Annotated in this window: 53 protein-coding genes, 1 pseudogene and 1 riboswitch (1 of these 55 running past the window's edge); of the genes and pseudogenes, 27 read left to right on the plus strand and 27 right to left on the minus strand. The window is 49.9% G+C overall.

Annotation, left to right across the window (positions count from 1 at the left end):
• Window positions 1-145: 145 nt before the first annotated feature.
• The 9 genes and pseudogenes from BGL48_RS02920 to BGL48_RS02965 all read right to left on the minus strand — a co-directional run.
• Window positions 146-832: pseudogene (locus BGL48_RS02920) on the minus strand (Cof-type HAD-IIB family hydrolase); the annotation flags it as partial.
• A 67-nt stretch (window positions 833-899) separates the two neighbouring features.
• Window positions 900-1373, minus strand: a complete 474-nt coding sequence (locus BGL48_RS02925) for an NYN domain-containing protein (RefSeq protein WP_046073274.1) — start codon at window positions 1371-1373, stop codon at window positions 900-902.
• A 166-nt stretch (window positions 1374-1539) separates the two neighbouring features.
• On the minus strand, window positions 1540-2823 hold the full coding sequence (ltrA, locus tag BGL48_RS02930) for a group II intron reverse transcriptase/maturase (RefSeq protein ID WP_069361335.1): 1284 nt from the start codon (window positions 2821-2823) through the stop codon (window positions 1540-1542).
• Window positions 2824-3605: 782 nt separating this feature from the next.
• Window positions 3606-5348: a formate--tetrahydrofolate ligase gene (locus BGL48_RS02935; RefSeq protein WP_069361256.1), complete on the minus strand. Its 1743-nt coding sequence runs from the start codon at window positions 5346-5348 to the stop codon at window positions 3606-3608.
• Between the two features lie 155 nt (window positions 5349-5503).
• Window positions 5504-7168 carry a methyl-accepting chemotaxis protein gene (locus BGL48_RS02940; RefSeq protein ID WP_218089794.1) on the minus strand — a complete coding sequence of 555 codons (1665 nt, stop codon included), beginning with the start codon at window positions 7166-7168 and terminating at the stop codon, window positions 5504-5506.
• A gap of 217 nt (window positions 7169-7385) precedes the next feature.
• Complete coding sequence (locus BGL48_RS16660; RefSeq protein ID WP_425589741.1) at window positions 7386-7763, minus strand: hypothetical protein; 378 nt, start codon at window positions 7761-7763, stop codon at window positions 7386-7388.
• Window positions 7732-8601 carry a viperin family antiviral radical SAM protein gene (locus BGL48_RS02950; RefSeq protein WP_069361259.1) on the minus strand — a complete coding sequence of 290 codons (870 nt, stop codon included), beginning with the start codon at window positions 8599-8601 and terminating at the stop codon, window positions 7732-7734. The genes BGL48_RS16660 and BGL48_RS02950 overlap by 32 nt, the downstream gene beginning before the upstream one ends.
• Window positions 8602-8664: 63 nt before the next feature.
• Window positions 8665-9366: a hypothetical protein gene (locus BGL48_RS02955; protein ID WP_069361260.1), complete on the minus strand. Its 702-nt coding sequence runs from the start codon at window positions 9364-9366 to the stop codon at window positions 8665-8667.
• A 340-nt stretch (window positions 9367-9706) separates the two neighbouring features.
• The gene (locus tag BGL48_RS02965; RefSeq protein WP_069361262.1) at window positions 9707-10198 is read right to left on the minus strand and encodes a hypothetical protein; all 492 of its coding nucleotides are present in this window, start codon (window positions 10196-10198) and stop codon (window positions 9707-9709) included.
• 398 nt (window positions 10199-10596) lie between these two features.
• Here BGL48_RS02965 and BGL48_RS02970 point away from each other — a divergent pair, with 398 nt between their 5' ends.
• A complete protein-coding gene (locus BGL48_RS02970; RefSeq protein ID WP_176719631.1) occupies window positions 10597-11937 on the plus strand; it encodes an ABC1 kinase family protein in 1341 nt (446 codons plus the stop codon).
• A gap of 26 nt (window positions 11938-11963) precedes the next feature.
• Here the strand turns inward: BGL48_RS02970 and BGL48_RS02975 are convergent, their stop codons facing one another.
• A complete protein-coding gene (locus tag BGL48_RS02975; RefSeq protein ID WP_069361263.1) occupies window positions 11964-12905 on the minus strand; it encodes a Gfo/Idh/MocA family protein in 942 nt (313 codons plus the stop codon).
• A gap of 100 nt (window positions 12906-13005) precedes the next feature.
• On the opposite strand from BGL48_RS02975, the gene BGL48_RS02980 reads away from it, so the two are divergent.
• The gene (locus BGL48_RS02980; RefSeq protein WP_069361264.1) at window positions 13006-13338 is read left to right on the plus strand and encodes a DUF3392 domain-containing protein; all 333 of its coding nucleotides are present in this window, start codon (window positions 13006-13008) and stop codon (window positions 13336-13338) included.
• A gap of 151 nt (window positions 13339-13489) precedes the next feature.
• Window positions 13490-14767 (plus strand): DASH family cryptochrome, encoded by a 1278-nt coding sequence (locus BGL48_RS02985; protein ID WP_069361265.1) that lies wholly within the window; start codon window positions 13490-13492, stop codon window positions 14765-14767.
• 18 nt (window positions 14768-14785) lie between these two features.
• Here the strand turns inward: BGL48_RS02985 and BGL48_RS02990 are convergent, their stop codons facing one another.
• The 3 genes from BGL48_RS02990 to BGL48_RS03000 all read right to left on the minus strand — a co-directional run bounded on the left by BGL48_RS02990 (window position 14786) and on the right by BGL48_RS03000 (window position 18169).
• Entirely contained in the window at window positions 14786-15427 is a 642-nt protein-coding gene (locus BGL48_RS02990) for an esterase/lipase family protein (protein WP_069361266.1), read from the minus strand.
• 183 nt (window positions 15428-15610) lie between these two features.
• On the minus strand, window positions 15611-16981 hold the full coding sequence (locus BGL48_RS02995; protein ID WP_227486463.1) for a YjiH family protein: 1371 nt from the start codon (window positions 16979-16981) through the stop codon (window positions 15611-15613).
• A 345-nt stretch (window positions 16982-17326) separates the two neighbouring features.
• Complete coding sequence (locus BGL48_RS03000) at window positions 17327-18169, minus strand: hypothetical protein (RefSeq protein WP_083238397.1); 843 nt, start codon at window positions 18167-18169, stop codon at window positions 17327-17329.
• A gap of 202 nt (window positions 18170-18371) precedes the next feature.
• On the opposite strand from BGL48_RS03000, the gene BGL48_RS03005 reads away from it, so the two are divergent.
• The gene (locus BGL48_RS03005) at window positions 18372-18707 is read left to right on the plus strand and encodes a DUF440 family protein (protein ID WP_069361267.1); all 336 of its coding nucleotides are present in this window, start codon (window positions 18372-18374) and stop codon (window positions 18705-18707) included.
• 163 nt (window positions 18708-18870) lie between these two features.
• Here BGL48_RS03005 and emrD read toward each other — a convergent pair whose 3' ends face one another.
• The 5 genes from emrD to BGL48_RS03030 form a co-directional block, all read right to left on the minus strand.
• A complete protein-coding gene (gene emrD / locus BGL48_RS03010) occupies window positions 18871-20079 on the minus strand; it encodes a multidrug efflux MFS transporter EmrD (RefSeq protein WP_069361268.1) in 1209 nt (402 codons plus the stop codon).
• Between the two features lie 191 nt (window positions 20080-20270).
• Window positions 20271-20732 (minus strand): methyltransferase family protein, encoded by a 462-nt coding sequence (locus tag BGL48_RS03015; protein ID WP_069361269.1) that lies wholly within the window; start codon window positions 20730-20732, stop codon window positions 20271-20273.
• 106 nt (window positions 20733-20838) lie between these two features.
• The gene (locus BGL48_RS03020) at window positions 20839-21444 is read right to left on the minus strand and encodes a GTP cyclohydrolase II (RefSeq protein WP_069361270.1); all 606 of its coding nucleotides are present in this window, start codon (window positions 21442-21444) and stop codon (window positions 20839-20841) included.
• Between the two features lie 157 nt (window positions 21445-21601).
• The gene (locus BGL48_RS03025; protein WP_069361271.1) at window positions 21602-22159 is read right to left on the minus strand and encodes a sugar O-acetyltransferase; all 558 of its coding nucleotides are present in this window, start codon (window positions 22157-22159) and stop codon (window positions 21602-21604) included.
• Window positions 22160-22164: 5 nt separating this feature from the next.
• Window positions 22165-23439 carry a patatin-like phospholipase family protein gene (locus tag BGL48_RS03030; protein WP_069361272.1) on the minus strand — a complete coding sequence of 425 codons (1275 nt, stop codon included), beginning with the start codon at window positions 23437-23439 and terminating at the stop codon, window positions 22165-22167.
• 751 nt (window positions 23440-24190) lie between these two features.
• Here BGL48_RS03030 and BGL48_RS03035 point away from each other — a divergent pair.
• The 5 genes from BGL48_RS03035 to BGL48_RS03050 all read left to right on the plus strand — a co-directional run bounded on the left by BGL48_RS03035 (window position 24191) and on the right by BGL48_RS03050 (window position 29467).
• Entirely contained in the window at window positions 24191-25678 is a 1488-nt protein-coding gene (locus BGL48_RS03035) for a sodium-dependent transporter (RefSeq protein WP_069361273.1), read from the plus strand.
• Window positions 25675-25776: a MetS family NSS transporter small subunit gene (locus BGL48_RS16095; RefSeq protein ID WP_100297978.1), complete on the plus strand. Its 102-nt coding sequence runs from the start codon at window positions 25675-25677 to the stop codon at window positions 25774-25776. Before BGL48_RS03035 ends, BGL48_RS16095 begins: the two co-directional genes overlap by 4 nt.
• A gap of 268 nt (window positions 25777-26044) precedes the next feature.
• Window positions 26045-26764, plus strand: a complete 720-nt coding sequence (locus BGL48_RS03040) for a response regulator (protein WP_069361274.1) — start codon at window positions 26045-26047, stop codon at window positions 26762-26764.
• Window positions 26754-28202: an ATP-binding protein gene (locus BGL48_RS03045; RefSeq protein ID WP_069361275.1), complete on the plus strand. Its 1449-nt coding sequence runs from the start codon at window positions 26754-26756 to the stop codon at window positions 28200-28202. The genes BGL48_RS03040 and BGL48_RS03045 overlap by 11 nt, the downstream gene beginning before the upstream one ends.
• Window positions 28199-29467: an ABC transporter substrate-binding protein gene (locus BGL48_RS03050; protein WP_255377303.1), complete on the plus strand. Its 1269-nt coding sequence runs from the start codon at window positions 28199-28201 to the stop codon at window positions 29465-29467. The genes BGL48_RS03045 and BGL48_RS03050 overlap by 4 nt, the downstream gene beginning before the upstream one ends.
• 82 nt (window positions 29468-29549) lie before the next feature.
• Here the strand turns inward: BGL48_RS03050 and BGL48_RS03055 are convergent, their stop codons facing one another.
• Together BGL48_RS03055 and BGL48_RS03060 are read right to left on the minus strand one after the other, a co-directional pair.
• Window positions 29550-30314 (minus strand): DeoR/GlpR family DNA-binding transcription regulator, encoded by a 765-nt coding sequence (locus BGL48_RS03055; RefSeq protein WP_069361276.1) that lies wholly within the window; start codon window positions 30312-30314, stop codon window positions 29550-29552.
• Between the two features lie 61 nt (window positions 30315-30375).
• Entirely contained in the window at window positions 30376-31110 is a 735-nt protein-coding gene (locus BGL48_RS03060) for a glycerophosphodiester phosphodiesterase family protein (RefSeq protein ID WP_069361277.1), read from the minus strand.
• A gap of 279 nt (window positions 31111-31389) precedes the next feature.
• Here BGL48_RS03060 and ugpB point away from each other — a divergent pair, with 279 nt between their 5' ends.
• The 7 genes from ugpB (at window position 31390) to panP (ending at window position 39033) form a co-directional block, all read left to right on the plus strand.
• Window positions 31390-32694: a sn-glycerol-3-phosphate ABC transporter substrate-binding protein UgpB gene (gene ugpB / locus BGL48_RS03065; RefSeq protein ID WP_069361278.1), complete on the plus strand. Its 1305-nt coding sequence runs from the start codon at window positions 31390-31392 to the stop codon at window positions 32692-32694.
• 78 nt (window positions 32695-32772) lie between these two features.
• On the plus strand, window positions 32773-33654 hold the full coding sequence (ugpA, locus tag BGL48_RS03070; RefSeq protein ID WP_069361279.1) for a sn-glycerol-3-phosphate ABC transporter permease UgpA: 882 nt from the start codon (window positions 32773-32775) through the stop codon (window positions 33652-33654).
• The gene (gene ugpE, locus BGL48_RS03075) at window positions 33654-34502 is read left to right on the plus strand and encodes a sn-glycerol-3-phosphate ABC transporter permease UgpE (RefSeq protein ID WP_069361280.1); all 849 of its coding nucleotides are present in this window, start codon (window positions 33654-33656) and stop codon (window positions 34500-34502) included. Before ugpA ends, ugpE begins: the two co-directional genes overlap by 1 nt.
• A complete protein-coding gene (gene ugpC, locus BGL48_RS03080) occupies window positions 34503-35606 on the plus strand; it encodes a sn-glycerol-3-phosphate ABC transporter ATP-binding protein UgpC (RefSeq protein WP_069361281.1) in 1104 nt (367 codons plus the stop codon). It abuts the gene before it with no gap.
• Between the two features lie 21 nt (window positions 35607-35627).
• On the plus strand, window positions 35628-36452 hold the full coding sequence (locus BGL48_RS03085; RefSeq protein ID WP_083238400.1) for an HAD family hydrolase: 825 nt from the start codon (window positions 35628-35630) through the stop codon (window positions 36450-36452).
• Window positions 36453-36642: 190 nt separating this feature from the next.
• Window positions 36643-37164, plus strand: coding sequence for a hypothetical protein (locus BGL48_RS03090; protein ID WP_069361282.1), 522 nt, complete (start codon window positions 36643-36645; stop codon window positions 37162-37164).
• A gap of 222 nt (window positions 37165-37386) precedes the next feature.
• Complete coding sequence (gene panP / locus BGL48_RS03095; protein WP_069361283.1) at window positions 37387-39033, plus strand: pyridoxal-dependent aspartate 1-decarboxylase PanP; 1647 nt, start codon at window positions 37387-37389, stop codon at window positions 39031-39033.
• 91 nt (window positions 39034-39124) lie between these two features.
• Here panP and BGL48_RS03100 read toward each other — a convergent pair whose 3' ends face one another.
• The 5 genes from BGL48_RS03100 to BGL48_RS03120 form a co-directional block, all read right to left on the minus strand.
• The gene (locus BGL48_RS03100) at window positions 39125-39568 is read right to left on the minus strand and encodes a hypothetical protein (protein WP_069361284.1); all 444 of its coding nucleotides are present in this window, start codon (window positions 39566-39568) and stop codon (window positions 39125-39127) included.
• 141 nt (window positions 39569-39709) lie between these two features.
• Complete coding sequence (locus tag BGL48_RS03105; RefSeq protein WP_069361285.1) at window positions 39710-40180, minus strand: DUF2947 domain-containing protein; 471 nt, start codon at window positions 40178-40180, stop codon at window positions 39710-39712.
• 137 nt (window positions 40181-40317) lie between these two features.
• Complete coding sequence (gene hutZ, locus BGL48_RS03110) at window positions 40318-40887, minus strand: heme utilization protein HutZ (protein WP_069361286.1); 570 nt, start codon at window positions 40885-40887, stop codon at window positions 40318-40320.
• 2 nt (window positions 40888-40889) lie between these two features.
• Window positions 40890-41426, minus strand: coding sequence for a heme utilization cystosolic carrier protein HutX (gene hutX, locus BGL48_RS03115; RefSeq protein ID WP_069361287.1), 537 nt, complete (start codon window positions 41424-41426; stop codon window positions 40890-40892).
• Between the two features lie 80 nt (window positions 41427-41506).
• Window positions 41507-43561 carry a TonB-dependent hemoglobin/transferrin/lactoferrin family receptor gene (locus BGL48_RS03120; protein WP_083238403.1) on the minus strand — a complete coding sequence of 685 codons (2055 nt, stop codon included), beginning with the start codon at window positions 43559-43561 and terminating at the stop codon, window positions 41507-41509.
• 200 nt (window positions 43562-43761) lie between these two features.
• On the opposite strand from BGL48_RS03120, the gene BGL48_RS03125 reads away from it, so the two are divergent.
• The 10 genes from BGL48_RS03125 to BGL48_RS03170 all read left to right on the plus strand — a co-directional run bounded on the left by BGL48_RS03125 (window position 43762) and on the right by BGL48_RS03170 (window position 55280).
• Window positions 43762-44604, plus strand: a complete 843-nt coding sequence (locus BGL48_RS03125; RefSeq protein WP_069361288.1) for a heme/hemin ABC transporter substrate-binding protein — start codon at window positions 43762-43764, stop codon at window positions 44602-44604.
• Entirely contained in the window at window positions 44604-45638 is a 1035-nt protein-coding gene (locus BGL48_RS03130; protein WP_069361289.1) for a FecCD family ABC transporter permease, read from the plus strand. Before BGL48_RS03125 ends, BGL48_RS03130 begins: the two co-directional genes overlap by 1 nt.
• The gene (locus BGL48_RS03135; protein ID WP_083238405.1) at window positions 45638-46414 is read left to right on the plus strand and encodes a heme ABC transporter ATP-binding protein; all 777 of its coding nucleotides are present in this window, start codon (window positions 45638-45640) and stop codon (window positions 46412-46414) included. Before BGL48_RS03130 ends, BGL48_RS03135 begins: the two co-directional genes overlap by 1 nt.
• Before the next feature lie 293 nt (window positions 46415-46707).
• Window positions 46708-47712 carry a substrate-binding domain-containing protein gene (locus BGL48_RS03140; RefSeq protein WP_069361290.1) on the plus strand — a complete coding sequence of 335 codons (1005 nt, stop codon included), beginning with the start codon at window positions 46708-46710 and terminating at the stop codon, window positions 47710-47712.
• A 178-nt stretch (window positions 47713-47890) separates the two neighbouring features.
• Window positions 47891-47992, plus strand: a riboswitch (cyclic di-GMP riboswitch).
• Between the two features lie 146 nt (window positions 47993-48138).
• A complete protein-coding gene (locus BGL48_RS03145; RefSeq protein WP_069361291.1) occupies window positions 48139-48732 on the plus strand; it encodes a TfoX/Sxy family DNA transformation protein in 594 nt (197 codons plus the stop codon).
• Between the two features lie 279 nt (window positions 48733-49011).
• Window positions 49012-51147, plus strand: a complete 2136-nt coding sequence (lpdA, locus tag BGL48_RS03150; RefSeq protein ID WP_069361292.1) for a dihydrolipoyl dehydrogenase — start codon at window positions 49012-49014, stop codon at window positions 51145-51147.
• Window positions 51148-51165: 18 nt separating this feature from the next.
• The gene (locus BGL48_RS03155) at window positions 51166-52314 is read left to right on the plus strand and encodes an ABC transporter substrate-binding protein (RefSeq protein WP_069361293.1); all 1149 of its coding nucleotides are present in this window, start codon (window positions 51166-51168) and stop codon (window positions 52312-52314) included.
• Window positions 52315-52326: 12 nt separating this feature from the next.
• Window positions 52327-54036 (plus strand): ABC transporter permease, encoded by a 1710-nt coding sequence (locus tag BGL48_RS03160; protein WP_069361294.1) that lies wholly within the window; start codon window positions 52327-52329, stop codon window positions 54034-54036.
• Window positions 53996-54667, plus strand: coding sequence for an ATP-binding cassette domain-containing protein (locus tag BGL48_RS03165; RefSeq protein WP_069361295.1), 672 nt, complete (start codon window positions 53996-53998; stop codon window positions 54665-54667). The genes BGL48_RS03160 and BGL48_RS03165 overlap by 41 nt, the downstream gene beginning before the upstream one ends.
• Window positions 54660-55280, plus strand: a complete 621-nt coding sequence (locus BGL48_RS03170) for a CDP-alcohol phosphatidyltransferase family protein (RefSeq protein WP_069361296.1) — start codon at window positions 54660-54662, stop codon at window positions 55278-55280. Before BGL48_RS03165 ends, BGL48_RS03170 begins: the two co-directional genes overlap by 8 nt.
• Before the next feature lie 25 nt (window positions 55281-55305).
• On the opposite strand, the gene punR is transcribed toward BGL48_RS03170, so the two are convergent.
• The gene (punR, locus tag BGL48_RS03175) at window positions 55306-56205 is read right to left on the minus strand and encodes a DNA-binding transcriptional activator PunR (protein ID WP_069361297.1); all 900 of its coding nucleotides are present in this window, start codon (window positions 56203-56205) and stop codon (window positions 55306-55308) included.
• Window positions 56206-56311: 106 nt separating this feature from the next.
• On the opposite strand from punR, the gene punC reads away from it, so the two are divergent.
• Entirely contained in the window at window positions 56312-57517 is a 1206-nt protein-coding gene (punC, locus tag BGL48_RS03180) for a purine nucleoside transporter PunC (RefSeq protein WP_069361298.1), read from the plus strand.
• 60 nt (window positions 57518-57577) lie between these two features.
• On the opposite strand, the gene BGL48_RS03185 is transcribed toward punC, so the two are convergent.
• On the minus strand, window positions 57578-57671 hold the 3' end of the coding sequence (locus tag BGL48_RS03185; protein ID WP_069361299.1) for an acyl-CoA dehydrogenase family protein. The gene runs 1568 nt beyond the window's last position; 94 of the gene's 1662 nt are visible here — the last part of the coding sequence; its start codon lies off the right edge, out of view; the stop codon is at window positions 57578-57580.

Here is a 57671-nt window from a genome sequence, read left to right on the forward strand (position 1 = left end):
CAAAGGTTGAGTTGAATTAATTAGCAAGAGAAGAGTTTCAAAGCCGGGATTCAACGCAAGCGAATGATGTGCGCGATGGACCAAGAGTACCTCGCGACCGTGCTAGGAAGCCTTTCGTGACGCGGATGTTCATGCGTTTTCCGTGCGCGTATTCCAACATCGCGTGATCGTTTTCAGCATCGCCCATGCAAATCACCTCGTTAGGTTGAATACCTAAATGCGCCGCAATGGCGGCCACCCCCGCCCCTTTGTGGCTTGCAGGGTTTAAAAACTCGAGGAAGAAAGGCGCACTTTGCACGACCGTAAATTCCTCGCGTAGCGTGGATGGTAACGCACTGATCACTTCGTTTAACTTGCTTGGCTCTGCCACCATCAACACTTTGATAATCGGATGATCATCACTTAGGGTCTCGAAATCCATCACGGTAATATCCAGGCCGTTGATCTTGCCCTCAATCTCGGTATACGGATTCTGTGCGGGTGTAATCAAACCGTGCTCAGTACTAAAGGCATGCACAGAGGCTCCCAGTGCCTCGGCGTGCCGAGCCAATGTTTTAGCGGCTTTTCCGTCGAGCCCTTTTTGCAAGATCACCTTATCGGTCCCCACGTTTTTCACCATCGAGCCATTGTAATAAAGCACAAAGTCTTTATCTGAATAGATACCCAACTCATCCAGCTTAGGCTGCATGCCCTCAAGCGGCCGACCGGACGCCAATACCACAGTCACGCCTTTTTCACGCGCGCGGGCAATGGCTTGCTTATTCTCAGCAGAGATTGCTTTCTCGCTGTTCAACAAGGTGCCGTCCATATCCAAGGCGATTAATTTGTACATCGTTTACTCACTTCAACATCAAAATAAAATCAGAAACTTTCCCAGAACCGCAAACTAAACGCCGTGCCTACAACAACATATCGTCTTCAATCGCAATAAAGCGATCGACACTGTTCACCAAGGAATTAGCCGTTAGGGAAGGCACACCAAGCACGATCGCTTCAGTGTGATAGCGCGCGCGGATTTTGTTCATCAGCAAGTCAAAATCTCCGTCGCCAGATAACAGCACCACGGTATCGACCTCGGGAGCGGTTTCCATCACATCAATAGCAATCCCCACATCCCAATCGCCTTTGGTACTGCCATCGGCGCGTTGAATATAAGGTTTGAGCTTGACGGTAAAGCCAATGTGGCGCAGGGCATCTTGAAATTTGATTTGCTGATCGTCATCGCGGCGAATGGCGTAGGCATACGCAGTTACCACCTCCCCCATGTCATTGAGGGTTTGCCACAACTGACGATAGTTAAACTGACGCCCGTAGGCTTGGCGTGTGGTGTAGTAGATATTTTGAACGTCGACAAAAACCGCGATTTTTTTCAAGTCAGGCTCACAGTCGGTGGGAGAATTGAAGCCAGAGAGGATACCACATCACGCGACCTTGAAGACAATCACAAGCGTGGCCGCGTCTAGCAAAAACATCGAGTAGGGTGAGGCGTTGCCGCCTCATCCCTCTCACAGAACCGTACATACGGACCTCGTATACGGCTCATGCACACTTCCATTCAGCATAAATGCTAAACACATACCCTGTCCTCACGTGTTCAAGATTAACTAACCCCTGCTCATCGAACCATTGGTTGGGCATTGCATAGCTTGCTAGCGGGCTCGCTGCATTTCTCCAGCTGGTCATGCTTATCCATTTACATGGCGGTTTATAACCTCGCTGTCTCAGTCTGCGATGTAGCCTTGACGGCTTCTTCCACAGTCTAAGTTGTATGCTGCGTAGCCTACGCCTCAGCCATGCGGCTAGTTTCTTGAACTCCCTGTTGGCATTGGCGATCCTGAAGTATTGACTAAATCCTCGTATCACTGGGTTTAGCATCTTGATGATGGCCGGCAGCGGTTTTCCACTGTTCCGTTTCGTCATCCGCTTCAGCTTTGCTTTGAACCCTGCTAGTTTCTTCGGTTGGATTCGGGTATGTGTTCGCCCGATCTCTACCCCTAGGAACTTCACACCCTCATCGCTATGCGCGATGTGGGACTTTTGTTGATTCACGCTTAGCTTCAGCGTTTTCTCCAGTATCTTTGTCGCTTGTACAAGGGCATTTTCTGCCCCTGCTCGGCTTCGACAGAAAATCAGAATATCGTCCGCATAGCGTACTATTCGGTGCCCCCGCTCTCGCATTGCTTGATCGAAGGCATCCAAATAGATATTAGCGATCAGTGGACTGATCACCCCACCTTGCGGGCTGCCTATTTCTGTCGACTGCCAGTTGCCGTCGACCATTACCCCACTTTTCAGGAACTGCCTGAGCAGCGCTAGCACGCTGCTATCCGTGACCCGTCTGCGTATGCTTTTGATGATAAGCTCATGGTCGAGTTTATCGAAGCATTTCGACAGGTCCATATCCACGACATGGTCTAGCCCATAGCGGCGAATGAACATCGTGGCTTTGTTGATAGCGTCGTGACATCCTCGATGCGGTCTGTACCCAAAACTTGATGGGTGGAACTGTGCCTCGAAGATGGGCGTGAGTAGGTCGTTCAGGGTTTGTTGGACAACTCTATCCCGAACTGTCGGGATGCCAAGTAACCTAACACCACCGTCGTCTTTGGGGATCTCTACCCGCTTGACCGGTTGTGGCTTGTATTGCTTGGTTTGGAGCTCAAGGAGCAGTTGGTCGAGTTGATTACTCAGATCCGAGGCGAAGTCACTCAGGCTCTGCCTATCTGTTCCGGCCGCGCCTTTTGCTTTCCACACCTTTTTAAATCCGTTGTACAGTCGTTGCTTGTCTAGCAGGTGACCATACAGGCTGTAATAAACTCTCACTCTGTCCTCTTGGGTTGTGTGCTGTGTGGGGGCAAGATGCGCTTTGTCGATATGGGTTTGTTTCACTTGGTCGTTTAGCCTTCTAGCTCAAGGGCAATTTACTAAACAGTGTCCGAGTTACTCCCGTGTACGGTTTCTCGTTCCAGAGCCTTATTCCTAAGGTGACCGGTTCGGAATACCTCGATAGCTAATCGATTTGGGTACTATCAAAAAAAAACATCTGCTCATCACAGTCTTTAAAGTGTACTTCCTCCCTTCGCAACACCGATTCGCTTTTGGCTGAACGGTGCTCCATCAGACACTGTGCCGATGGTCAGCTCGGTTTTCTCCTCCACACCATTACTGGCTTTCTTAGGCCGAGCCTTACTCACTACTACGGATTCATCTGCCACCTCACACCAACGTTCACCTTGAGTTGCCTCTTGATGAACGCTTCCAGTGTTTCTCTGGATGGGGTGCCAGGCTTCCCCAGTTACTGCACTGGCTCCCTGTCAGAGACGCCACCCTCAAGCACTTGATAGGTCTGACTGAGTATTGGGCTTCACGCTATTTTGCACGCTTACCCACCTATCAAGCCGAAACAGGTTCACTTGCGTTGTGTGCCTCTAACTTCCTATCGCTTCCTTCAGACCCTGCCGTTGGCCAGCAACGCCCTTGCGAGTCGGATTATCTTCCCCTCAGTCGGGGCGATTCAGGTTTCTTTCAACCTGACGGGTTTGCCAGCTTCGCTGGGCAAACAAAAAAGCCGCTGACAACAGCGGCTCTCACGAGGGTTAGTATCATTAACTCAACCCAACAATATTGCCCTCATCATCGAGGTCAAGGTTCATAAACGCTGGTTTTTCCGGTAGGCCGGGCATAGTCATCACGTTGCCGCATAAGGCATAGGCAAATCCGGCACCCGCGCATAATTTCAACTCGCGGATCGGTACATCAAAGCCTTTGGGAGCGCCTTTTATCGCACCATCGGTTGAAATTGATAGCGGCGTTTTCGCCAAACAGACCGCCAAACCCTCATACCCTTGCGCTTTCAATTGTTGCTGTTTCGCGGTTTCACTTAACGTCACGCTTCCCGCGCCATAACCGACTTCCGCAACCACCATCAGTTTTTCTTCCAAACTTTGATGGGCACGATACAAGGGCGAGAATGATGCATCGGTTTCACATTGCGCGACCACTTGTTCCGCCAGTTCACGCGTGCCCTCGCCACCTTGGGCAAAGCCTTCACTGATCGCTACTCTTACCTTATTGGGCAATGCTTCAATCATCGCCTTGAGTGTCGCAAGCTCCACATTACTGTCTTGTGGAAAGCGATTAATCGCCACCACCGCCGGCACACCATATTGAGTCACGTTATTGATATGCCATTTGAGGTTTTCAAACCCTGCTACTAATGCCTGATTATCATCCGCAAAGAGCGCGTCGGGTATAGGCTGACCGGGCTGTAAGTTGTAGTGACCCGAGTTGGCTTTTAAGCCACGCAATGTCGCCACAATCACCGCACAATCTGGCGCTTTATCCGATGCTTGCGCTTTGATGTTGCAGGCTTTTTCAAACCCCATGTCCGAGCCAAAGCCGCCTTCCGTGACGGTATAGTCCCCCAGCTTAAGGGCAATGTTATCGGCGATAATCGACGAATTGCCATGGGCAATATTGGCAAATGGACCGGCGTGAATCAGTGTCGGTACGCCTTCTAGGGTTTGCATCAAGGTGGGTTCAATCGCTTCTTTCATACTCACCGCCATCGCGCCAGCTACTTGTAAATCCTCGGTGGTGATCGGCTCACCAGTATGGCTATAAGCCAACACTATGCGGCCGATGCGCTGACGCAGATCGCGAAGACCGCTCGCCAACGCCAAAATCGCCATTAGTTCGGAGGCGGCCGAGATATCAAACCCGCCTTCACGCTCGTAGCCGTTGATGGTTTTGCCAGGCTCGTTTTTACCCACAGTTACCATACGCAAGGCGCGATCGTTGTGACCCATCACCCGCTTCCATACAACGCGACTTGGGTCGATTTTTAACGCTTTTAAGCCACTACGCGCCTCAAAATCGTCATAGCCTAGGCATTGCTCGTGATAGATTCGCGCATCAATAGCCGCAGCAGCCAAGTTGTGCGCCGCGGTCACCGCATGAATATCTCCCGTCAGGTGGAGGTTGAGCTCCTCCATCGGAGCCACTTGCGAATAACCACCGCCAGCTGCGCCACCTTTCACACCAAATACGGGCCCCATCGAAGGCTGACGAATACACGCCGTTACAGAATGATTCAGCTTGGCCAAGCCTTGCGCCAGACCAATGGTGGTGACGGTTTTGCCTTCACCCAAGGGCGTGGGAGTAATGGCGGTGACCAGTACTAACTTTCCGGTTGGGTTGGGCGCAAGACGCTTTAAGCAATCGAGAGAGATTTTGGCTTTATGGCTACCTTGCGTTTTAAACTCTGAGTCAAGGAGGCCAACTTGCTTGGCTATGGTGGAAATGGGGGCGAGTGTGGTGTTACGACAGATCTCGACATCAGGCAGCATGAAACCCTCTCAATAGCGCACAATATGTTCTAGGCAAACGTTTGCGTCAGCATAATACCGCTAAAATTGCTATTGTAAAGCGAAAGGACGCTTGCGGTAAGCGTCCTTTATGACTTTTTATCCCATGTGCCGAGAATAGTGATCATGCTATTGGCTTAGGCGACTTTAAATTGCCCGACCAAGGTATCGAGATCTTGACCCAGTGAGCTCAGCTCTTCCGCCGCGTGTGACGATGCCTCACTCGAGTTCAATAAGCTAGCGACAATGTCACGAATCGATACCAGATTACGATGAATATCTTCCGTGACCGTGGTTTGCTCTGACGCCGCACTGGCAATTTGCGAGGTCATATCGTTCACTTGCGAAAACGCCGCACTCACCGAGGTGATTCGCTCGCCAATTTGCGCTGAAATCGTTGCCATGCTTTGGCACTCTTGATCGCTGTCGGCAATGGTTTTCACGGCACTATCCACATGCACATGCAGGCCATCGAGCATGTCACGGATCTCATGAGTGCTGGTTTGGGTGCGACTGGCCAAGGTGCGCACTTCATCAGCCACTACCGCAAAGCCTCTCCCCTGCTCACCCGCACGGGCCGCTTCAATCGCCGCATTCAGCGCCAGTAGATTGGTTTGCTCGGCAATCTCACCAATCACAGACAGCACCGAGGTGATCTTGTCCGACTGGGCTTTAAGCTGGTCCACCTGCCCGCTCGACTCACCCATTTTCGCTACCAACCGCTCAACCGACGAGATAGATTCATGCACTTGGGTTTGTGCATTCTGGGCGTCTTGGGTGGCAGACGTAGCGGCATCAGCAACCTGAGTAGTGTTCTGTGCCACTTCCTGCGCAGCAGAGCTCATTTCTGTTACCGCGGTGACCACTTGCTCGGTCTCGTTATCATGGGTTTGTAGTTTTTGCGCTACCGCAGATGTTTGCTGAGCCATATCACTGGCGGTGCTGTTTACTTGTGCCGTCACTTGCGCCACACGCTGAATAGTCTGCTGCAGTTTCTCTACAAAACGATTAAACGCATGGCCAAGTTGAGCGATCTCATCATGGCCATGCACGTGCAAGCGCTGAGTGAGATCACCCTCGCCACTGGCGATATCATTAAGCTTATCGAGCATGTTTTTCACCGGCTCACCAATACGCTGCGCAAACCAGCTCACTAGCAACACTGTGATAATCACCGTGCCCAACCCAAGCAAGGTTAAACGCCAGATCTGAGCATCCAATGCTTGCTCTGCTTCACTGCGATAAGCGGCTACCTCTCGGTCGATATCATCGATGTAGGCACCGGTACCAAGCAACCATCGACCATTATTGATCATCACCGCATAGCCAATTTTCTCAATCAGCTGGTCAGCGCCGGGCTTATCAAACATAAAATTGAAAAAGCCATCGCCTCGCTGTGCGGCCTCAAGCAGGCCTTGAATAACCTTGTTGCCTTTCGGATCAGTAAAATCAATCAGGTTTTTCCCTTCAAGGGCTGGTTTAACAGGGTGAAACACATTAACCCCCTGTTTGTTGTAGATAAAAAAGTAACCCGCTTCGCCAAATTTCACATCAGTAAGCGCCGTTTTCAGCGCCGCCAGACGTGCCTCACTGGTACCGGGATTGATGCGTTCTACAATGTTCTCGGCCACCTGAGTCACTTCTTCGAGTTGTTTTTTACGCTCGTTGACTAATTTTTCCCGAAACGTGGCAATGTTCTCTTCTATTAATGTCCGCTCGTTATGTGCCGTGATCGCACTCAAAATCAATATCGAGGCAATTAGCGGCACAATGGCAAGCAGCAGTATTTTTGTTTTAAACATCAGCTTCATTAGCATTTACCCTACAGACTAATTTTGTAAGCAAATGCTACTACTTAGCTAGACAGTCAAAAATATAAACCGCTGTTTTCTTTGATCTAAACGCAATTGAGTCACCGAAGCTGTGACAAGGGTTGGAATGTCATGTAAATGGAAAGGTCTTTGCCATATCGTGGTGTGGATTTGGCTCGCTCCCATGCGGGAACGAGCAAGACTAGCGTTATTTAGACCATATTACTCTGTATCTGGGAAGTTTCTTTCGTTTCGGAGCTTTAATCCAACGTTTACTCGCCCATCGATCAAATTCTTTATGGCTCATACAGTGATATGGGCCGGTAGAAATGCAAGAGCGCTTTACCAACAGTCTATATTTTCGATTAACGCGATAACTTAGCCAGTCCTTGTTCGTCTGAATAACCTTTGGGTGCATGCCTGGCGAGATCTTGTGATCCAATATTTTTACCACCACCTCTTCAGCTTGATGGAGAAGTCGAGAAGAGGCTTTAGGCATAATGATTTGAACGCTAACACCATCGCTTACAATTTCCTTTGTCATGCTCCCCTCCCTACTGGTAACGTTGCGAAAATTTCTCGGCATCAAATCCGGTTTCCGCTAACGCAACGTCAACAGGCGTGGTAAGCAATGAACGGCTTTTAAAGTAACCTTGCCCATCATTCCCATTTTGGAAAAATGCACCATCAGGACTGAGCATAAGGTACGAATTGGTCATTGAGTCGTTATCTTCAACCGACATGCAATAAGACACGGAACGATGTCGTTCAACAAACGTTTGAAATTGTTGGTCCGTGATGGCTTGAACTGAATCAAACACAGGTAATACCCGCAGTACCTTCCATTTATGGGGCTGTATGCGTGCCATTAAAGTGGTGAAATCTTCTTCAATATTAAACGTATTGACGACGGTATTAACTTTGAGTTCGGTGTGAGGTGAGTAGTGTTTTACTTGGGTAAAAATTGATTCTAGTCGGTGGGAAGATAACGCATGACCCGCAGCTGTCTTGCGACCAATAATCTGCTGTCGCTCGAGGTCGCAAGCATCATAACTAATCCCCAGTAATTGGAGCTTGTGGCTATGCGCCTCAATAAATTGGTCTGTAATTAAATGGCCGTTCGTAATAATAGATGTATCAAAGCCTAACTCGATGGCATAATCCAATGCGTCAATAAAGCGTTGCTTTAAAAGCAAAGGCTCTCCACCTGCAAAATTTAGCCTAACACGTTGATACTGTAACTCTTTCTTAATAGGATTTGGTGAAAAGAAGTACTGCGCTAGCTTGAAAAGCAGCGACCGCATATCGTCTATATTTCGGTGGATCTCATTAGGCTTTGCCCATTTTGCATAGCAGTAATGGCAGTCGTAATTGCACTTCTCAGTAATATGGTAATTGATAACGAGTTGATTTGCTTTGTTCATAACACTACTCCTTCTGGGTGACAGAAGTAGTGTTGATTTGTGCAGTGCACAAAAAAGCTTTTTTTACTCGGGTAAACTGTTTAGCAACGACGTAAAGCGTAGAGCCTCTTGATACTCTTGATTCACCCGACTCACCAGCGCAGCTAAACCGCGATCACGGTCCATCAAGACACTATCGACTTGCTCGGCAAGTTGTGCCGCTTGCGTCAGATCTTGCTCGAACCAGTGAAAGAGAATTTGCTCTTTCAATGACAGTGACAATCGCTGATCTCTAAGCAATTGGTGGAGCAGCCCTGTGTTATGCATCGCCACATCCGCATTAGGTAAGCGTTGATCGGGGAAGGGGCTCGTTAGACGCTGTTCTCGCAATTTGAACCCACCATTTTGCATCTCACCGATAAACTGCTGCGCCGCCTGTGTTAAATGTGTAGTCGACTGAACAGATTGCGCGTTGAGCAAGATCTCCTCGCACACAATGGCGCTTTCGGTACGCGCGGAGGGATCATCAAAAATTTTTTTGACGAATTTGGTATCACTAAAAAAGGCGTCTAACACCAGTGCGTTAAACAAGCAATCTTGCCCTTGTGAGGTCAAATACGTTTTTCCACGCTTGTTTATGCTCGCGTCACTAAAATCTTCTTTTTGCACACACGCAGGCGGGATGACCTTGTTGCGCACGTAGCTATTCGCTTTTGAGCGGAGGAGCTGGCTCCCTCCAACCCCGAAAAGACTTTTCACTGCTTCATTGGTATTCATTAACGACATACAGCACGCTCCAACAACCGCGTTTCAGAATAGGCATCATCAAGCGTCACAGAGGCGATTACCTCTGCGGCTCTATACACAGACCGTGTGCCATAACTAGTGCACATGTTGTCAGCATTCATGAGTGCTCCTAAGCAATATCCTGCTCGAAAGCTTTCTTCCTTCGAAGTGGTGAGAAAGGCACCAAAATGGGGATCATCTTTCTTGTCATAGATTTCGATATATTCTTGGCAAGCGGAGACCAAAAAATCAGCACTACCTGCTTTAGCATCCGAATGTATTAACGCGTAGCTGGGCTTAGCAACACATAAAAGGCATAATACTAAATAACAAGCGACTCTCATTCTGCAACTCCTTCGCGGTTGATTTCGCTCGTTTGGTATTTAGTTCTGGCAAGCGTGTTGATTCGATAATAGCTATAAAGGAAGGTAACTGCCATCAACAGATAAGACAATAAATCAACCAAAGGTAATCTAGCGTAGCGTTCCCAGTTAAAATGAAAGTATTGCTTATTTACTACAAACACAGCAATCACTAGTAAAAGCACACAAGCCTGATGCACCCACGGCGTAATAACTTTTGTTACGATTGGTGCATCTACCTGTCGGCAACGCTTTATGTAGTGATAAAAAAATACCACGAAGAAAACGAAAAACAGTGTCTCGATTAGGTCGATCTCTGCAAAATAAAAGCCGTATTCAAAAACCTCGAAAGGTATTAACGCGTAACCGAGTAGGCCTAATAAAAATAGCGTTAAGAGCCAAACCCATTTCAAAAAGAATGCGATGCCGAATAGCATTTTACTGACGATATTTGTCTTTTGCTTCACCATGTTAATAAAAATTCCTTTTTTAGTCTTTATCGGGCGCCTTAGCAGAGACAAGAACCACACTGAGGGAGGGAGTATTATTTAGGTCTCTAGCCATTATTCAAACTCGTTATTCTTTCCCTTGCGGGAGCGCGGGTACGAGACACCAACCGACTCAGTACGCGAAACTGGCTGTATCGATACAAACATCGAGAATTTTGCGACTGAGTATAAGTGTAAGTAAGTTCCGAAACCAGTTGTTAGATCACGTTACAAGCTGGCTGCTGATATATTGAACAACTTAAGGAGTTTATACCTATCTAGATGGAAGCATGGTAAAGAGTGTGACTTTCCACGTGCACCACACGTCCCCACCAAACCATTCCGCTGTTCGTCGCGTATTCTTAGTGGGTATGCAGGAGGTGGCTATGAAAAATCGTAAAGTGCCGCATGGTAAGTTTTCTCGCTTTGGTGCGCTGGCTTCGTTGGCGGGACGGGTGGCGTCGAATGTGGCGTGGGAAGGTACCAAACAGTTTGCCCAAGGCAATCGGCCGAGTCGTAAGGATTTGGTGATGTCGCCGGCTAATATTGCCCATGTGGCAGATAAACTGGCGGATTTGCGTGGGGCGGCGATGAAGGTTGGTCAGTTGCTGTCGATGGATGCAGGAGATCTGATCCCGCCAGAGCTTAGTGATTTGCTCGCCCGCTTACGTAGTAACGCCACGCCTATGCCTCCGGCGCAGCTTAAAGCAGTACTTAATGACGAGCTGGGCGATAATTGGCAGGCTGAGTTCACTCATTTTCGTTTCTCACCCATCGCGTCAGCATCGATTGGCCAGGTGCACGAGGCCTATACCGATGCCGGTGAAAAAGTGGCGGTAAAGGTGCAATACCCGCGCATCAAAGACAGCATTGATAGCGATGTGGATAATGTGATCACCTTACTGCGGTTAAGTGGCTTGATCCCCAAAGAAGCCAATTACCAAGCCTTGCTCGATGAAGCCAAGCAGCAGCTGCATGACGAAGCCGATTACCGCAAAGAAGCACAAGCACTGACTAGGTTTGGCGATCATTTGAAAAATGCCAACGGTTTAATGGTGCCAAGAGTGCACTCAGCCCTTACCTCTGATCGCGTTCTCACCATGAGCTATATGGCAGGAGAACCGATTGAGCGGCTCAACAACGCCTCAGAGACAATTCGTCATCGCGTGATCAGTTGTTTATTCCAATTGCTGTTTGAAGAGGTGTTTATGTTTGGGGAGGTGCAAACCGATCCGAACTTCGCTAACTACTTGTATCAGCCAGACACCGGACGTGTGGTGTTGCTCGATTTTGGCGCCACCCGTCAGTATGCCCCGACCTTTACCGATGGCTATCGCAAGCTATTTTTAGCGGCGATTGAAAAAGACAACGCAGGGATTGAGGCGGCACTGACCCAAATTGGCTTTTTTGCCGAGCACATCTTGCCAGAGCAAAAAGCCAGTGTGCTGGAGCTTGTGAACACGGCTTGTGAACCCATTTCGACGGATGCGCCATTTAACTTTGGCGACGCCGATTTGGCAACGCGTTTACGTAACCGTGGGATGGCGCTGAGTATGGAACAAGGTTATTGGCACACGCCACCGGCGAATGCACTGTTTTTACATCGTAAAATTGCGGGATTATATTTGCTGGCGGCCAAGTTAAACGTGAGTTTTAATGTCCGCCAGTTGTTATTGCCCTATTTAATCCACTCGCATACGGATAATCCGGTCGAAGCGTAAACAGCCACCGTGTGCTGCGCGCGGGACTAAGGGCTATCGCGCAGCGCTTCACAATAGGCGACCAAATCTTCCGCGGCCCAGTGGCTCGACACATTACGAGCGGTTAAAGCCGCATCAATCCGCCCTTCGCTGACTACCTCAAACCAATGGCTGAGCATCGCGGCAAAACCTTTGCTCGCTTGCATACCCGTCCAATCTGGCAAGGTCAGCTGTGTGGTGACGTTGTCTTGCATGCGCGCACCGCGGGTAAAGCCATCAAAGAAATAGCACTCGTTACGATAGGCCGCGGCAATGGTTTCTTTGTTGACCCCATACTGGCGGTTCATGCTGGCCTCAAACAAGCTATTGTCGCGGTGCCAACGCACATCTAAACGCCCGAGCAAGCCCTCGCTAAATTGCGCAAACACATCCAAGTCATCAATATTGATGTCACCATGAACATTAATGCTGTCGAGCGGATGAATGAAATCATCAAAAACAAAACGACGTGGCGCATCGGGCAGCGCATGACGGTGTTTCTCCCAACGCAACGATAAAAGCGGTGTGCCCAGCTCATCTTCAGGGCGCTGGCCATTAAGGTGGATGTTGAGCAAAGGCAAATAACGCCGGTTAAACCCGGCAAATAAGGGGATTTGTTGTTGCTCTGCAAGGTTGAATAAGGCTTCAACCTCCGCGCCTGATGGAGCAACGGGTTTATCGACAAACACTGGCACGCCTGCTTGTAAGCAGGTACGAATCAAGGCCGCATGCGAGTCGGTCGCGCTGTGGATCATCACCCCATCCACCCCTAAGGCTAAGCACTCGTGGATATCACTTGCGGTCTCACTCACACGATATTGCGTGGCCAGCGCCGCCCGTTTCGCGCTATCACGGCTGCACAATACCCACTCCAACCCCGGCCAGTTGGCCATCAATGGCAGGTAGGCTTTTTGTGCGATGTCCCCTAACCCGATCGATGCGATCTTCATGCCTTCTCCTTACATCGTGCGTGCCCGCGGGCCAAGTCCGCGCTGGAAGTCGCTAGCAGAAATCAGTAACCTAGCCGCATTCTACACAGTGTAAATCGTTATGAATATTTTAATCTCTTGGTTTTCTCAGGCGGGCGCATGGTTAACACCCTGGCTCAGTGATATTGCAGTGGCGATTGTCGCGTCACTGTTGGTGGTTTTTGGCAATGATATCAACCGGACGCTACGCCGTTTACTGACCGGCCATCATTTTATCGTGCGTACACTCGTTTTTGTGGCGATCAATGCTTTTGGTTACGGTGCTTTTATTATCGCCGTCTCCCCTTGGTTGGCACGACAAATGCGCGGATGGCCAGATCATTGGCTTTTCGCCGGCTTGGTCGCGACCTTTATTTTTATTGGTATGTGGGCACAACGGCAGCGACAAATCTAACGCCTAGCCACTACACTCACCCACAACCGTTGAGTTACGAATGTGAGCGAGAGGCTTTTCTACATGATATCGATGAATTGTCCGCCAACGAGACACATCAAGCAATCCGGCGACGGCCTCTTGGCGTATTGGTGAGAAAAAGGAGAGATGTATGCAACGCGGATTAATGTGGTTTCGCCACGACCTTCGAATACATGATAACCCTGCACTCGCCAATTTAGCCTCGAGCTGCGATCAACTGACCTGCGTGTTTGTGATTGATCCAAATTGGTATCGCGCGGATCACTTTCAAAGCAAGCACCTCGGAGCTCCACGAGAAGCGTTTTTGTGGCAAAGCTTAACCGAGCTGCATCGCGCGCTGGATGCGATGGGACAAAAGCTGATCATTCGCACCGGCAAGCCGCTCGAGGTGGTGGCGAATTTGTGTATGGATCACGCGTTTGATCTTATTGGCGTGACGGACCACCCAGGCACGCGCGAGCGTCATCAGGTTGATATGCTGGTCGAGCGCTTTCCGCAGCGGGTGGTCGTCTCGGATGCTCACACCTTGTTTACCCAGCACCAACTGCCTTTTGATTTACCGGATATCCCTGCCACGTTTACCCAATTCCGTAAAGCGGTGGAAAAACGGGGGCTCATGCCGCGCCTGCCGCTGCCGGTGCCTGAGTCGTTGCCTGCCCCCATCACAGCGATTAAGTCCGACCCCGCGCCCTTGTCTGATCGCCGAATAGCCCCTTATCAGGGCGGTGAAATCGCCGGCCGCGCGCAGCTCAATCATTACCTTTGGGATACTCACCGCATTCAGCGTTATAAAGAAACGCGAAATGGCTTGGATGGTTGGGATTTTTCGTCACGTTTATCGGCCTGGCTCGCTAACGGCAGTTTATCCGTGCGCTGGGTCGCTGCAGAGCTCGATCGCTATGAGCGTAATGTCGAGAAAAACGAGTCCACCTATTGGCTATATTTCGAGCTATTGTGGCGCGAGTATTTCCAATGGATGCTGTATCACTACGGTGCCCGCTTTTTTGCGTTCAAAGGCATTGCCAACAAACGGCCACTCACCACTTTTTATGCCGAAGCCTTTATGGCATGGCGTGAAGGCACGACGTCCTTTCCTATTGTCAATGCGGCGATGCGCCAACTTAAGCAAACCGGATGGCTCTCGAATCGCAGTCGTCAATTGGTCGCCAGCTGCTTAATCCATGAATTAGGCGTTGATTGGCGCTATGGCGCGGCGTACTTCGAACAACAACTGATTGATTTTGATGTAGCGGCTAATTATGGCAATTGGCAATACCTAGCAGGCGTTGGTGCCGATCCGCGCGGCAGCCGCCGATTTAATCTCGATAAACAAGCCAAACAGTATGATCCCGATGGCACATTTGTTAAGACTTGGGTGGGAGAACACGAATCATCCGAACTAAAGTGACCTTATCAAACCATCACTTTAACCCTCGGCGGCTGGCACAGCCGCCGACGTATATTGAGCGACTAACTGAATCACACGATCACTGACCCGGCGAGAAAATAGGAGGGCAATGTGGGTCACCGGGTACACATCGTGACTGATCATGCCCTCGATTTTGGTCTCTTCAACCAGCACAGTGCCATCGCAAACTTGGTCTTTTAATAACAATCCAGCGGGTCCCCACGGGCAATCGCCGGCAAGGCTATGTAACGGCGGAAGATTCTTCCAAGGCCTGACCTTGTCAGGGATAAGCATCTCTTCGCTGCGTTGAAACAACCAGCCGCCCCACCCCAGATCGCCAAAGATACGTGCCAACTTCGCGCCTTGATGCGGTGTGCCCAAGGTGATCACGGCACGAATGTCGAGAGGTGGTCTATCGTTCTGCTCTGTGTGCTGTTCCAAGTAACGGCGAATAATGAGTCCGCCCATCGAGTGACCAACCAAGATCGCGGGCTGGTCGCCAATAAAAGCATTTATCTTAGCGGTGATATCATCCAGATCCGGATTAAGCGTATTATAAGAAACATTCAGTACCTGATGCCCTTGTTTTTCCAAGCGCTCGCACAGCGGAATTAAAAATACGCCATGCATGTATAACCCATGAAGAGTCACTATTTTCATCCCGCCTCCCATTCGCCGCTGCGTTCAGCATACCAAGGTATGCCCCTTGCTGCCCATAGGGGGTTGATACGACAGAGAGCTTGCATCACAACAACGAGGACGCGTTAACAAAAAACGCCCCACAAACAGTGAGGCGTTGATGATGTATTGGGACGCGCATGGCGGCTTATGCGTGATGCCTAATTAGAAAATCAGGTGCGCAATCCCCGCGATGACAGGCAGTGTGACCAGCGTACGTAAAATAAAGATCACGAACAGCTCCCACAGCTTGACTGGGATTTTGCTGCCCAGCAACAACGCCCCAACTTCCGAAATATAAATCAGCTGGGTCACCGATACCGTAGCAATCACAAAACGGGTCATTTCACTGTCGATTTCAGCGGCTAAGATGGCCGGGATAAACATGTCTGCAAAACCAATCACCATGGTCTCAGACGCTTTCACCGCATCAGGGATATGCAAGAGTTCAAGCAATGGTACAAACGGTGCTCCTAGGATGCTGAACACATCGGTGTATTCGGCGACCATCAACGCCGCCGTACCAATTGCCATCACAACTGGCAACACACCTAACACCATATCGACGGCGTTTTGTACGCCTTCTTTTAGCACACTGCTTACCGAGCGAATTTTCTCGGCACGTGTCAGTGCACAGTGCAGTCCATAGCTCAGCGTATTGTGGCCAGCCGGTAGGACTTCATCATTGGTTTCACGCTCAGAGTTATCGATAAGCGCATCTTTTTTCCAGCTCAGAGGAGGAAGACGAGGAACGATGATCGCCGCGGCAATCCCCGCTAGACAGACGGTGAGATAGAACCAGGCAAACATGTGCATTAAGTCAACTTGCGCTATCACCACCAAACTAAAGCTGATTGAAACCGCAGAGAACGTCGTGCCAACCACTGCCGCTTCACGCTGGGTATAAAAACCTTGCTCATATTGTTTACTGGTCATCAAGATACCGACGCTGCCATCGCCCAACCAAGAGGCGGCACAGTCGACCGCAGAGCGCCCCGGCAGACCGAATAACGGACGCATTACCTTGGTGAAAATCGCGCCAAGCAGCTCGAGCAAGCCGAAACTTGTCAGTAGCGGCAGTAATAGACCAGCGAAAATAAACACGGATAACAAGGTAGGCAATAGCTCATTGAGCACAAAGGCCCCCGTTGTTTCACCCATGATGACTGGCGAGCCAAAACCATAAAACGCCATTACGATGAAGGCAGCCCCGAAAACACGGGTGACAAGCCATACGGGTGAGACGTTAAACAAGCCATTAAGAAAGCCATTTCGCATGATAACGGCAGGTTTGGTCAGCGTAACCAACACTGAAACAACGGCACTCAACACCACTAAGGCAGTGACGACCGCTGTTGCACTGTTACCTAGTAAGTCCAAGACACTGCTCGCCATCACCGCAATCGGAATAGTGACACTGTCACCGAAACTGACGGGCGTCATAAAAAGGAACAACCCCAATAGTGATGGGATTGCGAACATCAGAATGTTTCTCATCGAAGGTGACTTCGTAGAGAGAGTGTCAGTTTTTTGCATACGTCTGAATCCTGAATTTATATTTATCTCACCGCGAGTATCAGCGCCTTTGCTGATTAATTATTCACTCACCGTGACTAACTGACATGCAGATTATCGAATCATGCACAGGATGTAAATAACTATTTAGTCATAAATACTGAATAAATACACCCCGAAAGCAGATTGCACATGCCTAATGGTGGTTTTATAGTTCAACAAACCATCTTTTGTGAAAAGTTTGTTACGTCGTTTTATTGACCAAGATCAGATTCTGTTACTCACTTGTAGGGAATGAGGCGGGTTGGCTCACAGAATACGCTTAATGCTCAAGCGTCCAACGCCCGCATCGTTGCCAAACGCTCGTTAACCAATTTTAAAGTCAATGCGCGCGTATTCTTTGATCAACCAATCGCCAAAGTCATTGAGGAGGGTCATGACAGCACGTTTTTTTACCGGTTTACGCTCTAGCAGGATAAAAAGTCGCTCAATCGCCATTTTTTTATCCGGGTAGTGTTTGATAAAGGCATCCGCACACTCGTTGAGTGATTCACTCCAATACGCTTCTTTATGAAGTACCAAACCAAATGCACCGCGTATCAAGATATCCGCAATCGCTTGAGCTGTATTGAGCTGGGTATTCCATGTGGTGGCGGCAGTGATTTTTTGTTTGGCGCGCGCGAGTTTGTCAGAGATATCTGGATTCATCGCCTTCGCCACTTCCCAGCTGGCTTCAAATAAACCAAAACTGGCTGACAAGTCTTGGCCATAGAGGCAAATGGCTCTGTGCTTAAAAAAGAATCCCCAGTGAAAGATTTGTGAGAGATCTCTAACATGTGACACGGTCACTATATCGATATGACAATCACTGATCACCTTGCTATGGCTGGTTTTTAATCGCCAGAGCAAGGTGTTTAATGCGTTCGATTGATCAAGCGTCAGGGCGTGTTGGCACACCACCGTCAGCGATAGCACACTTTCATTCACCACGGCCCGCCGCCAAACAATATCTCCACTCACATAGACGCTGTGAAGCCGCTTGCCGAGCAAGCCACGGAGTTGCTTCACCGCTTTAATCATCACGGGGATAAATTCAGATTGGAACGGGGCACGCCGGTCGGGCTCCGGTAAATAGGCGTTTCTGGGTTGCAACTGAGTCACGACTTTCACACAGGTTTGGGTACGCGCGCTATTGTTGGTCATCTGCATAAACAAATCAACGCTCTAACTGTGGGTCTGCTTTTATTTTAGCCAGAGGTTGTCGATTTCACCATGGACACCGACGGTTGGGAGGAGAAATGCGTATACGCTAGGTACGCGCTTCTTTGTAAAAGGCAACCAATACAGCGCGGCTGAGATACCCCTTACAGCATGATATAGTGCGCATACATACAGACAATGAGAGCTTACCATGACGCAAGAGAATCAACTCAGCTTGGAGACCGTGTTAGAGATCGCGTTCGAGATTTTTGCCGAAACGGCCCCAGACAACTTGGAGTTCGACGATTTAATGCTCTATGAGTCCCGTTTTGAAGAAGAAGGGGGCGCTGTGGTGGTTGAGGTCAATAGTGATTGGCCAGAGCATGTGGGTGCCGATGTTGACTTGTCTCAGTGTGCCGAGGTGCAAATGGGTTTAGCTGGCGCTGAGGTGTTAGATGAAGTCTTTGTGCGTATGCTCATCAGCCGAGATCCGGATAATAAATTCTGTCATTTATTGTGGAAGCGCAGCCCAACACAGCTCCACTAGCCCTGCCCTACAGGATAACGGCAGCGGTAGGTGCTGCCGTTGTGGATGCGACTGTCCCACCCATGGCGTCCAGTCAGCTGTGGATACCCTGTCGCGGAGACATGACTAAGGGTTATCGGTGCGGACTGGTGCTGACTTCATGGAATAATCCCCGTTTGAATGATTACAGTACGGTCACAGAATCCGCGTCATTATGGGCTTGAGCGCGATAACTGATCACCAGTCCTAAGCTTGCCAGGGTCGCCAATGTCAGCATGATTATCCCTAACGACAATTGGCTCGCCACACCGAGGCTACTGGCCGCTAGTGTTACTAGGCCTGCCAATAGATTTTGCGCGCCGCCAAGAATGGCCCCTGCGGTACCCGCATGGTGAGGGAAAGGATTAATCGCCCCCGTACTGGCAGCCGGAAAGAGAATACCTGCGCCAGCAAAATACACACAGCCGCCACCGACCAACGCATAGAGTGAGACGTCACCGAGCATACCGGGTAAACCTATAACCCCTGCCCCTAACAAGGCTAAGACACCACCCAATGTCAGGGTAGGATAATACCCCATGCTCTCGGAAAGCCGACTCGACAGGCCTGACCCGACTAAGTAAGCCGGCAGGGGGACGACAAATAGCAAACTAATCACACTCGGAGATAATGCCAACGCATCTGACATGATCACGCCCGCCGCTGCCTCGAACAAAGACACACCGGAAAAAACGGTAATCAAGCATAGCAAATAGCCTTTGAACTGACGCGATCGCATCACATGACGATAGCGCGCGCCAAAATGCCCAGGTTGCCGTAAATCAGCGGGCAAGGTCTCGCTAAAGCGCCAAGCCATAATGGTATAAACCAATACCGCGAGTAACAATAAGAAGAAGTAACTGGCACGCCAATGTAAAGCCTCGGTTAAAAACCCTCCCAGAAGCGGGGCAACTAAGGGAGAAAAGATCAGTCCCATACTGACTAGGCTGTTGGCGCGGTGCAGTTTGGCTCCTGCAAAACAATCTCGGGTTAAGGTGCGCGCCATGGCACCGCCGCAGCCAATCCCCGCGCCTTGAACAATACTGCCCAGTAAAAATATCGCAAAGGAGGTCGCCAATAAGGTGATAGCAGTCCCGACTAAAAACAATGCTAACCCAAACAAGATAACCGGCTTGCGGCCGATACGATCGGAGACAGGGCCATAAACAAACTGTGATAACCCATAGGGAATAAGATAACAAGCCATCACCGCTTGCAACCAAGCGGGCGATACGGCGAAGTCGTCCGCCATTGCACCGATGGATGGTACATACATGGTTTGGGTCATTTGCCCAACCGCCGCTAATAGAACGATCAATAGCAATAGCTTGCCCATAGGCATTGCCGAGGACATACCAGCACTCCTAAAAATAATTATGCGAAAATAAGTAAGGAATAGGTGGCGAGATTGAGGATAAAGGCCTAACCCACTCTGCCACCTAATGATAGACAGGCGAATGATAGGCTTTAAGAGAGCATGTCGCAATCAGAGTCGATAATAACGATCCCGATTCTTTATTATATTAAAGATTAGTTTATCTAATCCTAAAGCCAGCGTCGGACACGAGCTGCATAAGCGTCAAAATCATCAGGCCATTGGCGTGATAAACGGGCTTCTTCAGCAGGAATAAATGTGGCGGATAGGTAGGCCATAAAAGCGGGAATCATCCCCCAGCACCATAGCGCATTAAAATACAGCCCAGCCGCAGCGATAATCAGTACCAACGCCAGATACATGGGGTTGCGGGTATAACGATAGATCCCAGTGGTCACCAACGCTGAAGGCATTTGTAGCGGATCAAGTGTGGTGTGATGGCGATGGAACGCCCATTTAGCTGCGGCTAATAACCCCACAGCTAACCCCAGAGGCAAGGCAGCCCACACCGGAGCACCCAGCACCAGCGAAAAAGGAAAGAAATGGCTCAGTAATAAACCAATCGCAACCGCAATGAGCATCGCCACAGGGGGCAATGGGGGAAAGAGGTAATGCCATGTTTGCACACGCATGACTCGTCCTTGAGTAATGACTGATATAATGGCAGTAATGTAGCGAATATGGGCAGTGATTGTCACTGCCCTGCGAGCAATTTAGCCCATTTTTATCGACGAATGTTTAATCTTGCTCAATATTGAGACGATGCTTGCCGTGCTCAATCTTTGCCTTAAGATAGTTACGATTACCGTCTTTAAGGTGGGCTTTGGTGCCAATCACTTCTTTGAGAGTAATCCCTGCCGCTTGTAGCTCTTCGATCTTTTTGGGGTTATTGGTAATCAAGCGAATACGGTGAGCGTCTAACGCTTTTAGCATCTGCGCCGCTTCGGAAAAATCACGCAAGTCATCGGCAAACCCCAAGTGGTTGTTCGCTTCATACGTCGTCATCCCTTCGCTTTGTAGCTTGTAGGCATCCAGCTTGTTATACAGCCCTATCCCGCGCCCTTCTTGGCGCAAATAAAGAATAATACCGCCATCTTCACCCATCTTTTGGATGGTTTCTTCAAGTTGCTCACCACAATCGCATCGAGAGGAATGGAAGACATCACCGGTTAAACACTCGGAATGCATACGAACTAAAGGCGGATCAGCTTTCTTATCGGCTTGTTGGAAAATTAGCGCGACGTGCTCTTGCTCAGATTCTAAACCATGGAAGGAAAGGATCTCTGCTGGGATCTGACTTCCCACCCCGACTTTCAACGGCACTCGGGCCCTAACTTTAACCATTCTGCGTCTATCTCTTACTGCTGATACCCGATTGAGGGCGCTAACATTACTACACCCAAATCAGTATGCCAATTCAAAAATGTTATATTATAACATTTATAGGGAGGATGCGATAACATCGTGTTGGGAGGCACCTGTCGCGTTGTCTCTACCCTCATCACTGCAAACGCCGCACCACCGCAGCCGGATTACCAGCCACAATAGAAAAGGGTTCGATGTCCGCATCAACCACTGATCCGGCTTCAATCACTACCCCTTCACCGATCGCCGCACCCGCTTTTATCACGGTATTTCCCTCGATGATGACGTTATTACCGATGATGACATCTTGAGAGGACTCGCATTCACCTCGGGCAATGTCTAGCGGTAATACGCGATGACGCGTGGTATAGATCCCTACGTTAGGGCCAATACTCACATTATCGCCAATACTGACGTGCGCGCCGTCTAAAATGGTGCAATTGGGACCGACGCTTACATTACTGCCAAGATGAATATTCATCCCATAATGACAAAAGAAAGGCGCATCGATTTCAACGTTATCGCCAATTCGGGCGAATAGCTTGGTGGTTACCACCGCTAAACTGGCGGCATCTTCAGGATCAAGCCGATTAAACTGTTGGCAAAGTCGACGCGCGGCATATCGAAACAAAGTCAGCTCTTCATCCGCGGGACAATAAGGCAGGCCGCGTTGCATTTTTTCAAACTCTGTCATCGGCGCTACCCTTGATGCGGCATTTGTAACGACGTTGACTCAAAGCCGGGGTTATCCACTGTCGACAAAGAGACCAGCGAGTCACCGTATTCACGCAAGAATTGGTTTCCCAGCGAGGCCCCCAGCTGATAGTCGGCTTCTAATGCCGCCGGCTTACTCAGCAAGGCACTGCTTTGCAGCGGCGCGCTCGGCGCAATTTGCACTATCTGAGCACGCGCTGGCGGTGACGCCAAAAACTGCAGTTCACTTTGGTAGCTTTGGTAATGCGTGGTCAGCATCTTGAGCATTTCCGTATTCAATGGTTTGCCCGATAAAGACTGCAACCGATAAATCGTGTCACCACCAAACAGCCAACGACCACCATTTTGCATCGCTTTTTCTTTCATGCTGTCGCGCACACGATTAACCAGTTGCTCGCGGCTAGACTTATAGCGCTCTGATAGTTCCCCTAGCTGCTTACTCAGCTCTTTCTGGAAGGTTTCAAAGCGGGCGAGTCGATATTTCGACTCAAAATTTGATAGATAGTCGGAGAGCTTAAATTGCGGTCTTTTCGTCTCAAAGCGTTCGCGCAGTGTCTCAAGAAAGCGGCGGTTTTCGTCATCGCGCTTTTCTTGCTCTATCACAGGCTCGGTACGTACAACCACAATAATATCTGCCCCGCGCGCGAACGCCTCCTTTACCGGGATCGCCGCAGTGACCCCGCCATCGACATAGCGGTGCGACCCGATAGTCACCGGATGCGGGTAAAGAAGCGGTATCGCACAGGTCGCTTTCAGAGCATCTGGCCAGCTGTCTTCTGTCAGTGAGAAAAAGGCCGGTTGCAATGTATCGACGTCTGTCGCACACGCGTAGGCATAGCGGCTTTGCAGATGGCGCCGCGCGGCTTCCATATCTAACGCGGTTTCTTTGCCCGGCAAGGCCGTATCGAGCGCCCAATCCAAGTCCATGTAATGCTGGCGACGCACATACTTCATCAAATGGAAGAAGCGCTCTTGCGTGGTGAGCTGCGTAATAAAGCGGTAGCCATATTGATATTGCTGACACACATACGCGCTCATATTAAGCGCCCCCGCCGAGGTGCCAAAATAAAGCTCAAAAGGATCAAATCGGTGGGTTAAAAAAGCATCTAGCACACCGGCTGTAAAAATGCCTCGTTGTCCGCCCCCTTGAAGCACTAGGGCGATGCGCTGCGGCCGCGCGCGCGTCCCGCTCTGTGCACTAGCGGTCAACGCGTTGTCGGTCAATACCGTGGGCTGCACGGCTTGATTAGTTTCTACCACGTTCGCCCCTTACCATCACACTTAGCGTTATGCTTATGTTTTATTGAATATTTTTAGTTAGCTATAGCTCATAGTCTAACGCGTCGTGTGATACTGTGCTAGCGCTTAGCGCGCCGTGGCATCGTCATCGAGCTAGCGGCCACCTCGGTGATGTTTATGCCAGCACCGCTACGGCGGCAAATGTAAAAATAAGGCCGAGTGCGCAGGCTGTCGTCAGCAATGCATAAGTGAGGGTCGTATTCATGATGTTCTCCTAGATGATCACGCTGCTATAACAAGTATAAACCATGTTTAGTGTGCGTCTTTGTTGCCTAAAATTCTGCTAATGAGATCATGTTTTTTGGCGCTGTGGCACGGGCTCGATACGTATTCCCGTTGTTTTTTTCATCAATTGGCGACCGACAAAAAATAACCATTAATCACCAGTTATTGACAATCTAGACAGCTCATTTAACTACTTTATCGCAAAAAGACATGATTTATCTCTGCCTATATGCACAGATAGCAGGTTAACCCCCATTTTCTTGCTAACTTGTTGGTTTTAAGGCTATTGATTTAGCCTCACGCTGTGCTTAATGTGCAATGACTGCCCGCTTTAGATAAAAAATTCAACATTCGGGCAACAGGAAGTTAAAAATCAATATTGCGGGAATGTGCTATTTCTTTCATATCGACCCAAAAAACGCAGCCTCACAACACTGCATATTTGGATGGACGTAAAGAAAGGCGATTCGCAAAGGAGTAAGTAGATATGAAAAGAGAACAATGGGGCTCACGCGCTGGGTTTATCTTGGCTGCCGTGGGGTCAGCAGTCGGCTTAGGGAATATTTGGCGGTTCCCTTACATGGCCTATGAGAACGGTGGCGGGGCCTTTTTTATTCCATACCTTTTCGCCATGCTCACCGCGGGTATTCCATTTATGATTATGGAATTTGGGCTAGGGAAAAAACTGCGCGGCTCATCGCCCGTGGTCTTTTCCAAGCTCAATACCAAATTTGAGTGGCTGGGATGGTTTCAAGTTTTAATCGCGGCCACCATCGGGATTTACTACGTGGCCGTGATTGGCTGGGCCATTTCCTACTTTGGCTTTTCGTTTGGCCAAGATTGGGGCACGGATACCAACGCGTTCTTCTTCTCCGATTACCTAAAACTCGGAGAAAACTCTCCCACCAGCTTGGGTGATTGGCAGTGGCACATCGCGATTCCAATGATCATCGCTTGGGCTATCACCTATGCAGCGGTTTTCCGTGGCGTGAAAGGCGGCATAGAGAAAGCCAGCAAAATCATGATGCCTTTGCTTTTTGTCATGGTGTTGTTGCTCATTGGCCGCGTGGTAATGCTGCCTGGTGCGCTAGATGGTTTAAACTATCTGTTCTCGCCTGACTTTAGCAAATTGGCCGATGCCAGTGTGTGGTCCGCCGCCTACGGGCAGATCTTCTTCACACTGTCAGTGGGCTTTGCCATCATGCTTGCCTACTCTAGCTATTTGCCAGAAAAGTCTGACGTCAACAATAACGCCTTGATGACGGTGTTGATCAACTGTGGTTTCTCGATTGTCGCCGGCGTGCTGATCTTCTCCATTCTTGGTTATATGGCCGCGGAGCAAAGTAAAGGGATCACCGACGTGGTCAGTGGTGGGGTTGGTCTAGCGTTCGTCACCTTACCCGCGGCGATTAATCTGCTCCCTATCCCTTATATTCTTGGCCCACTGTTCTTCCTGGCGTTGGTTGTTGCTGGCTTGAGTTCGCACATTTCCATCATCGAAGCCGTCACATCATCCATCATGGACAAACTCAATGTGACTCGCCAAAAAGCGGCGACAGCCGTCTGTGGTGTGGGTTTTGTCGTCTCAATGGCGTTCGCCACCAACGGCGGTTTGTTGCTGCTAGATTTGGTCGATTACTTTGTTAACAACGTTGCACTGCTCACAAGCTGCTTGCTTGAGCTACTGTTGGTCGGCTGGCTGGTTAAACTGTCAGACATCCGTCAATATGCTAACCGTATCTCTGAGTTCAGCGTGGGACAGTGGATGGAAATTTGTATCCGCTTTATCAGCCCCATTATGCTGGCGGTGATCTTGGTGAAAAACCTGATTGACACCTTCAACGAAGGCTACGGTGGTTACGCACAATTCGAATTACTGACCCTAGGTTGGGGCTTGGTCGCTGCCATGCTTGTGGTAGGGATTATCGTTAATAGCACCACGCCCCCTGCTCGCGATATGGAGACAGACGCATGACAACAGGCGCAATTATCATGATGCTTATCGGCTTTGCCGTCACTTGGGGTGGCGCGGCTTTATGTATTCGTAAAGCCATGCACAGCAATAGCGAATAGCGCGTCACGGTTCATAACACACTGTGATGTCAACCAAAGCCCTCTTAATCGAGGGCTTTGTCTTTTTCACGCTCTCGCGTCGTCATGCGATGCACTATCTGCCTTTTTATACCTTTACCCCTCCTGGGTGTCTGCTCTGACATCATCACCAATACGGCTATCAACAAGTCGCTGATTATTTACACAAAGTGCGGCTTTGTTTGTAGCATCTCAACGATAAAGCACCGATAATGGGGACACTGACTATAACAACGAGGACAATGGCGATATGGCTTCAGCCAAACGCATCTTAGTGGTCGACGACGATGTCGAAATTCGTGAGCTTCTCCAAGCTTACCTCACCAAAGCGGGTTACGAAGTCATGACCGCGCAAAACGGTCATGAGATGCAAACTAAACTGGCTGTCCAATACCCGGATTTAATTTTACTCGACGTGATGCTTCCAGGGGATGATGGCTTTACCCTGTGCAAAAGTATTCGTAAAGATTCGAGTGTGCCTATCATCATGCTCACCGCCGTGTCAGACGAAACCGATCAAATTGTCGGGTTAGAGTTAGGCGCCGATGACTATATCGCCAAGCCCTTTAGTCCGCGCCAATTGATCGCCCGTATTCGTGCATTACTACGTCGCACCCAGCAATTACAGGAAACGACTTTGTCCCGACCCAAAGCGATTCGGTTCGGCCAGTGGCGTCTTGAGCCTGCCACCCAGCAATTGCATCACGTTGTCACTGGTATGGAAATAGAGTTGTCGGCGTCTGATTATGCCCTGCTGATGTTGTTTATCGACCACCCACACCAATTGCTCGATCGTAATGCGATTAGCCAAGCGACACGAGGCCGCGATGCTCAGGCGCAAGAGCGTGGCATCGATGTACAAGTTAGCCGCTTACGCCAGCGCTTACGTGATACTGGCAAAGCGAACTTGATTAAAACCGTGCGTGGTGCGGGTTATATGTTTGTGGCTGAGATCCAATATGAATCATGACTGGCTAGAAAAGCTAATCCCCCGCTCTTTGCTTTCCAGAACCCTGCTATTGACGCTGCTATCCGTGGTCTTAGCACAAGGGATCGCGACGTCAATCTGGTATACCCAGTCAAAGCGAACTCAGCTAGAGGGATTAGAGTCCGCATCGGCGAGCTTGGCTAACATGTTTGCCTCAACCACCACCTTTTTCCAATCCTTGCCCGTTGCTTACCGGCATGTTGCACTTAACCAGTTAAGGAATATGGGCGGGACACGGTTTTTTGTCTCCTTCAACAAAGAAAAAATCGAAATCACGCCCATTGAAGAGACGCAGGCGAAAAAAGTCGCGACCCGCACCGTATCGGGCATTCTCCATGAGCAGCTCCCGTCATTGAATACGATTGATGTTGATTTTTCGCGCCCTGAAACCTTACGCGTGCTGAATAACGATATTTTATTGCAAGACTTGCCCAAGTCCTGGGCACATCACACGTTAAGTTTAGAGCCATTAAACCCACCCATTTTGGTGGTACAAATGGAGCTGAAACAAGATGAGTGGATCTATATCGCCGCGTTGTTACCAGCGCCCTATGTGACGCTCGACGACACCCTGATTACCGCCGATCAAGTGGTCTTTATTGTGGTGATCACTGCGCTATTACTGTTTTTTACTTACATCTTGATTCGCCAGCAAGCTCGACCATTGAAACGACTCGCTAAAGCAGCGAACTTATTTAGCACCGATATCGAGCAGCCACCGCTTAAGGAAGAAGGTGCGGCTGAAATCGCGATTGTGACGCGGGCATTTAACCGTATGCAGCGTCGCTTACAACGCCACCTGCGTGAGCGTGAGACCTTATTCCGCTCCATGTCGCATGATTTAAAAACGCCCATCACCCGCTTACGTTTACGGGCAGAATTAATCGATGACGACCTACAAGCAGCGAAGCTCAATAAAGATTTAGATGATCTTGAAATCATGGTTAAAGGCGCGGTACAAACCGTCAGAGACACCGATATCCATGAGAACATGGCGGCTATTGATGTCATTGATTTCTTGGCGATGATTGTCGAACCACACAATCAAAACCGTATCCGAGTCAGTATTGAAAGTGACGCGGTGCCTCCGTTTACTTGCAAGCCACTCGCCTTTAAACGCTGCTTATCCAATTTAATTGATAATGGTGTGAAATACGGCGATAAAGTGACGATTTACGTCATGGACGCCAAACACACGTTAGATATTACCCTGATTGACGAAGGGCCAGGTATTCCTGAGCAAGCGCTCGACTCAGTGTTTGACCCTTATGTACGCTTACACGATGATAACGACGGTTCCGGGCTTGGTTTGGGGATTGCACGCGATATCATCCACGCGCATGGCGGGGATATGGTGCTTAGTAACCGCAGTGAAGGCGGCCTGCAAGTTGATATCAGTTTTCCGCGGGTAGAAGAATGATGGCACGCTTAAATAAATACCTCTCTCACTGGATCATCAGTGGCATGCTTGCCACCTACAGCCTTGCAGTGTCCGCCAGTGATGTTGAAGTTTTACACTGGTGGACATCTGCCGGTGAAGCCAAAGCCGCCTCTGTCTTGCGAGAAGGCATTGAGCAACAAGGCCATCAATGGCAAGACTTCGCGGTCGGTGGTCGCGCAGGGATAAGCGCGATGAACACCCTGAGGATCCGTGCCATCAGTGGTAACCCGCCCCTTGCGGCACAAATCAAAGGGCCAGAGATCACCGAATGGGCCCGTTTAGGCTTTTTACGCAACCTCAATGAGATTGCGGAAGCAGAACACTGGGAAGATAAAATCCCTGCCCCACTACGTGATGTCATGCAGTACCAAGGTAACTATGTAGCGGCGCCCATCAATATTCACCGCGTGAATTGGCTGTGGGTCAACTTACGCGCCTTTGAAGCGGCCAATGCCGACATCCCGACCGACTTTGATAGCTTTTTTGCTGCCGCCGATAAACTGCAGCAAGCAGGCTATATCCCACTCGCCTTAGGCGGCGAGCCATGGCAGGTCGCGACACTTTTCGACAGTTTGGCGCTATCAGTGTTGGGACCACAAGATTATCAACGAGCCTTTTTAGACTTTGACCGCAAAGCGCTGCTGAGTGACGATGTGGTTAAAGCCTTTACCCTGTTGGCGAAGATGCGCCAATACGTGGATGACTCAGGCCAAGGGCGCAACTGGAGCGACACCACACGCCTACTCATTGATAACCAGGCGGGTATGCAAGTGATGGGTGATTGGGCTAAAGGCGAGTTTTTTGCCGCCAACCAACAAGAAGGCAACGCCTTTACCTGTGTCGCCTTCCCGGGAACAAAAAAAGCCTTTAGTTACAACGTCGACAGCTTTGTGTTTTTCAAACCCAATAACGAAAGTGAGCGACAAAGCCAAACAGACATGGCCTCGTACCTACTCACACCACAGTTCCAGCGTGACTTTAACCGTTACAAAGGCTCGTTGCCTATTCGGTTTGATGTGCCCCTCCCCCAGGAGGACCGATGTGCACAGCAATCGCGTGATGCGTTTATTTATGCGCAAGAGAATGGCACCTTAAGCCCCAGCATGTCACACGGTCTTTCTACAACACGTTATGTACAAAGCGCGGTGTTCGATGTGATTAATGAGTTCTTCTATAACCCTGAGCAAACGCCGCGTGAAGCCACCGAGGCACTGTATCGCGCGATTTTATCCGCGCAAGCGTGATCCCCGCTGTAGTGTGTCGACACACAGGTATAGCCAGCCCTTCTCAACCGGTAATTGGCGCTTGCGTAGGGCTGGGATCGCGCTAGTCACAAGGAATAAAAGCGATATCTGGCGGCAGCGTCGAATAGTTGCTCAGTACATCGTTAGTGAACACATAGTCGAACTGACTTAAGGTTGTCACTTTCACCGGTGCGCTGCGCTGCCACTTTGACCCATCTGCCACCAACCAACGCGCACTCGCCGCGCTAAGCATGGTGTCACTGACATCTGCTTCATCGGGTGAAAACTCACACACCCATCCCTCTTCATTGACCGCCGCACAGCCGATAATGGCGATATCCGGTTGGAAACGGGACAGGAACTGAAGCACTGAGTGGCCAACCATGTCTTGGTCATTGGCGCGCAACTTCCCCCCTGCCAGCCAAATATCAAGGTCGGGGTTCGCCCCCAAAATGTGCGCGATCTGGACGTTATTGGTGATTACGCGAAGGTTGCGTCTTGTTAATAGCTGCTCAGCAATCGCAGAAACCGTGGTCCCTATCCCGAGCATCACTGTCGCCCCCTCAGGAATGTGCTCGGCCACGGCCCGTGCAATCGCCGTTTTCACACCACTGTGCCGTTGCAAACGGCGCTGGTAATCGCTATTGACATGCGCAGAGGGCATATTAATGCCACCATGGTGACGTCGAGCTAAGCCCAGCGCACAAAGCTGATTAATATCACGACGAACCGTCTGCGTCGTAACCGAAAACTGCGTGGCTAAATCATCCGTTTCTAGGTGCTCTGTTTTTGCTAATTGCGCTAATATTTCGCGCTGACGCCAATTTAACTCTGCCTCTTGTGGCACGTATGCTCCTTGCTGTCAGAAAATGCTCGACCGCTCATCGACCGAGTCGTTTAACCCCGTGTTAGCACGGGTGTGTTAAGTATTTGCCCGGGTCGTCGGTGATCATCATATCTACGCCCCAAGCCCATAACGCGTCAACCTCAGCTGGCTCATTAGGGGTATAACACTTCAATACTAAACCTGATTCTTTCACGGATTTCGCTTTGTCTTGCGTGAGGTGGCGATAGTTGCAGTGAATACTAAACGTCGCTAAGTCCCGAAACTCATGCCAATTGTCAGGGATGGTTTCCCATAAAATCGCCCGCGCTAACTCAGGCATTTCATCACGAACAATCGCGAGTGCTTCAAGAGAAAAAGACGAGACTAATACCTTCTCGGTGCTGATAGGGCTTGCCGACAAGCAAGCAAATATCGCGCGGCATAAGGCAGGAATATCGCTATCCGGGTAGGTTTTTATCTCAAGGTTGATATGAAGTGCATCACGGTGCGCTTGGGCTAAAACGGCCGCGAGCGTGGGTACCCTTTCATACCCAAACACGGATGAAAAATGTCCGCCTGCATCAAGCTGCTGCAAGTCTGCCAAGGCGGTATCTTTTAGCGCCCCTGTCCCATTCGTGCAACGTAACAAAGTGTGGTCATGAAACACCACGGGCACCCCGTCTTGGGTCAATTGCACATCGACCTCCACCCAGCTTAATCCCATCTCTCGCACCTTTGAAATAGACGCTAACGTATTCTCTGGTGCATGAGCGGCGACACCTCGATGCCCGCATAATTGTTGTGGTGCGATTTTCATTTGAACAGTCTCATTTCAATCGGTCATTCGGGTATTGTAGGACAGCGTTCACCGTATTGTCTCGCGTAACTATGACAGCGTTTTTACGAATAAGTGGTTGCGGTTACAGCATTTTCATCATCAAAACACGCTCTATTTAACATTTTTTTCACACAGTATGAGACAGCGGTCAAAAGTCATACAATTGTCATCTCCCTTTTCGTTTGGGTTCATATTATGTTCATTTTTGTTCATTAAGTTGCCGAATGAACATTACCCAATCCTCAAAAGGAGTGACGCATGAAAACCCAACGCTTAACCGCGCTTTCTTCGGCCCTGTTGCTGGCCTCTTTTTCTGCCAACGCGACAACCGAAATCGAATGGTGGCACGCAATGGGCGGAAATCTTGGCGAAAAAGTGAATGAAATAGCCGAGAAGTTCAATGCCAGTCAGGATGACTATTCCATCAAACCCGTCTACAAGGGTAACTACACCGAAACCATGACAGGCGCCGTATCGGCATTCCGCGCCAACAAGCAACCTCATATCGTCCAGGTGTTTGAAGTCGGCACCGCGACCATGATGTCAGCAAAAGGAGCGGTGTACCCGGTCTATGAGCTGATGGAAAATGCTAACGTCCCGTTTGACCAATCTGACTACCTCTCTTCTGTCACGGGTTATTATTCAGATGAAGATGGCAATATGCTGTCGATGCCGTTTAATAGCTCAACGCCCGTGCTGTATTACAACAAAGACCTATTTGCTAAAGCTGGCGTTAATCCTCCCAAAACCTGGGAAGAGGTTGAGCAAGTATCTGAGAAACTGCTTGCCAATGGTGCTCAGTGCGGCTTCACGACTGGTTGGCAATCTTGGGTACAAATTGAAAACCTCGGCGCTCGCCACAATGCCCCCATTGCCACCAATGACAATGGCTTTAGCAGTGTCGATAACAAGATGCTGATTAACCAGTCTCCGTTTGTGGATCACATTGCCAAAATGGCGGATTGGCAACAGGCTGGCATTTTTGAATATGGCGGTCGCCGCTCTGACAGTGCTCCGCTGTTCTACAGTGGTGAATGTGCCATGTATATGAACTCGTCAGCGTCTTATGCCGGTGTGCGTGAAAGCGTGAAAGATTTCGAGTTTGGTGTGGCGAAACTCCCTTACTGGGACAAAGCCGTTGAGCAGCCAAGAAATACCATCATCGGTGGCGCAACGCTTTGGGTTCTACAAGGCCACGAGTCAGAAGAGTATAAAGGCGTCGCCCAGTTCTTCTCCTTCTTGTCTCAACCTGAAATCCAAGCCGACTGGCACCAGTTCACCGGTTACTTACCCATCACCCACGACGCCTATGAGCTAAGCAAGAAGCAAGGCTTTTATGCCAAAAACCCAGGCACGGACATCGCGATTAAGCAGATGACCGAGGTCGAACCAACGCCTGCTTCGAAAGGGATCCGCTTAGGTAACTTCGTGCAAATCCGTGACGTGATTAACGAAGAGCTTGAGACTGTATGGTCCGGCGATCAATCGGCTCAAGAAGCGCTGGATGAAGCCGTTGAGCGCGCCAATGGCTTGCTTTCAAAGTTTGCGAAAGCCAATCAATAGACAGTTAGTTCCTTCCATAAAAAACCTTGTTGTATGACGGAGCGGTATAAACTGCCGCTCCACTTTTTGAGAAAGCCTATGTCCAATAAACCCACATTTAATCATTGTGCGTTTCCCATTTTACTACTCGCGCCTCAATTGCTGATCACGTTTATCTTTTTTATCTGGCCAGCGGCGCAGGCAGTATGGCAATCCACCTTGTTGGAAGATCCATTCGGTCTCAGTACCGAGTTTGTCGGTGGCGAAAACTTCACTGAGTTGCTGGGAGACGCCAGCTATTATCGCTCTTTTTTGACCACCTTATTCTTTAGTTTTTCTGTTGCAGGCATCGCACTGCTATCGGCGCTTGTGCTGGCGGTGATGGCCGATCGAGTCATTAAAGGGGCGGCAGGCTATAAAACGCTATTGGTATGGCCCTACGCCGTCGCTCCCGCTGTCGCAGGGGTGCTGTGGTTATTCATGTTCAATCCCACTGTCGGTGTATTGGCCCATGCGCTAAAAGCCATGGGTTTAGACTGGAATCCGTTTATCCATTCTGGCGATGCCATGACCATGGTGATCATTGCCGCCACATGGAAGCAGATTAGCTACAACTTTCTGTTCTTCCTCGCCGGGCTGCAATCTATCCCACGTTCATTGGTTGAAGCGGCAGCTATTGACGGCGCAGGCCCGGTAAAACGCTTTTTTACCATCATTTTCCCATTGCTCTCTCCGACCTCTTTTTTCCTATTGGTCGTGAACTTGGTGTACGCCTTTTTCGAAACCTTTGGGGTGATTCATGCCATGACGCAAGGTGGGCCTGGGCAATCCACCACGACGCTGGTGTATAAAGTGTATGCAGACGGTTTTGTCGGCCTCAATATGGGCTCATCCGCCGCGCAATCCGTGGTGTTGATGATCCTCGTGGGTGCATTAACCGTGATTCAGTTTAAATATGTTGAAAAGAAGGTGGCTTACTAATGGTTGAACGTCGCCCTTGGCTTACTGTGTTCTCGCATTTGGTGTTGATTTTAGGGGTAGCCTCGGTTGCACTCCCTGTGTGGCTAGCGTTAACCGCTGCGACCCATGACAGCAGCGCCTTTGTCAGTGGTGTCACGCCGTTATGGTTTGGTGACAAAGGCTTATCTGTGTTCAAAGAGGTATTAACCGAAGGGACATCCCGTGAGTTAAATATTTCCGTGGCCGGCATGCTGTGGAATTCATTTTTAATGGCGATGGGTATATCGATCGGCAAACTGGCTATTTCTATTTTATCGGCCTATGCGGTGGTGTATTTTCGCTTTCCGGGTCGGATGTTGGCATTTTGGGTGATTTTTATGACCCTGATGCTGCCCGTGGAGGTGCGCATTATGCCTACGTTCCAGGTCATTGCCGACCTGAACATGCTCAACTCGATGTCGGGACTGACCATTCCACTCATCGCCAGTGCTACCGCGACCTTTTTGTTCCGTCAGTTTTTTATGACGGTCCCCGGCGAAATGCTTGAAGCCGCGCGGATTGATGGCGCGGGCCCGTTCAAGTTTTTCAAAGACATCCTGCTCCCTCTCTCGCGTACCAATATCGCCGCGCTGTTTGTGATCACCTTCATATACGGTTGGAACCAGTACCTTTGGCCGATATTGATCACCACGGATGATGAGTATTACACCATTGTGATGAGTATTCAGCGTATGCTGTCGGTCGGCGACGGTGAAGTGGAATGGAATCGCGTAATGGCAACAACCCTGATGGCCATGCTACCACCCGTGATCGTGGTGCTCGGCATGCAAAAACTCTTTGTGAAAGGCTTAGTGGAAACGGAGAAGTAAATGGCAACGGTAACCCTAGAACAGATGGCAAAGACCTACCCTAATGGGTTTAAAGCCATTCACGGCGTCGACTTATCAGTGAAAGATGGCGAAATGATTGTGTTGGTGGGACCCAGCGGCTGTGGCAAATCAACCTTACTGCGCATGATTGCCGGCCTCGAGGCGATTTCCAGCGGCCAATTGGTCATTGACGATAAAAAAGTGAATGATCTTGAGCCCGGCGAGCGCGATATTGCCATGGTGTTTCAAAACTATGCGCTCTATCCACACATGAGTGTATTCGACAATATGGCCTATGGCCTTAAAAACCGCGGGACACCCAAAGCGACCATTCAACAGCTTGTGACCGAGGTTGCGACGATGCTCGAGCTAGAACACCTGCTCGACAGACGGCCTAATCAGTTGTCTGGTGGACAGCGACAACGGGTGGCAATGGGCCGTGCGATTGTGCGTCGTCCCAAGGTTTTTCTTTTTGATGAGCCGTTATCCAACCTTGATGCTAAACTACGTGTACAAATGCGTTTAGAAATCAAAAGCTTGCAAAGGAAGCTGAATACCACTGCCGTTTATGTTACCCACGACCAAGTTGAAGCGATGACCCTCGCGGGCCGCTTAGTGGTATTGAATGGTGGTAACGTTGAGCAAATTGGTACACCGTTAGACGTTTACGATGCACCGGCTAGCTTGTTTGTCGCCACGTTTATTGGCTCTCCAGCGATGAATATTGTCGAGGGTCAAATCGACGGTGATGTCCTCTCGATAGGTAAACACGTTTTGGCTGAGTGTCAGGACGTTGATACACAATCCGTGTCCGTCGGGTTGCGGCCCGAGCATTTAAAAGTGGTATCGGCCGATCAGGCCAGTTTTACGCTTGCAGTCACCTTGACCGAGTCTTTAGGGGCTGATTTGCTAGTCTATGGTCATATAACCGATACCGATAGCTTCATCACACTGCGTTTAGAAGGGCACAGTAAGGTGGTTGAAGGCGATAACCTTCCCTTGACGATTTCCCCTGACGACCTCCACGTATTTGACAATGAACAAGGGAAACGACTGGCTCTTAATATGCGTCAGGTTAATCATCGCCATGTGGCGGCTATTTAATTAACGAGGATCGCGACACCTATGCCGAATCAGTGTTTGCCCATCTCGTCAATGCATGATCACGCCACACGCTGGCGTGACGTGCAATGGCTATTTACCGACGTGGATGACACCTTGACATGGAAAGGTGAGCTGCCCTGGCAAACCCTGAAGGCGATGGCCGATCTCCGTGAAGCCGGCATTCACGTTGTCCCTGTTACTGGCGCGTGCGCCGGCTGGGGCGATCACATGATTAACGCGTGGCCCGTTGATACGGTGATCAGCGAAAACGGTGGGGTGATCCTATGGCAAGAAAACGGTCAGCGCTTCACGAAAATCAATCAAGCCGCCCGCCAACAACAAGCCGCCCTCGTGGACTGGGTAAACCGCTTACTTCAGCGCTATCCAGATCGCGCACTTGCGGCGGATCAGCCTTATCGCCTTTGTGAAGTAGCGGTTGATATTGGCCAGCATACGTCACATGCATCCACAGATGAGATCAATGCATTGCTCGCCGAGTTTCATGGACAGGGTATTAATGCAACAGCCAGCTCGATTCACATTAATGCTTGGTTCGGTACCCATAGTAAGCGACGCGCAGCGCAAGCATGGTTAGAGCGTTACAATGTCACCGGTGGGCAGGTTCAGCAACGCGTGGCGTTTATTGGCGATTCACCGAACGACAGTGACATGTTTGCCCACTTTCCTCTGAGCGTCGGCGTTGCGAATATTGCTCCTCACCTTCCAGCATTGACCACCGCGCCAACTTGGATCACGGATGCGCCGGGAGGGTTTGGTTTTGCCGAATTTACCCGCCACTGGCTGTCGGTATTGTCGAACCAGCAAGGTATATCACGCGCTAACTGAGTGTGATGTCACAGGTTTTCTGCTACAGGGCTTTTTATATCAATGTGTTATTTAACTTTGTCACTGGCTCGTTCTACAATATCCGCGTTTTATCATTCACAAAGATGCCCAAACCTCATTGTTTGCGCCCCGCACACGGTTAGTGCGTATAATCATAAAGCGCAAACACGATAACGATTAGGATAATGTTATGAAACGCTATGCCCTTGCACTGGTCGCGGCACTATTGCCGATAATGTCAAACGCTGCCCCTATCAAAAATGCAGACTGTTATTCGGCCAAATATCATGATTATGTGGATGCATCGATCAATTGGTACCAAGCGCTGGTCGATATGACAGTAAAAAAAGATCCGACACTGGATGAGGTCGCCGCGTGGTTCTTGAAAGGCCGAAAAAATCACTTCAATCTCAATGCACAAGCTTTTGATTATTATCTAGAAAATGACAGTGCCAAGCTCAATTTGGAAGCGCCGGTGGAGTCTTGGCTAAAACTAAGCCAAGAAGACGTAAAAACGCTCGCGCAAAGCTCATTGCCACCCTCGACGCTGGCTGAAAAAGTGTTTAACTTTCGCCAAGGCGAAGCCATGGACGGAAACTATACCCTTCGCAGTGCACTGGCTGATCTGCTAAGCCATCCAAAAGAGATTGACAAGGCGCTCAATCAGTATAATGACCAAATGAACAGTATTAACCAACGTCAGTGTCAGTAAACACGCTCTCATGTAAGAGCCAGCAATCGCTGGCTCCTCTTATCAACTCTACTCTCTATCGCGTGCGCTGTTTCAGCTGTCATCCTTCAGTAAAAAAAGCCTGATGCTCTGGCTTTTTTTTGCTATGTTGAGGCCTAATTTCAGCCAGTGATCGTGACCCTAGTCTCAATGCGCTTGAGAGAGTCACTATTTGGACAGCCAAGCAGATATAAGAAGAACGTCATGGCAACACACAATAAAGCCGCGGACGCCACACCGGAAACCTTGCACCGGATTTTTACTGTCCCCGAAGCCCCAGATTCAACGCTCAGCCAAATTGAGCAAGCGATCTCTCAGAATCTAAACCGGTTTTTACAAAACCATATTACTGCCACCGAGCGATCGCTCGCTGATATTGAGCGCGATTTTAGCGACCCGGCCATCCCTGAAGATCCCAGTTTTGTCTCTGATCATACGCAGTTTCTGCTCGAGAAACTCGTTGCTCAATCAGTACATACCGCTTCACCGCGATTTATCGGCCACATGACCTCTGCACTGCCCTATTTTTTGATGCCACTGTCTAAAATCATGATTGGCCTCAACCAAAATACGGTCAAAATTGAAACCTCTAAAGCGTTTACACCGCTTGAGCGGCAAGTGCTTGGCATGTTGCATAACCTGATTTATCAGCAAGACGACGCCTTCTATCAGAGTTGGATGCACAGCGCCAACCATTCACTCGGTGCTTTTTGCTCAGGTGGCACAGTGGCGAATATCACCGCTTTATGGGTCGCGCGAAATAACGTCCTCAAGCCTGACGGAGAGTTTCCTGGCATCAACAAGGCTGGCTTGTTTGGCGCGATGCGCCACTACGGCTATCGCGACCTCGCTATCTTGGTGTCAGAGCGTGGTCATTATTCACTGGGTAAGGCGGCTGATGTGCTGGGTATTGGTCGCGACCAACTGATCTCGGTGCCTGCGGATAGCCAAAATCGCATATGTATTGATGCACTTGAAGACACCATTTCGCAACTGAATCGAGACAATATTAAGCCGGTCGCCATCGTGGGTGTCGCGGGCACCACAGAAACCGGCAGTATCGACCCACTCAACGCATTGGCGGATATTGCGGAGCGTGAGGGCATTCACTTCCACGTTGACGCCGCGTGGGGCGGCGCGACGTTAATGTCGAATAACCAGCGCCATAAACTGAGTGGGATTGAACGTGCCGACTCTGTCACCATTGATGCGCACAAACAACTTTATGTCCCGATGGGCGCGGGGATGGTGCTGTTTAAAGATCCGTCCGTGGTCGCATCCATCGAGCACCACGCCGAGTATATTCTCCGTAAAGGAGCAAAAGATCTGGGCAGTCACACACTCGAGGGCTCTCGCAGTGGCATGGCAATGTTGGTGTTTGCTTGTATGAACATTATCTCTCGCCGCGGTTATGAGTTATTGATTGATCAAAGTATTGATAAAGCGGCGACGTTTGCAGACATGATCACGGCCCATTCTGATTTTGAGCTGATCTCGGTACCCGAGTTGTGCCTACTCACCTACCGCTTTGTTCCTGCCAAAGTACAAACCGCACTGGCTGTGGCCAGTGAAGAGCAAGTTGAGTTGATGCATAATTTGCTTAACGACTTAACCAAGTTCATTCAAAAGCGCCAGCGCGAATCAGGCAAAACCTTTGTCTCCCGCACGCGCCTCACCCCAGAACAATGGCAACGACGCACCACCACGGTTTTCCGTGTCGTGTTGGCCAATCCGCTCACCACCACGGATATTTTGCAAGAAGTGTTGGCGGAACAGGGGGAAATCGCCCAAGAAAGCGAGTTTGCCTACCCACGCCTGATGACCCTGGCAGAGAGTATTCTCAAAGCCTAAGTGTCAGTGCGTTTCGAACAATAAAAAGGCAGCCAGATTACGGTGGCTGCCTTTTTAATTTGATTAACTACGATTCAATGTCATATTCGCGCTATTTTAGCGGTCCTGTTTTGGGTGAGTCGGTCGATTGCAGGCAATGAGTTTGACTCAATACAGCCTCGCGTTGATGTTCAATATCAATTTGGGCTTGGCGCCATTGCATCTGCACCTGAGAGGCCGTCGTTGCCCGTCCCGGCTCTGAAAACAAAAAGCGCTGCAAGGTATGATCAAACTCAGCGCTGTTCTCTTGTTCGCTGTAGACAATGCCCATTAGCTCAAACGCACGTGTTTTCTCTCGCGCCGTACCAATCACGGTATAACGCTGCGCCGTATCAAGTGTTTTATTATAGCGGCAATGGATAAGATCTTGTTGCGCGCCACGCAGTGCTTCGTTGAGGCCAATGGTGCTGTAATTGCGCCATAAGTCCGACATTTTTGGCAGTGAGCAACCGACCAACAACATCGACAAGCACACCGCTGCCATTATCCTAATCATCGCTTCTTCCTACGCTCAGCACCAAATACCACTCTTCTCTCTAAGGCTACTTACCCAGAGGTTTGCGCCATAAAACCATGTCTACTGTCACAATGACGCCTTGCTATCACTTATAACGGCACCATCACTGATAACTTGAGGTCAGTCACGCTTGCCAATTACCACTTCCCCTGATTGCTCAAACATCGCCACTTCCTTACGCCGACGCCCCAGTAAAATAGGCTTATCGTCGTAGAACAGAAAGTTTTTCCAATACCGTTTAAACCCCCCCCAGTGCGTTTCGACGATATTGTGTTTGTCATAACAAAAGTAGACCGTGATGTTGTCTTCCCATGGAAAGTGAGCGAGAAACTCATCAGGAAGGTCACCGTCATCATCCCAGGCTTGTTGCCAAACCAGCCGCTGGGTCCAAACACTTTGATGGGTAGGCCAATCTTGCTTGCCAAAATGATCCGGTGTCGGGCTGTCTTTGCTGATAAATTCTTGCCATAACTGCGCGGCGCGAGCTTCTGTCATGGGTTTAATATCAGCCAGCTCCTGTTCGGGAATAGGTAAAGACTGGTGGGTAAAGATCCACTTCCTTTTATATTCAGACAACGGGAGATAATTCATGTTAATCAGGTTATACGCTCTATGATGCCGGCAACTTTATCATATTCATCACTGGGTTGTTACCAAGTAAAGCCCGATTGAAGCGACACAAGAACGGCAATGCATCACACATTGCCGTTTGAGGAAAGCGTACTCGGTTAGTCGTTAACCGCTATCTCATCCGTCGAACGAACATCCTGGCTGTCGCCAAGTTTTCGATGGCCCTGATCAAGGTGTACCATATCGACAAAGTCATCACTGCCAACCTGAAAGGCCTGACCAAACCCTTTGACATAAAGGCCGTTTTCCGGCTTGAGGCGGAATAAATGGAAGTCAGCCAACCCGCTTAAGCTGTCGATAATATCGCCAAAGCGGTGGGACAGCGCCGAAATCCCCGTTTGCCACGCCGTGGTGTCACGCATCACTAATTCAGCATTGGCATCGAAACTGAGACGCTGGCGCGCATAAATTTGTTTCGCGCCGCTTTCGTCTTCGATCATCATCAACGAAACCTGAGGGTTTTGTTGTAAGTTCCTGGCATGGCGAGCTATTTCACTGATTAAAATATAAAAACCGTCCTCTAGCTGTGCAAATGGCGCATAACTCACGTTAGGTTTTCCTTGCGCATCGACGGTTGCGAGCTGCAAAGTACAACAGTTTTCACGAAATTCTTTAATTTCAGGGCCAAGGCGGTTTTGTAGGCGTTGTTGTTTCGTCGCTTGATCCATGATTATTGCTCCAGGTCTGTTGGTGTTGAGGTTGCTAACTGCGTTTTTAGTTGATGGAATGCTTCAACCTGATGGTCGAGAAGCTGACGCTTTTCATCACGCCCCAAGTAAATCTTAAAAATCGAATCGCCTTGTTCGGTAAAAAAGCCGATGTAATGGGTTGTCTTGCCGCGAAAGGGCTTGCTGACGAATGCAATACCCGCCATACGCTCTAGCTTTAGGTGGCCATGCATCTCGCCGGGCTTACCCATTAAGTTGTAATAGCCGTAAGCGATTTTTCCTTTGGGAAACGGCGCTTTTACTTCAAAGATTGAGCCGCCAGAATGTACAATCGCCGTGACCGGGCCTCCCCATTCGGCCACCTGCATGAGCACGGTTTCAGCATGCTGCCCCTCAACCCAAGTTTGATAGTCTGCGGGCATGGCGCGTACCACTTCCCCCTCACTCACCCCCAGAGTTGTTGCCATATCGGCAGGTAGCATCGAGGCATTATCGTTCAGTAACGCGCTGACCTGTTCCGTTAACGTGGTGGTTGTCATTGTTCACTCCCAGCCTATTTGTATTGTGATAGGTTCTATCAGTGCGGGCAGGCGTTTACCTGCCCTTTGTACGTGTTTGATTAAAATTGGTAACGAACATTGAGTTTAATATCACGCCCAGGAGAGGCTACTTGCGCCCAGGCTCGGGTATATTGTTCGTCGGTCAAGTTATCGATCGCGAGATCGAACTTCACACCATCCCACGCGCCATTAGGGCTATAGCTTGCATACACATCCCACAAGGTGTAGCCGTCATAAGTTTTGGCATCGTTAGTGTCGGTTTGTTCGGCATAATGAGAGACTCGACCGCCAATACTCACTGGTAACGTCGCCAGCGCATAGTCGGTTTCTGCGACAAACTTGTGGGCTGGGATGTTATCGAGGTAACTGCCGGTCTCTTTGTCTTTCCCTTCAGTTTGGCTGTAGCTTAGATTATTGGTAAAACCACCGAGTTGGTGATGAAGGCTTAGCTCGATGCCTTCAAGTTTGGCATCTTGAACGTTTTCGCGCGTTGTTGTGCCGCCCATGAAGTCAACGTTCATATCAATAAAATCGTCAACATCGTTACGGAACAGGCGCGCATCAACATAGGCTTTATCGACATAGCTCGTCGGAGTAAATCGGTACGTGATGGCTAATTCTTTGTTGGCACTGTGCTCGGGTTTCAAGTCCGGATTAGGGACAAATTGGTTAATCCCCATGTGAGTAGTAAAATGAGTACCACTGGCATACATTTCTTCTAAGCTCGGTGCGCGAAAAGCTTCGCGATAGCTGGCAGTCAATGCTAGCTGTTCGGTTGCATTCCATGTCAATGCCGTCGATGGGGACCATGCATGATCGCGGCTCTCACTATCCAGTGATGTCGGTCGATTATCTTCACCTTGGTATGAGTCAAATCGAACACCCGCTTGCCAGCGAAGCTGGTCGAATACAGGAATATTTATTTGACCAAACGCCCCTATACTTTCTGCATTTGCATCTTGTCCTGCTGGACGCTCTCCAGGTGCACTGCTGTCATCACGTTTTGTTTCATAACTATCGCGATATAAATCCAGACCTGTAATTAAATCGATATTTTTTATGTTGGACGTATTCGTGATAGAGAAGCCTACGGTTTGGGTCTCATTATTGTCACGTTCTTGCGATGCAACACGGTGCTCTTTCATCTCAGTATTATTGAAATACAACTGAGAGTTAATATCGACCCAATGACTGGCGGGGCTATAATCGTAGGCAACGGAAAGGCTCTGGTCCCTTGTTTCACGGTATACTAACGGATAAGAACCTGACGGCTCTTTGACTGAGGGATTTGATGGAGACATATCATCAAGTTCGCCTTGACGAGCAGTGAACGTCCACTGGTGATCCAAAGAAGGCGTAAACACCAGTTTGGCAAACCCGCCTTTTTCTCGCTCGGCTGAATAAGACAAGGTTTTGCCATTGCCTAATTGATTATCATCACTATCGTTGTAGTAACTTTGTACCAGCCAATCAACCGTTTCCGTGCGACCAAATACCGCGCCGCTGGTGCGTGAAGCATTATTGTTGCTATGGAAACCTTGCTTAAGGTAACCACCTAAGGTCTGACTGCCAGAAAGAAAATCGCTGGCTGATTTGGTGTTTTGGGCGAATACACCGCCTAATGCACCGGATCCCCACAAGGTACTGGAAGGGCCACGGACCACTTCGACTGAACGGAGTAACTCAGGATCGATGAATAGGCTAGAGCGATGGCCGACCGAGAAATTCTGGCGGGTGCCATCAACTAACTGGATGACGCGGCCGTTTTCACTGCTTAGTCCACGAATAGTCACAGATTGAGCCACATCACGCCCACCGCCCAGCACAGACACATTAGGTAAGTGACGGATTAAGTCGGTAACGTTACTTCCCTGCCGTTTCTCTATCTCCTCCAATGATACGGTACTCACGGCCACACCCGCGTTCGCTTTTTGTGTGCTCATGCGGCTTCCGTAGACAGAGAGCGTCTCTACAGGGTTCGCCTCTTTAGACTGGTTAGCGGCACTCTCAGCGACGGCCTGAGGCGCGACACTCATCGTACTCAACACGGCACCGACTGCCAGGGCGACACGGTGGTTATGCTTTACTGTCCAAATATCCTTTCTGGTTTTCATAACGGTTCTCTATGCCTTACTGCAAATGCGACTTATCATCATTTGAAGGCAATTCTATTGATCGAGAACAGGAATGCAAACGATAATTGATCTTGTTTGTATTGAGTAATATATTGTCTCCGTTGATGTCACACGGTGTGACGATCTAACCAGCACATAAACCTCTAGACACGACTGACTCTGAAAAATAAGGATAAAACATGGCAACCGCTGCTGTTCGACTGCTTGCCCTGATGATGACACTCGCTTCATTTTCGATTTTTGCATCGCCACGTATAGTGAGCGCAGGGGCAAGCGTCACTGATCTACTGATTGAGCTTGGAGCAGAAAAACAAGTTGTGGGGATTGACGCCACGAGCCAGCTCGATAGTAAAGATGTTCCCAATATCGGCTATCACCGTCAGCTAGCGGTGGAGGGGGTGCTCTCATTATCACCCACGCTTTTATTGGGCTCTGACGAAATGGGCCCCAAACCTGTGTTAACAAAGCTCGACAATGCCGGGGTTGAGGTGGTTACGCTGCCGAGTGCACCGACGGTCGCGGCACTGAAACAGCGCATAACCCAAGTCGCCAACCTCACAGACAAACAAAGTGAAGCGGCCCCCCTGCTCCGTGCCGTCGATGAAAAACGTGCGCAACTCAAACGTCATGCCTTGACATCGACCCAACAGGGGATTTTCTTGCTCGTCCACCAAGGTCGTCCCGCAAGTATTGCCGGTGCGAACACAACACCCAATACGCTTATTGAGCTTATCGGCGCGACGAATCCGGCCGCCAATACGGTTACCAGTTATAAGCCCCTGTCACCCGAGGCGCTGCTCGGTTTCAACCCTGACTTTATTCTGGTGATGCAACGTTCTTTGGACCAATTGGGCGGCCTAACGGGACTTGCCAATGCCGTCCCCTTGTTGGAAAAAACCCAAGCATTTCAGCAAAACAAGATCCTCGCGATTGATGGCAGTGTATTGGTTGGCGGCTTGAGCCTGAAAACGCTAGATGAGGCGCTTCGTGTGCAATCACAGCTAATCGAGCGTAATCAGTGATGTCATTGCAGATACAGCACCCTTATCAGCGACTCTTTCCCGCGTTGCTCATTCTGTTGCTTGCCGTATCAGTGACCTCGATTGCAGTTGGTCAATGGCAGCTAGGTTGGCTGGTCAGTCTACAAAGTTTAACGCCTTGGCAAGATCAGCTCGCGCCTCATGTACTCGCTATCGTCCAGCAAGTCAGGCTGCCTCGTACGCTGCTTTGCTTATTTGTGGGCGCTTTGCTCGCTGTTTGCGGTGCTTTGATGCAAGGGCTATTTCGGAATCCTCTCGCTGATCCTGGGATTATCGGTGTCTCTGGGGGCGCATCTCTCGGCGGGGCATTGGGGCTGTTGTTATTGTCATTTGGCAGTATAAATTTGGCCTTTCACCTATCCGTGCCTTTATTCGCTTTTTTCGGTGCGCTTTTAGCGACGCTATTTGTATACCGAATCGGCACCACCGCGATGGGTACGTCCGTGACCGTCATGCTATTAGCCGGTATCGCTATCAGTGCGCTATCAGGCGCGGCGTTGGGGATGATCAATTATGTGGCCGACAACCAAACCCTACGCGATATCGCGCTGTGGTCGATGGGCTCCCTAACCGGCGCCAGTTGGGGGCAAATCGGTTTAACTGGCGTAGCGGCTGTCGCCCTCACGGTATTTGCTTATTGTCGGGCTCATCAGCTGAATGCTTTATTGCTCGGTGAAAACGAAGCTGCGTATTTAGGGATCGATATTCACCGACTAAAACGCTTACTGATCATTGCAACCGCTGCCGGGATGGGAATATCCGTCAGTGCTGCGGGATTAATAGGGTTTATTGGCTTAGTGGTACCGCATATTGGCCGCCTGCTCGCTGGGCCCGATCATCGTATGCTCATCCCTTTATCGGCGGTATTAGGCGCACTTCTGCTTACGCTTGCCGATATTATTGCCCGAGTGATTGTCGCACCAGCGGAGTTGCCAGTCGGCATCATTACCGCTTTGATGGGCGCCCCCTTTTTTATTTGGCTGCTTATTCAGCAACGACAAACAATGGTACACTAATGGCTCGTATTGCGCTTCATGTTCAACACCTTCATTACACCCTTGGCCAACGCCCACTGCTTCGCGACATCAATGTCGCGTTTCAAAGTGGACAGTTACATGTCTTACTCGGTCCGAACGGAGCAGGAAAAAGCACCTTACTCAAACAGCTAATGAGTGAGCAACACCAACAAGGCGACGTATCATTTTGGTCAGCGTCCAGAGAGGCATGGCCTCGCGACGCATTCGCGAGACAGGTTGCTTTTTTGCCGCAAACCAGTGGGTTAACCTTTGCTTTTACGGTTAGAGAAGTTGTTGAAATGGGCGGCACACCATTGAAAGCAAACCGTAAACAAATCCAAGCGTTAGCCGAAGCACAGTTACGCCAGTGGCATATATCTCATCTTGCCCATCGTCCCTACCCCACACTGTCAGGCGGTGAAAAGCAGCGAGTACATATGGCGCGTATTTCCATGCAATTGGCGCACACGGAACCGACTCGCGCCATGATGATGCTTGATGAGCCGACGTCTGCTCTTGATATTAGTCACCAGCACCAAACACTAATGCGGTGCCGAGCACTGGTTGATCAAGGCATGACGGTGATCATTGTTCTTCATGACCTTAACCTAGCCAGTCGCTATGCGGATCATCTGTACTTTATGAAGCAAGGCGAAATGGTTCTCTCGGGAACGCCTTGGCAATGCTTTACTCACCACCAGATGACTGAGATTTATCAACACCCACTGACAGTAATGACACACCCAACGCATACTTGCCCACTGATAGTGACCTAATAACAAGGTTGTCGACAGTGAAGAGAATAATATCACTCTCCAAGAGCATAGCTGGGTCACAAAACCACCTGTTGATGATGGCTTGCTCATCAGACCAATTGCGACTGAGCAGCAACCTAAGTAAACTGAGACCGCAACCGATTAACTATGAGAATGGATGAAATCGGATTCGTTACCTTCGCAACCGTCTAATGAGCCGGGATTGTGAAAGACATCGCCGCTGCGTTACAGCGGCGTTTTTCTGTAAGGTCGCGAGTAACGATCCCAAGGCTTCACAATATAGAAGAATTAAGATGGCAACGATTAAAGATGTCGCGCGTCTCGCGGGCGTTTCGACCACGACGGTTTCACACGTTATCAATAAAACCCGCTTTGTCGCCGAAAAGACCACCGAAAAGGTGTGGCAAGCGGTTGATGACCTAAACTATGCGCCAAGTGCGGTGGCGCGCAGCTTAAAATGCAATACGACGCGCACGCTTGGCATGTTGGTAACCAAATCGACTAACCCCTTTTTCGCTGAACTGGTTCACGGTGTAGAAGACTACTGCTATGAGCAAGGTTATACCCTGATCTTATGTAATACCGAGGGTAACTTAGAAAAACAGCGTGACTATTTGCGCATGTTGTCAGAAAAACGCGTCGACGGCTTGATTGTGGTGTGCTCGGATCTCAATGAAGACCTCATGCTGCTATTGGAAAAAAAGCGTGACCTGCCCATGGTGGTTATGGACTGGGGGAGTCATCATATCAACACCGACCGCATCGAAGATAACGCTGAATTAGGCGGCTATCTGGCCACCAAACACTTTATTGACAATGGCCATACCCAAATTGGCTGTATTTCCGGTCAAATGGATAAAAATACCTGTAAACAACGACTAGCAGGGTTTTACCGCGCACTGAATGAAGCCAATATAACCGCGAACCCTGACTGGATTGTGGAAGCTGATTTCGAGGCAGACCAGGCCAAAGTCGCTGCACAACAGTTCATTGATATGACCCACCGCCCCACGGGCGTGTTTTGCTTCAACGATATCATGGCGCTTGCGGCAATTAGCACCTTTAACCAAGCTGGGTTGCAGGTACCTGAGGATATGTCCGTGATTGGTTATGACAATATTGATCTCACCGAGTATTACTCACCACCACTCACTACCGTGCACCAACCTAAACGGCGACTCGGTAAAACCGCCGTTAAACTCTTGCTCGCACGCATTAACGATAATGATACGCAACAGCAAGTATTTGAAATGGATCTCGAGCTCATTAGTCGTGAATCAGTGAAAACGATAAATTAGTGTTTTATAAAAGTTTTTTAAGCCGCCAATGCCTTTAGGTATGGTGGCTTTTTTTAGTCTTTCGAGCCAAAAAGAGCCTTTACTCTAACTTGTCAATTACAACCTTTTTGAACCAAAATCACATTTTGTATGGTTAGTGAGGGCGACATCACTGTCTAAGTATTATATGCTTATCCCTGTTTGAACAAGGCAAACCATGGCGAAAGCATGGGACGCAAAGCCACCGGCCTACGGACACTGATCAATCGTTTCAGTCAGTCACGGTAGCGGGGTTGCCAGCATCGTTGTTATAAAGCTGAAGATGGCGTCAATGCAATATGAAGTATCATTATTGATATTTTTATAACTTATTGACAATCCTGCCTGTTTGCCTTGTTACACTGACACATTATTTTTAGGCATTTGCATTCATCGAGATTGTTATTAATGGATAAACCAGCTTTAAAAGACGCGATGCGTTTATTTGCCGATTTTGGCAATATCAAATCCCGATCCATGTTCGGCGGATTTGGCTTATTTTGCGAAGACACCATGTTCGCCCTTGTCGTCAACAACACCCTTCATCTACGCGCCGGCAAAGAAAACGAAACCTTACTTAAGAAGCAGGGACTTACCCCTTACGTTTACAAAAAGCGTGGTTTCCCGGTGGTGACCAAGTACTTTGCTATTCCTGATGCTTGGTGGGACGATCACCAAAAACTCATCAATGAAGCTAAAAGTGCACTCGATGTCGCTATTCGCGATCGTTCGCTGAAAACCGAAACCAGTCCGTCGCGATTAAAAGACCTCCCTAACCTCCGGTTAGCAACAGAAAGAATGCTGAAAAAGGCAGGGATTGACACCCCCGAAACGCTGCAAAAACATGGCGCAGTCAACGCATACAAAGCCTTGGTATCGGCGCACGATAAAGACCTGAGCTTGGAGCTATTATGGTCACTAGAAGGCGCAATTACTGGCAAACACTGGTCAGTTGTCCCACCTCAACGCCGCCAAGAATTATTACAACATCTAGAAAAATAACCTCTCACAGTCTCCCTTGTATAACGCTCTAATCTTTTCTGTGAGCAATGTTCGCGTTCAACACCGCCTCTCGGCGGTGTCGCCTCGCTTTTCGCTCAAAAAAACATCAACCACACGTTTTTCACACTCTATTTGAAAGTCTCTCGCGATCGGACAGGTCTGATCCTAGGTACGATTAAGAGCACAGTTTCTTAACGCAACTAAAAAATCAGCCAGTTAATTAGTCTAAAGCACCTAATGTTATATCTGGGCCCTATTTGCTACCTGACGAGACATAGTATGCCAGTAAAAAAAATCCTGCTTGGTTTAGTGATTGTTGCGCTTATTACCCTGTGGTTTAGTTTTGATCTCAGCCAATGGTTGACGCTTGAAAACGCCAAAGCACAACAAGCGGCATTAAACGATTACATTATCGAAAACGCGACTACCGCAAGTCTGGTGTTTTTTGTCGGCTATGTGGTGATGACAGCATTGTCGCTACCGGGAGCGGCGGTGGCGAGCTTATTGGGCGCTGCACTGTTTGGCTTTTGGTGGGCATTGGTGTTGGTCTCCTTTGCCAGCTCGATTGGCGCCACCCTTGCCTTCTTGGTGAGTCGCTTTATGTTGCGCGACTGGGTCCAAGCCAAATTTGGCAATAAGCTCGATACCATTAATCGTGGTATCGAGAAAGACGGCAGCTTGTATCTGTTGACCCTGCGCCTGATCCCGATTTTCCCGTTTTTTCTGATTAACCTAGTGATGGGGCTAACCTCATTCAAAACCCGCACCTTCTATTGGGTCAGTCAACTCGGTATGCTGCCAGGAACCGCAGTCTACGTGAATGCGGGGACCCAACTGGCCCAAATCGACGCACTTGGCGACGTGGTGTCACCCTCGGTGCTTGGCTCTCTCGCATTACTGGGTGTCTTCCCACTGCTGGCAAAGTGGGTCATCGCGTGGATCACGCGTCGTAAACGCTATCAAGGTTGGAGCAAGCCTGGTCAGTTCGACCGCAATATGGTGGTCATTGGTGCCGGCGCAGGCGGCTTGGTATCAAGTTATATCGCAGCCGTGGTGAAAGCAAAAGTCACGCTGGTCGAAAAAGGTTCGATGGGAGGTGATTGCCTAAACACGGGCTGTGTGCCTTCTAAAGCGCTGATCCGCGCGGCGAAAACCATGCGAGAAATTAGCAAGGCTAAGGCGTTTGGCATTCATACCCAAGCGCCATCTGTTGATTTTCCGGCAGTCATGGCGCGGGTTAAGCAAGTGATTACCCACATTGAGCCTCACGATTCGGTCGAGCGTTACACCAAGCTCGGCGTAGATTGCGTGCAAGGCGAAGCACACATTGTCTCGCCATGGGAAGTCGAGGTGAATGGCGAACGCCTCACTACCCGCAACATCGTGATTGCCACAGGCGCACGCCCTATGTTGCCCCCGATTCCCGGTTTGGCTGAGGTCACGCATTACACCTCAGATACAATTTGGTCTCTGAATGAACTGCCGCCACGGTTATTGGTGTTAGGCGGTGGTCCCATTGGCGCGGAATTGGCACAAAGTTTTGCGTGTTTAGGCAGCCAAGTGACGCTCGCAGAAATGGCCGACCAACTTCTCAGCCGTGAAGATAAAGATGCCGCCCAGTTGGTTGAGCAGGCGTTAGAGCGTGACGGCGTCACTGTTTTAACACAACACAAGGTGAAAGCATTTGAGCACAGTGATGATCAACAAGTCGCGTTACTAGACGGCCCTGATGGGGAGAAATCCGTCGCGTTTGATGCAGTGCTGGTCGCGTTAGGGCGCAGCGCCAACACCAAAGGCTTTGGTCTCGAAAAGCTCGATATTCCAGTGACCGAGCGTGGCACAATTCAAATCAATGAGTATCTGCAAACCGCCTATCCCAATATTTACGCGGTGGGCGACGTCGCGGGGCCGTTTCAGCTCACCCACGCTAGTGCCCATCAAGCATGGTATGCCGCCGTGAATGCGCTATTTGGTCAATTTAAGCGCTTTCGTGCTGATTATTCAGTGATGCCTGCCGCCACCTACACCTCGCCAGAAGTCGCGCGCGTGGGTATCAATGAAAAAGAAGCCAAGGCCAATCAGCAAGAGGTGGAAGTAACCTATTACGGCATTGATGATCTGGATCGCGCGATTGCTGATGGCAATGATCATGGTTTTATTAAGGTGCTGACACCGAAAGGAAAAGATACCATTCTAGGCGTGACTATTGTTGGCGAACATGCGGGCGACTTGCTCGCAGAATTTACTCTCGCCATGCGGCACGGGCTTGGGCTGAATAAGATCCTTGGCACCGTCCACCCTTATCCCACCATGAGTGAAGCGGTGAAGTATACTGCCGGGGTGTGGAAGCAAGCTCATGCCCCCGAGAAGCTGCTGAAATGGGTCGAAAAATATCACCGTTGGATGCGTCACTAATTGAAAAGGAAGATTAAAATGAAACATTGGATAGCGGCGATGACACTGTCGATCGCAAGTGTCGTCAGTTTAACCGCCTCCGCCAGCACCGAGAACGACCGTTGGGAAAGTATTGAGCAACAAGCCAAAGGCCAAACCGTTTACTTTAACGCATGGGGTGGCAATCAAGAGATCAATGCTTACTTACGTTGGGCAAATCGGGAGTTGCAACGCGATTACGGTGTCACGCTTAAACATGTCAAAGTGGCGGATATCGCTGAAACCGTCAATCGCCTGCTTGCTGAAAAGACGGCGGGTAAGGATAGCGGCGGCAGCGTCGATATGGTTTGGATTAACGGCGAAAACTTCAAATCAATGAAAGAAAATGATTTGCTGTACGGCCCTTTTGTTAGCAGGCTGCCCAACTGGCAAATTGTCGATAAAAGCTTACCGGTTGAAGAAGACTTCACGGAACCAACAGAGGGCCTCGAAGCACCTTGGGGGGTGGGACAGCTGGTATTTATCCACGATAAGCGCACACTTGCCAACCCGCCTCGCTCGTTTGCTGAATTACTGAGTCTCGCGCAAGCGAACCCAGGTCGAGTGAGTTACCCAAAACCGCCGCAGTTCCATGGCACCAGCTTTTTGAAAGCGGCGCTGCTTGAGCTGACAGATTCGCCCGAAGCCCTTTACCTGCCCGTTGATGAGGTGGACTTTGACGCCGTGACCGCGCCATTATGGCGCTATCTGGACCAATTACATCAAGTGGCCTGGCGCGAAGGCTCACAATTTCCTTCAAGCAGTGCTGAAACCCTACAACTGCTAGACGACGGCGAGCTTCTCGTGGCGATAGCGTTTAACCCCAATGCGGCAAAAGCGGCAGTCGCATCTGGAAAGCTCGCCCCATCAGCACGTGCGTTTGCCTTTGACCAAGGTGCGCTATCTAACATTCACTTTATGGCGATCCCATACAACGCCAATGCCAAAGCCGGCGCCATGGTCGCTATCAACTTCTTGATGAGCGAAAAGGCACAGCTGCGTAAAGCCGACACCCAAGTATGGGGCGATCCACCGGTCGTTAAATTATCCGACACCGCCGAGGTCAGTCGCTTTAATACCCAGCCCGAGCCACATCCAAGCTGGCAAACCGCGCTTGAGACTGCGTGGCTGAAACGCTACGGCCAATAAAACGAGGCTGATATGGCACGTTTGCTGTTTGCCATCACCCTAACGGTATGCTGCCTACCCTTGTTGCCAGGGGTCGGCGGCTTGCTCGCGAGTGCCTTTGCGTTCTTGCCCACACTAGGGCTGACAGAGGCCAATTTTAGCGGCTGGCACCAAGTCATGGCATGGCCGGGACTTTGGCAATCGATTCAGCTGACGCTCATCTCGGGGTTGGGCAGTAGCTTGCTCGCGGTGGCATTTAGCTTTATGATTTTACAAGCCGCTTGGCACACGCCCATTTGGCAAAAGATCAGTGCGCGCTTGCCTGCGCTACTGGCATTGCCACACGTCGCCTTTGCGATTGGCCTGGTTTTACTGCTTTCCCCCTCGGGTTGGCTGTTTCGCCTGTTAAGTCCCCTTCTCGGTGAGAAACCTGTAACTTGGGCGTTAGTACAAGATCCTTATGTTATTGGACTCACCTTGGCGCTGACGCTAAAAGAAACCCCCTTTTTATTGTTGATGAGCCTGTCGGTGCTGCGTCAAATTGATGTCTCTCGACTGACCATGGTATCAACCAGTCTCGGGTATAACCTCACCGCAACCTGGCTAAAAGTCATTCTTCCGCTTTGGCTGGCCAAAATGCGTTTCCCGATTTTTGCCGTCATCGCCTACAGTCTGTCGGTGATTGATGTGGCGATGATCCTCGGGCCCAATACGCCGCCCACTTATGCCGTATTGGTATGGCAATGGTTCAATGACCCTGATTTGGCGTTATTGCCCAGAGCCTCAGCTGGGGCATTGCTGTTATTTGCCCTATGTGGCTTAGCGTTATTGCTATTCCGCTTTTTGGAGTGGCTTGGCTGCCAATGTCTCAATCGCTGGCAATACACGGGCCGCCGCCACGCATGGCTGCCTGGCAAGTTACTCTGGTGGCCAGTGTTTATCACTCCCCTTGCGATTATGCCTGTGTTGCTGGTGTGGTCATTCGCGCTGCGTTGGTCATTTCCCGATTGGCTGCCCAGTCGATATAGCTTACAGTTTTGGGAACAAGAACTGAGCTATGTATGGTCATTGGTGGGAAACAGCATTGTTCTGGCGGTGATCAGCGCCAGTGTCGCCTTGTTATTTGCCATCGGGTGTTTGGAGCGTTCGACCAATCAGCGACGCTCGGTGCCAAGAGCCGTCATCGCCATTCCATTATTGGTTCCGCAACTCTCTATCTTGTTCGGTATTCAGGTGGCGGTGTACAGCCTCCCCGGCCAATGGCACGTGCCAGCTACTATCTGGTCGCATATCTTTTTCGCGTTTCCTTATGTGTATCTCGCGCTCGATGGGCCGTGGCAGCAATTTGATATGCGGCTCATGCAAACCGCCAGGAGCCTCGGTATCAGTGCAACACTCGCATGGTGGCGTGTTAAACTCCCGCTGCTTTTGCCTGCGATCATCTTGGCGTGGGCGGTCGGCGCGAGTGTCAGTTTGGCGCAATACCTGCCTACACAGTTGTTGGGCGCGGGACGCATTAATACGCTCACTACCGAGGCAGTTAGCTTATCGAGCGGCCTCGATCGCCGTATCAGTGGCCTTTATGGACTGATGCAAGCGATGCTTCCCCTTATTGTTTTCGCCTTAGCCACCGTGCTTAGCCGTATTGCGGAGCGCCGTCTTTTACCCACATCAACACCGACTTATTCAGGAGCGAAACACCATGACACTGTGTGTCAACCAACTCACCATAAACGCGCCTGAGCAATGCTTGGTGCGTGATTTATCATTCTCGGTCGCCCCGGGAGAAATACTCACCGTAATGGGTCCCAGTGGCTGCGGAAAATCGAGCCTGCTGAGTATATTGGCAGGACACATTCAACCGCCCATGCATTACAGCGGCCAACTAACCTTAAATGGTGAACCCTTTGATCACTTGCCGCCGGAGCAGCGCCGTATCGGGATTTTGTTTCAAGATGATTTGCTCTTTCCGCATCTCAACGTCTGGCAAAACTTGGCCTTTGCCCTGCCTTCATCGATGAGCAAAGCGCAAAAACGTGATCAGGCCATCGCAACATTAGGGTCTGTCAATTTAGCGGAGTTTGCCGATTATGCCCCCAGCCAGCTCTCCGGCGGGCAGCGCGCGCGGATCAGTGTTTTGCGTGCATTACTCGCCGCACCCGATGCTATCTTGCTTGATGAGCCCTTTAGTAAGCTGGATAAGCCGCTACGACGGGATTTTCGTGCTTTTGTGTTTGAGCAAATCGCGCAGCGAAACATCCCCGCGCTGATTGTGACGCATGATGCCGAGGATATTGCGCACCAGAGCCGCTGTTTAAATTGGCCTAAACGCCCAGCTAACTCAGTACTGCCAGAGGAGATGCAAAATGCTTGATCGCTATGCCATCGCCGTGATCCGCTGGCCATTGAAGCAGGCAGCGGTGCAGCTCACAAAGTGGGGGGTCAAACCTGATACCGTCACGCTATCGGGCTTTTTGATTGGCTTACTGGCGGTACCCGCTCTCGCGCTACAAGTGTATTGGCTCGCGCTTGTGTTCATTATCATTAACCGACTGTTCGATGGCCTTGATGGCGCGCTCGCCCGCGAGCAAGGACTCACGGACGCCGGGGGCTTTTTAGATATCACCCTCGATTTTATCTTCTACGCAGCCATTCCCTTTGGTTTTGCGCTGGCTGATCCCGCTAGTAACGCCATCGCCGCTAGTTTTCTGCTGTTTTGCTTTATGGGCACAGGCGCAAGCTTTTTAGCGTTTGCGATTATGGCGAGCAAACACCAGATTGATAACCCGGTGTACGCCAACAAGTCGATGTATTACATCGGTGGGATCACCGAAGGCACCGAGACCATTACCAGCTTTGTGTTGATGTGTCTTTTCCCATCTTACATGGCGTGGATTGCTTGGGTATTTGGCATCGCGTGCTTGATCACCGCTTCCAGTCGCGTCTGGGCTGGGTACCATACGCTACGCGACATTGAAGGACGCTAGAAACGCTATCTCATGCGCGCTCACGTTATAGCCACTGCTGCTGTAATTGCTCTTTATCACCCAAATAATCGAGCAGCCAGCTTATCGGTGGCGATTCTTTATCCGAGCGCCACGCAATGCAGCACGGACTGCTTAACAACGGCTCTTCCAGGGCAAGCTCCACCAACTCTCCTCGCGCAATCGCGTCCTCTGCCATGTGTGAAGGCATCACACCAATGCCCAGCCCGGCCTTAAAGCATTGCATGGCACTGTGCCAATTAGGAACGGTAAGACGGCGCTGATTATCCAATAGCCAGGTAGTACGACGCGGCAAACGGCGCGAAGTATCTTCCAAACATATCGCCGGATACGGCGCGAGCTGATCATTAGCCAGTGGCTGGGCACACTGTACAAGTGGATGCGATGGGCTCACCACAAACCGCCAACGCAGGGTGCCCATTTCTCGGTAGCGAAACGCGCCGCTCACTGGCACAGCAGCCGTGGCACCAATGGCAATATCGGCTCTATCATCCGCCAGCGCATCCCACACACCATTGAATACTTCCATGGTCAGTAACAGCTCGACATCAGGAAACGCATCATAAAAGTCACGTACCAAGGTATTGACGCTATCCTCTCTTACGACGTTATCCAGTGCCAATGCGACACTTTGCGTCCAACCATTAGCAACACGTTGGGTTTGCTGGCGAATGGCTTCCATATTCTTAATCATCTCACGTGACTGGGAGACAAAATACTCGCCCGCGGCGGTCAACCGAACCTGACGATGAAGCCGCTCAAACAGGGTGACGGCCAGCTTGTCTTCAATCTGTCGTACCGTGTAGCTCACCGCACTCGGTACCTTGTGCAATTCGTCAGCCGCCGCGGAGAAACTTCCTCGCCGTGCAACCACGTCAATCACTTGAAAATCTTGGTAAGAAAACATTCACATCAAATATTTTGAAAGCAGTATTCAAATCATAGCGTTTCACAGTATCAATTGTTAGGCATAAACTGCTCTTTACATTAATCTTTGTATCAAGAGATAAAAAATGAACAAAAACGTGCCATTTATCACGCTGTTTTGGCTAGCAGGGCTCAGTATGCTCGGCTTCTTAGCCACCGACATGTATCTTCCCGCCTTTGAAGCCATGCAAATCGATTTTGCGACCTCGTCGGCCAATATCGGTTTAACCTTAAGCATCTTTTTGCTTGGCATGGCCTGTGGTCAGCTAGTATATGGCCCCCTCTCCGACCGCATTGGCCGTAAGCCTGCGCTGTTGATTGGCTTAAGTCTCTATAGCGTTGCGACCGTGGTATGTCTGTTTGCAGATAATATTTATCTGTTACTCGGTGCGCGCCTTGTTCAAGCGTTGGGTGCGTGCAGCGCAATTGTGATTTGGCAAGCCGTGGTCATTGATCGCTATGAGGGAAAACTGGGGCAGAAAGTGTTCGCCACTATCATGCCTTTAGTTGCCTTGTCTCCAGCTCTCGCACCATTATTAGGTGCCTATTTACTCCAGCATTTTGATTGGCGCAGTATTTTTGTGGTTTTATTCGCACTAGGTGTTATTTTTGTCGCACTGACCCTTCGTGAGGAAGAAAGCTTAACCAGACCAGCACAAGATACTAAAATTATTGATAAACTTAAGGGTGACTACCAGCAAGTTTTTAAATCAAAAAAGTTCATCGGAAATATGCTTATCTTTGCCGGTTGCTCGGCCGCTTTCTTTGCCTATCTCACTGGATCGCCGTTTATTATGTCAGCGATGGGCTATACCGAAGCAGACATTGGCCTGAGCTACATCCCACAAACGATCGCGTTTGTTGTCGGCGGATACACGTGTCGCCATGCCCTCAACAAACTCAAAGATCATAGTATCTTGCCTTGGCTGCTTAAGCTGTTTGTTGCCAGCGTAGTGGTTATCTTTTTGATCAGCTGGCGCACCGATGTGACTAATATCTGGGCAATTTTGGGGCCATTCTGCTTTTTGGCAGCGGCCAATGGCGCCATTTACCCACTGGTCGTCAATCGCGCCTTGGAAGATTTTAAATCCTGTAGCGCGACCGCTGCGGGGCTGCTGAACTTCTTGCAAATGATGATCTGCTTCTTGGCGAGCGCCGTGGTGTCTGCGTTTGCGGCCTCGGGCTTGATCGCCGTCACCACCGTCATGCTGTCCACCTGTGCGGTGGTGATAATTGGCTTTGGCTTGGTCTGGCATGCAAACCGTCAAGCACAAACGCTAGCAGCCGCGTAAGGAAACGGGGTTTAGAGACTAAAAAGGCGTCTTTCCAGACGCCTTCATGTTACCCCTTGCTCATCCGCTGGACTGCGGCATTGCGCGTGAGATGATCGCAGTCATATCAATATGCGAAGGGAGCGTACCATATTGATGATATTCTGACGTTTCG

The sequence above is a fragment of the Salinivibrio sp. SS3 genome, assembly GCF_001722105.1.
Taxonomy (GTDB): domain Bacteria; phylum Pseudomonadota; class Gammaproteobacteria; order Enterobacterales; family Vibrionaceae; genus Salinivibrio; species Salinivibrio kushneri.

Bases quoted from the DNA above. Each gene is read 5' to 3' on its own strand.
- BGL48_RS03135 (WP_083238405.1), top strand. From the start codon at position 45,638: ATGGCTCGTATTGCGCTTCATGTTCAACACCTTCATTACACCCTTGGC.
- panP (WP_069361283.1), top strand. From the start codon at position 37,387: ATGGCAACACACAATAAAGCCGCGGACGCCACACCGGAAACCTTGCAC.
- BGL48_RS16660 (WP_425589741.1), bottom strand. From the start codon at position 7,763: ATGCCGAGAAATTTTCGCAACGTTACCAGTAGGGAGGGGAGCATGACA.
- BGL48_RS03165 (WP_069361295.1), top strand. From the start codon at position 53,996: ATGACACTGTGTGTCAACCAACTCACCATAAACGCGCCTGAGCAATGC.
- BGL48_RS02955 (WP_069361260.1), bottom strand. From the start codon at position 9,366: ATGTCGTTAATGAATACCAATGAAGCAGTGAAAAGTCTTTTCGGGGTT.
- hutZ (WP_069361286.1), bottom strand. From the start codon at position 40,887: ATGGATCAAGCGACGAAACAACAACGCCTACAAAACCGCCTTGGCCCT.
- punR (WP_069361297.1), bottom strand. From the start codon at position 56,205: ATGTTTTCTTACCAAGATTTTCAAGTGATTGACGTGGTTGCACGGCGA.
- BGL48_RS03100 (WP_069361284.1), bottom strand. From the start codon at position 39,568: ATGATTAGGATAATGGCAGCGGTGTGCTTGTCGATGTTGTTGGTCGGT.
- BGL48_RS02995 (WP_227486463.1), bottom strand. From the start codon at position 16,981: ATGCAAAAAACTGACACTCTCTCTACGAAGTCACCTTCGATGAGAAAC.
- BGL48_RS03035 (WP_069361273.1), top strand. From the start codon at position 24,191: ATGAAAAGAGAACAATGGGGCTCACGCGCTGGGTTTATCTTGGCTGCC.
- BGL48_RS03125 (WP_069361288.1), top strand. From the start codon at position 43,762: ATGGCAACCGCTGCTGTTCGACTGCTTGCCCTGATGATGACACTCGCT.
- BGL48_RS03020 (WP_069361270.1), bottom strand. From the start codon at position 21,444: ATGGTTAAAGTTAGGGCCCGAGTGCCGTTGAAAGTCGGGGTGGGAAGT.
- ugpC (WP_069361281.1), top strand. From the start codon at position 34,503: ATGGCAACGGTAACCCTAGAACAGATGGCAAAGACCTACCCTAATGGG.
- BGL48_RS02950 (WP_069361259.1), bottom strand. From the start codon at position 8,601: ATGAACAAAGCAAATCAACTCGTTATCAATTACCATATTACTGAGAAG.
- BGL48_RS02940 (WP_218089794.1), bottom strand. From the start codon at position 7,168: ATGTTTAAAACAAAAATACTGCTGCTTGCCATTGTGCCGCTAATTGCC.
- BGL48_RS02990 (WP_069361266.1), bottom strand. From the start codon at position 15,427: ATGAAAATAGTGACTCTTCATGGGTTATACATGCATGGCGTATTTTTA.
- BGL48_RS03085 (WP_083238400.1), top strand. From the start codon at position 35,628: ATGCCGAATCAGTGTTTGCCCATCTCGTCAATGCATGATCACGCCACA.
- ugpA (WP_069361279.1), top strand. From the start codon at position 32,773: ATGTCCAATAAACCCACATTTAATCATTGTGCGTTTCCCATTTTACTA.
- BGL48_RS03140 (WP_069361290.1), top strand. From the start codon at position 46,708: ATGGCAACGATTAAAGATGTCGCGCGTCTCGCGGGCGTTTCGACCACG.
- ugpB (WP_069361278.1), top strand. From the start codon at position 31,390: ATGAAAACCCAACGCTTAACCGCGCTTTCTTCGGCCCTGTTGCTGGCC.
- BGL48_RS03160 (WP_069361294.1), top strand. From the start codon at position 52,327: ATGGCACGTTTGCTGTTTGCCATCACCCTAACGGTATGCTGCCTACCC.
- BGL48_RS03000 (WP_083238397.1), bottom strand. From the start codon at position 18,169: ATGCAGATGACCAACAATAGCGCGCGTACCCAAACCTGTGTGAAAGTC.
- BGL48_RS03060 (WP_069361277.1), bottom strand. From the start codon at position 31,110: ATGAAAATCGCACCACAACAATTATGCGGGCATCGAGGTGTCGCCGCT.
- BGL48_RS03105 (WP_069361285.1), bottom strand. From the start codon at position 40,180: ATGAATTATCTCCCGTTGTCTGAATATAAAAGGAAGTGGATCTTTACC.
- BGL48_RS03005 (WP_069361267.1), top strand. From the start codon at position 18,372: ATGACGCAAGAGAATCAACTCAGCTTGGAGACCGTGTTAGAGATCGCG.
- BGL48_RS03090 (WP_069361282.1), top strand. From the start codon at position 36,643: ATGAAACGCTATGCCCTTGCACTGGTCGCGGCACTATTGCCGATAATG.
- BGL48_RS03120 (WP_083238403.1), bottom strand. From the start codon at position 43,561: ATGAAAACCAGAAAGGATATTTGGACAGTAAAGCATAACCACCGTGTC.
- BGL48_RS03015 (WP_069361269.1), bottom strand. From the start codon at position 20,732: ATGCGTGTGCAAACATGGCATTACCTCTTTCCCCCATTGCCCCCTGTG.
- BGL48_RS03050 (WP_255377303.1), top strand. From the start codon at position 28,199: ATGATGGCACGCTTAAATAAATACCTCTCTCACTGGATCATCAGTGGC.
- BGL48_RS03045 (WP_069361275.1), top strand. From the start codon at position 26,754: ATGAATCATGACTGGCTAGAAAAGCTAATCCCCCGCTCTTTGCTTTCC.
- punC (WP_069361298.1), top strand. From the start codon at position 56,312: ATGAACAAAAACGTGCCATTTATCACGCTGTTTTGGCTAGCAGGGCTC.
- ugpE (WP_069361280.1), top strand. From the start codon at position 33,654: ATGGTTGAACGTCGCCCTTGGCTTACTGTGTTCTCGCATTTGGTGTTG.
- BGL48_RS03130 (WP_069361289.1), top strand. From the start codon at position 44,604: ATGTCATTGCAGATACAGCACCCTTATCAGCGACTCTTTCCCGCGTTG.
- lpdA (WP_069361292.1), top strand. From the start codon at position 49,012: ATGCCAGTAAAAAAAATCCTGCTTGGTTTAGTGATTGTTGCGCTTATT.
- BGL48_RS03145 (WP_069361291.1), top strand. From the start codon at position 48,139: ATGGATAAACCAGCTTTAAAAGACGCGATGCGTTTATTTGCCGATTTT.
- BGL48_RS03025 (WP_069361271.1), bottom strand. From the start codon at position 22,159: ATGACAGAGTTTGAAAAAATGCAACGCGGCCTGCCTTATTGTCCCGCG.
- BGL48_RS02935 (WP_069361256.1), bottom strand. From the start codon at position 5,348: ATGCTGCCTGATGTCGAGATCTGTCGTAACACCACACTCGCCCCCATT.
- emrD (WP_069361268.1), bottom strand. From the start codon at position 20,079: ATGTCCTCGGCAATGCCTATGGGCAAGCTATTGCTATTGATCGTTCTA.
- BGL48_RS02985 (WP_069361265.1), top strand. From the start codon at position 13,490: ATGCAACGCGGATTAATGTGGTTTCGCCACGACCTTCGAATACATGAT.
- BGL48_RS03170 (WP_069361296.1), top strand. From the start codon at position 54,660: ATGCTTGATCGCTATGCCATCGCCGTGATCCGCTGGCCATTGAAGCAG.
- hutX (WP_069361287.1), bottom strand. From the start codon at position 41,426: ATGACAACCACCACGTTAACGGAACAGGTCAGCGCGTTACTGAACGAT.
- BGL48_RS03155 (WP_069361293.1), top strand. From the start codon at position 51,166: ATGAAACATTGGATAGCGGCGATGACACTGTCGATCGCAAGTGTCGTC.
- BGL48_RS03040 (WP_069361274.1), top strand. From the start codon at position 26,045: ATGGCTTCAGCCAAACGCATCTTAGTGGTCGACGACGATGTCGAAATT.
- BGL48_RS02980 (WP_069361264.1), top strand. From the start codon at position 13,006: ATGAATATTTTAATCTCTTGGTTTTCTCAGGCGGGCGCATGGTTAACA.
- BGL48_RS02975 (WP_069361263.1), bottom strand. From the start codon at position 12,905: ATGAAGATCGCATCGATCGGGTTAGGGGACATCGCACAAAAAGCCTAC.
- BGL48_RS16095 (WP_100297978.1), top strand. From the start codon at position 25,675: ATGACAACAGGCGCAATTATCATGATGCTTATCGGCTTTGCCGTCACT.
- BGL48_RS02965 (WP_069361262.1), bottom strand. From the start codon at position 10,198: ATGGTGAAGCAAAAGACAAATATCGTCAGTAAAATGCTATTCGGCATC.